This is a genomic window from Bifidobacterium sp. LH_449 (genome assembly GCF_056356755.1).
Window position 1 is genome coordinate 57,672 of the sequence record NZ_JBKEUV010000010.1, and the last position, 47,323, is coordinate 104,994.

At 59.9% G+C, this 47,323-nt stretch carries 40 protein-coding genes, 8 tRNA genes and 1 pseudogene (1 of these 49 running past the window's edge); 16 read left to right on the forward strand and 33 right to left on the reverse strand.

The features are described 5' to 3' along the window. The 5 genes from xylA to AC1AX7_RS08015 all read right to left on the reverse strand — a co-directional run. Positions 1 to 271, reverse strand: partial view of a xylose isomerase gene (gene xylA / locus AC1AX7_RS07995; protein WP_476509557.1) — the 5' portion only. The gene continues 1,076 nt to the left of window position 1, outside the view; only the first 271 of its 1,347 coding nucleotides appear in the window; the start codon lies at positions 269 to 271; its stop codon lies beyond the left edge, outside the window. 361 nt (positions 272 to 632) lie between these two features. Continuing rightward, positions 633 to 1,580 (reverse strand): EamA family transporter, encoded by a 948-nt coding sequence (locus AC1AX7_RS08000; RefSeq protein WP_476509558.1) that lies wholly within the window; start codon positions 1,578 to 1,580, stop codon positions 633 to 635. Positions 1,581 to 1,679: 99 nt separating this feature from the next. Next, positions 1,680 to 2,231 (reverse strand): NADPH-dependent FMN reductase, encoded by a 552-nt coding sequence (locus AC1AX7_RS08005; protein ID WP_476509559.1) that lies wholly within the window; start codon positions 2,229 to 2,231, stop codon positions 1,680 to 1,682. Between the two features lie 256 nt (positions 2,232 to 2,487). Beyond that, entirely contained in the window at positions 2,488 to 3,408 is a 921-nt protein-coding gene (locus tag AC1AX7_RS08010; RefSeq protein WP_476509560.1) for an ROK family protein, read from the reverse strand. Positions 3,409 to 3,466: 58 nt separating this feature from the next. Beyond that, the gene (locus tag AC1AX7_RS08015) at positions 3,467 to 4,570 is read right to left on the reverse strand and encodes an ROK family protein (RefSeq protein WP_476509561.1); all 1,104 of its coding nucleotides are present in this window, start codon (positions 4,568 to 4,570) and stop codon (positions 3,467 to 3,469) included. A gap of 258 nt (positions 4,571 to 4,828) precedes the next feature. Between AC1AX7_RS08015 and AC1AX7_RS08020 the strand changes: the two genes are divergently transcribed. The 4 genes from AC1AX7_RS08020 (at position 4,829) to AC1AX7_RS08035 (ending at position 9,471) form a co-directional block, all read left to right on the forward strand. Further along, on the forward strand, positions 4,829 to 6,109 hold the full coding sequence (locus AC1AX7_RS08020) for an O-acetylhomoserine aminocarboxypropyltransferase/cysteine synthase family protein (RefSeq protein ID WP_476509562.1): 1,281 nt from the start codon (positions 4,829 to 4,831) through the stop codon (positions 6,107 to 6,109). A 197-nt stretch (positions 6,110 to 6,306) separates the two neighbouring features. Continuing rightward, positions 6,307 to 7,932 (forward strand): ATP-binding protein, encoded by a 1,626-nt coding sequence (locus AC1AX7_RS08025; RefSeq protein WP_476509563.1) that lies wholly within the window; start codon positions 6,307 to 6,309, stop codon positions 7,930 to 7,932. Positions 7,933 to 8,045: 113 nt separating this feature from the next. After that, positions 8,046 to 8,471, forward strand: coding sequence for a peptide deformylase (locus AC1AX7_RS08030; protein WP_476509564.1), 426 nt, complete (start codon positions 8,046 to 8,048; stop codon positions 8,469 to 8,471). 115 nt (positions 8,472 to 8,586) lie between these two features. Further along, the gene (locus AC1AX7_RS08035) at positions 8,587 to 9,471 is read left to right on the forward strand and encodes an aminoglycoside 6-adenylyltransferase (RefSeq protein ID WP_476509565.1); all 885 of its coding nucleotides are present in this window, start codon (positions 8,587 to 8,589) and stop codon (positions 9,469 to 9,471) included. Positions 9,472 to 9,489: 18 nt separating this feature from the next. Here the strand turns inward: AC1AX7_RS08035 and AC1AX7_RS08040 are convergent, their stop codons facing one another. Next, positions 9,490 to 10,185: an MgtC/SapB family protein gene (locus AC1AX7_RS08040; RefSeq protein ID WP_476509566.1), complete on the reverse strand. Its 696-nt coding sequence runs from the start codon at positions 10,183 to 10,185 to the stop codon at positions 9,490 to 9,492. Positions 10,186 to 10,535: 350 nt separating this feature from the next. On the opposite strand from AC1AX7_RS08040, the gene ettA reads away from it, so the two are divergent. Beyond that, positions 10,536 to 12,215, forward strand: a complete 1,680-nt coding sequence (gene ettA / locus AC1AX7_RS08045) for an energy-dependent translational throttle protein EttA (protein ID WP_476509567.1) — start codon at positions 10,536 to 10,538, stop codon at positions 12,213 to 12,215. A gap of 134 nt (positions 12,216 to 12,349) precedes the next feature. Then, positions 12,350 to 13,252 (forward strand): acyl-CoA thioesterase, encoded by a 903-nt coding sequence (locus AC1AX7_RS08050; protein ID WP_476509568.1) that lies wholly within the window; start codon positions 12,350 to 12,352, stop codon positions 13,250 to 13,252. 152 nt (positions 13,253 to 13,404) lie between these two features. Here AC1AX7_RS08050 and AC1AX7_RS08055 read toward each other — a convergent pair whose 3' ends face one another. From AC1AX7_RS08055 to fucO, 11 genes and pseudogenes are all read right to left on the reverse strand, one after another. Then, positions 13,405 to 13,962: a DUF3180 domain-containing protein gene (locus AC1AX7_RS08055; protein WP_476509569.1), complete on the reverse strand. Its 558-nt coding sequence runs from the start codon at positions 13,960 to 13,962 to the stop codon at positions 13,405 to 13,407. Then, positions 13,959 to 14,423, reverse strand: a pseudogene (locus AC1AX7_RS08060) (2-amino-4-hydroxy-6-hydroxymethyldihydropteridine diphosphokinase); the annotation flags it as partial. The pseudogene AC1AX7_RS08060 and the gene AC1AX7_RS08055, both read right to left, overlap by 4 nt. Before the next feature lie 524 nt (positions 14,424 to 14,947). Beyond that, entirely contained in the window at positions 14,948 to 17,017 is a 2,070-nt protein-coding gene (ftsH, locus tag AC1AX7_RS08065; protein WP_476509570.1) for an ATP-dependent zinc metalloprotease FtsH, read from the reverse strand. Continuing rightward, positions 17,014 to 17,586, reverse strand: a complete 573-nt coding sequence (gene hpt / locus AC1AX7_RS08070; RefSeq protein WP_476509571.1) for a hypoxanthine phosphoribosyltransferase — start codon at positions 17,584 to 17,586, stop codon at positions 17,014 to 17,016. Before hpt ends, ftsH begins: the two co-directional genes overlap by 4 nt. Then, positions 17,552 to 18,781: a tRNA lysidine(34) synthetase TilS gene (gene tilS, locus AC1AX7_RS08075; protein WP_476509572.1), complete on the reverse strand. Its 1,230-nt coding sequence runs from the start codon at positions 18,779 to 18,781 to the stop codon at positions 17,552 to 17,554. The genes hpt and tilS overlap by 35 nt, the downstream gene beginning before the upstream one ends. Positions 18,782 to 18,878: 97 nt before the next feature. Continuing rightward, on the reverse strand, positions 18,879 to 20,342 hold the full coding sequence (locus tag AC1AX7_RS08080) for a D-alanyl-D-alanine carboxypeptidase/D-alanyl-D-alanine-endopeptidase (protein WP_476509573.1): 1,464 nt from the start codon (positions 20,340 to 20,342) through the stop codon (positions 18,879 to 18,881). Positions 20,343 to 20,376: 34 nt separating this feature from the next. Further along, entirely contained in the window at positions 20,377 to 22,044 is a 1,668-nt protein-coding gene (locus AC1AX7_RS08085) for an ABC transporter permease (protein ID WP_476509574.1), read from the reverse strand. Then, entirely contained in the window at positions 22,037 to 22,879 is an 843-nt protein-coding gene (locus AC1AX7_RS08090; protein WP_476509575.1) for an ABC transporter ATP-binding protein, read from the reverse strand. Before AC1AX7_RS08090 ends, AC1AX7_RS08085 begins: the two co-directional genes overlap by 8 nt. Before the next feature lie 164 nt (positions 22,880 to 23,043). Beyond that, the gene (locus AC1AX7_RS08095) at positions 23,044 to 24,270 is read right to left on the reverse strand and encodes a glycosyltransferase family 2 protein (RefSeq protein WP_476509576.1); all 1,227 of its coding nucleotides are present in this window, start codon (positions 24,268 to 24,270) and stop codon (positions 23,044 to 23,046) included. A gap of 3 nt (positions 24,271 to 24,273) precedes the next feature. Beyond that, on the reverse strand, positions 24,274 to 25,809 hold the full coding sequence (locus tag AC1AX7_RS08100) for an AI-2E family transporter (RefSeq protein ID WP_476509577.1): 1,536 nt from the start codon (positions 25,807 to 25,809) through the stop codon (positions 24,274 to 24,276). A 275-nt stretch (positions 25,810 to 26,084) separates the two neighbouring features. After that, positions 26,085 to 27,236, reverse strand: a complete 1,152-nt coding sequence (fucO, locus tag AC1AX7_RS08105) for a lactaldehyde reductase (protein WP_476509578.1) — start codon at positions 27,234 to 27,236, stop codon at positions 26,085 to 26,087. 589 nt (positions 27,237 to 27,825) lie between these two features. Between fucO and AC1AX7_RS08110 the strand changes: the two genes are divergently transcribed. The 3 genes from AC1AX7_RS08110 (at position 27,826) to AC1AX7_RS08120 (ending at position 30,942) form a co-directional block, all read left to right on the forward strand. Beyond that, positions 27,826 to 28,872 (forward strand): aldo/keto reductase, encoded by a 1,047-nt coding sequence (locus AC1AX7_RS08110; RefSeq protein ID WP_476509579.1) that lies wholly within the window; start codon positions 27,826 to 27,828, stop codon positions 28,870 to 28,872. A gap of 258 nt (positions 28,873 to 29,130) precedes the next feature. Continuing rightward, positions 29,131 to 30,318, forward strand: a complete 1,188-nt coding sequence (locus tag AC1AX7_RS08115; protein WP_476509580.1) for a LysR family transcriptional regulator — start codon at positions 29,131 to 29,133, stop codon at positions 30,316 to 30,318. Between the two features lie 441 nt (positions 30,319 to 30,759). Then, the gene (locus AC1AX7_RS08120) at positions 30,760 to 30,942 is read left to right on the forward strand and encodes a hypothetical protein (RefSeq protein WP_476509581.1); all 183 of its coding nucleotides are present in this window, start codon (positions 30,760 to 30,762) and stop codon (positions 30,940 to 30,942) included. A 112-nt stretch (positions 30,943 to 31,054) separates the two neighbouring features. Here AC1AX7_RS08120 and AC1AX7_RS08125 read toward each other — a convergent pair. The 6 genes from AC1AX7_RS08125 to trmB all read right to left on the reverse strand — a co-directional run bounded on the left by AC1AX7_RS08125 (position 31,055) and on the right by trmB (position 32,573). Further along, positions 31,055 to 31,131 (reverse strand) — tRNA-Asp (locus AC1AX7_RS08125). A 21-nt stretch (positions 31,132 to 31,152) separates the two neighbouring features. Next, a tRNA-Glu gene (locus AC1AX7_RS08130) sits at positions 31,153 to 31,224 on the reverse strand. 37 nt (positions 31,225 to 31,261) lie between these two features. Beyond that, a tRNA-Phe gene (locus AC1AX7_RS08135) sits at positions 31,262 to 31,334 on the reverse strand. 41 nt (positions 31,335 to 31,375) lie between these two features. Next, positions 31,376 to 31,449 (reverse strand) — tRNA-Asp (locus AC1AX7_RS08140). Between the two features lie 21 nt (positions 31,450 to 31,470). Continuing rightward, a tRNA-Glu gene (locus tag AC1AX7_RS08145) sits at positions 31,471 to 31,542 on the reverse strand. Positions 31,543 to 31,766: 224 nt separating this feature from the next. Then, entirely contained in the window at positions 31,767 to 32,573 is an 807-nt protein-coding gene (gene trmB, locus AC1AX7_RS08150) for a tRNA (guanosine(46)-N7)-methyltransferase TrmB (protein ID WP_476509582.1), read from the reverse strand. A 180-nt stretch (positions 32,574 to 32,753) separates the two neighbouring features. Here trmB and AC1AX7_RS08155 point away from each other — a divergent pair. Next, positions 32,754 to 32,827, forward strand: a tRNA-Asp gene (locus AC1AX7_RS08155). A 48-nt stretch (positions 32,828 to 32,875) separates the two neighbouring features. Then, positions 32,876 to 32,951 (forward strand) — tRNA-Phe (locus tag AC1AX7_RS08160). 96 nt (positions 32,952 to 33,047) lie between these two features. On the opposite strand, the gene AC1AX7_RS08165 is transcribed toward AC1AX7_RS08160, so the two are convergent. The 3 genes from AC1AX7_RS08165 to AC1AX7_RS08175 form a co-directional block, all read right to left on the reverse strand. After that, a complete protein-coding gene (locus AC1AX7_RS08165; protein WP_476509583.1) occupies positions 33,048 to 33,545 on the reverse strand; it encodes a low molecular weight protein-tyrosine-phosphatase in 498 nt (165 codons plus the stop codon). A 183-nt stretch (positions 33,546 to 33,728) separates the two neighbouring features. After that, on the reverse strand, positions 33,729 to 34,391 hold the full coding sequence (locus AC1AX7_RS08170) for a dihydrofolate reductase (RefSeq protein ID WP_476509584.1): 663 nt from the start codon (positions 34,389 to 34,391) through the stop codon (positions 33,729 to 33,731). A gap of 47 nt (positions 34,392 to 34,438) precedes the next feature. After that, positions 34,439 to 35,239: a thymidylate synthase gene (locus tag AC1AX7_RS08175; RefSeq protein WP_476509600.1), complete on the reverse strand. Its 801-nt coding sequence runs from the start codon at positions 35,237 to 35,239 to the stop codon at positions 34,439 to 34,441. Between the two features lie 261 nt (positions 35,240 to 35,500). Between AC1AX7_RS08175 and AC1AX7_RS08180 the strand changes: the two genes are divergently transcribed. Continuing rightward, a complete protein-coding gene (locus tag AC1AX7_RS08180) occupies positions 35,501 to 35,914 on the forward strand; it encodes an OsmC family protein (RefSeq protein WP_476509585.1) in 414 nt (137 codons plus the stop codon). A gap of 125 nt (positions 35,915 to 36,039) precedes the next feature. Here the strand turns inward: AC1AX7_RS08180 and AC1AX7_RS08185 are convergent, their stop codons facing one another. The 3 genes from AC1AX7_RS08185 to AC1AX7_RS08195 form a co-directional block, all read right to left on the reverse strand. After that, positions 36,040 to 37,080: a universal stress protein gene (locus tag AC1AX7_RS08185; protein ID WP_476509586.1), complete on the reverse strand. Its 1,041-nt coding sequence runs from the start codon at positions 37,078 to 37,080 to the stop codon at positions 36,040 to 36,042. Positions 37,081 to 37,262: 182 nt separating this feature from the next. Further along, positions 37,263 to 38,012: a C40 family peptidase gene (locus tag AC1AX7_RS08190; RefSeq protein ID WP_476509587.1), complete on the reverse strand. Its 750-nt coding sequence runs from the start codon at positions 38,010 to 38,012 to the stop codon at positions 37,263 to 37,265. Positions 38,013 to 38,158: 146 nt separating this feature from the next. Further along, entirely contained in the window at positions 38,159 to 39,133 is a 975-nt protein-coding gene (locus AC1AX7_RS08195; protein ID WP_476509588.1) for a CHAP domain-containing protein, read from the reverse strand. Between the two features lie 304 nt (positions 39,134 to 39,437). Here AC1AX7_RS08195 and serC point away from each other — a divergent pair, with 304 nt between their 5' ends. Next, a complete protein-coding gene (gene serC / locus AC1AX7_RS08200) occupies positions 39,438 to 40,580 on the forward strand; it encodes a phosphoserine transaminase (RefSeq protein ID WP_476509589.1) in 1,143 nt (380 codons plus the stop codon). Between the two features lie 75 nt (positions 40,581 to 40,655). Next, complete coding sequence (locus tag AC1AX7_RS08205; RefSeq protein WP_476509590.1) at positions 40,656 to 40,910, forward strand: DUF2530 domain-containing protein; 255 nt, start codon at positions 40,656 to 40,658, stop codon at positions 40,908 to 40,910. A gap of 88 nt (positions 40,911 to 40,998) precedes the next feature. On the opposite strand, the gene AC1AX7_RS08210 is transcribed toward AC1AX7_RS08205, so the two are convergent. Then, entirely contained in the window at positions 40,999 to 42,171 is a 1,173-nt protein-coding gene (locus tag AC1AX7_RS08210) for a sensor histidine kinase (RefSeq protein ID WP_476509591.1), read from the reverse strand. Between the two features lie 208 nt (positions 42,172 to 42,379). Here AC1AX7_RS08210 and phoU point away from each other — a divergent pair, with 208 nt between their 5' ends. Beyond that, positions 42,380 to 43,060, forward strand: a complete 681-nt coding sequence (gene phoU / locus AC1AX7_RS08215; RefSeq protein WP_476509592.1) for a phosphate signaling complex protein PhoU — start codon at positions 42,380 to 42,382, stop codon at positions 43,058 to 43,060. A 164-nt stretch (positions 43,061 to 43,224) separates the two neighbouring features. Here the strand turns inward: phoU and AC1AX7_RS08220 are convergent, their stop codons facing one another. From AC1AX7_RS08220 to lysS, 3 genes are all read right to left on the reverse strand, one after another. Further along, positions 43,225 to 43,965 (reverse strand): phosphoglyceromutase, encoded by a 741-nt coding sequence (locus AC1AX7_RS08220; RefSeq protein WP_476509593.1) that lies wholly within the window; start codon positions 43,963 to 43,965, stop codon positions 43,225 to 43,227. An 84-nt stretch (positions 43,966 to 44,049) separates the two neighbouring features. Next, positions 44,050 to 45,099 carry a 1,4-dihydroxy-2-naphthoate octaprenyltransferase gene (gene menA, locus AC1AX7_RS08225; protein ID WP_476509594.1) on the reverse strand — a complete coding sequence of 350 codons (1,050 nt, stop codon included), beginning with the start codon at positions 45,097 to 45,099 and terminating at the stop codon, positions 44,050 to 44,052. 117 nt (positions 45,100 to 45,216) lie between these two features. Beyond that, positions 45,217 to 46,896, reverse strand: coding sequence for a lysine--tRNA ligase (gene lysS / locus AC1AX7_RS08230; protein ID WP_476509595.1), 1,680 nt, complete (start codon positions 46,894 to 46,896; stop codon positions 45,217 to 45,219). 136 nt (positions 46,897 to 47,032) lie between these two features. On the opposite strand from lysS, the gene AC1AX7_RS08235 reads away from it, so the two are divergent. Then, positions 47,033 to 47,106, forward strand: a tRNA-Pro gene (locus tag AC1AX7_RS08235). The last annotated feature ends 217 nt before the right edge of the window (positions 47,107 to 47,323 follow it).

Consider the following 47,323-nt stretch of genomic DNA (forward strand, 5'->3'; position numbering starts at 1 on the left):
AGAATTCGAAGGCGTAGTCAACCTTGGCCAGGGCTTCGTCCATCGGGTTGGAGTACTTGCCGTACCACGGGCGCTGGGCGGTGCCGGTGCCGAACGGATCGACGAGCTCCTGGTCGAAGGTGTGCCACCAGGCGACGCCGAAGCGCAGCCAGTCCTTCATCTTCTTGCCGGCGACGACGCGGTCGGCATCGTAGTAGTGGAAAGCGAGGCCTTCCTGCGGCCCCTTTTCGCGGCCGACGTATTCGATCTTGTCAATGTCCCACAGACCCATGGGTGCTCCTTTGCTCAGCATTGCTATCGGTGACGGATTCTTGCGCATCCATCGATGCCTTAATAGTAAAATGAACTACCTATTTTTGTCAATCCGTTTTACTATTCGGCGTTTCGCAAAGGTGAAAACACGACAAAGACTCCGTAAAAACGTTGAAATTAAGCCAAAATCACGACACAAATCACACTGAAGTCAGATATCAATCAGACCTGGATACATGTATAAGCAACGACTTCACGCAAATCAGACCCGAGAGGTCACATCACAAACATAAAATCACAGCGCAACACATCATCAGCACACAATGAAACCTCAAAAAAATGAGGCCTTATTATCAATAAGGCCTCATACGACTCATGTCTCACCGATGATCACGCCGCTGTCCCAACACCAGCGTGCGCCTGTGCCGGCGAATCAAATCAAACGTGTACACCGCCAACGCGAACCAAATCACACCGAACGAAATGAAACGATGCGCCGGCACCTGCTCCCCCAACACCGTAATGCCCAGCACCAGCTGAATACTCGGCGTGATGTATTGCGTAAAGCTTAAGGTCACGAACGACGCGTGCTTGACGCCGTATGATGTCAGCACCAGCGGAACCACCGTCAGAATGCCGCAGCCCGCAAGCAGCGCCCACACCCACCACGGTTCCCCCGCCGGCACGCCGAAACGCGGCTGCACGGCGAGCGCCACAAACGCGAACGGCGCCAGCACACCGGTTTCGAACGTCAATGATTCGAACGGATCGAGCGGCACGAATCGTTTGATCAGGCAATATCCGCTGTAGCTGAAGGTCATCAGCATCGCCAGTCCGGGGAACGAGCCGGTATCAATCACGTACAGGGAGGCACCGCACAATGCGATCACCATGGATGCGATGCTCAGGACCGATGTTTTTTCGCGCAGAATCACCAACGCCAGCAGCATGTTGATCAGGGGCAACAGGAAATTCGCCGCACTCGCCTCGGATGTGTGTCCGATGGACACCAAATAAATGTAGACGACCCAATCAATGGTGACGAGCACCGCCGCGGCGACGGCGCCCGCGAAGATCTTCGGGCGTTTCCACATCGCCTTCACGGATTGCATGAACGCATGCCAGCGACCGCTTGCCAGCATGAACAGCACCATGACGATGGCCGCGGTCAGAATGCGGTACAGCATGACGTTCATGGATGAGACGCTGGACAGCGCGGCCCAATACAGCGGGAACATGCCATATACGACGGCGGCGATCAGCGTAGCCGAAACGCCGCGCGGAGTCTGTTTGATCTGATTGCTTTGCATCGGATGATGATATCGCATGACGCGACTTCATCATCCGATGCGAAATAATTCGAGGCGGCGCGAGACAGCGCGGAATAGGGCAAGGCGATGCCGCTGCCTATGCCTCCGACCATTCGATTATTCGCCGATGAAAGCGAGGAAGGCTTCGGCCTGGGAGGCCAGTGCGGCCTTGTCTTCGTCGGTCGGTTCGAACGCACCGGTCACGAAGGCTTCGCTCGGCAGGACAATGCCTGTCTGCTGTTCCAGCACGTCGGTCCTGATGAAGCCCAGAAGTTCGGCGAGCTTGGCGCGCACGCCCTTGCCGGCGGAGTTGCCTGCGACTGCGGCTACGGCGGTCTTCTTGCCGGCGATGGCGCTGGTCATGTCCTGGAAAGTCGGGTCAAGCGGGCGGGACATCCAGTCGAGCAGGTTCTTCAGGTAGCCAGGATAGCTGAAGTTATATTCCGGGGTGAAGAACCAGATGCCGTCGGCGGCCTGGATTTCCTCGCGTACGCGGCTGACGGCTTCCGGCATCGGGAATTCGGCGCCCTGATCATAGAACGGCAGGTCAGTGTAGTTCAGGAAGCCGACTTCGGCCTTGCCTGCAAGAGCCTTGGCCGCCTCTTCTGCGGCGATGTGGTTGAAGGAACCGTCACGCTTGGAGCCGACGACGAACAGAATGCGGGTCATAGTGATGCCTCTCTTATGGTTTGGCTGATTCGCACATAATCGGAATGCGTTCGTGTGGTATGCCGCTGTACGCATGTTCCGATTTTGACGGCGAATTCGCAACGTCGAAATGTCCCCACCAATATTCCAGATTACGCGCGGATTGTCATTTCGTTCCGCAGATAACGAATCCGGGAATACATCCTTTATACGACGATGCGACCGGCGGCATCATTCGACACCATCGGCCGCATCGTTACACGCTGTGAGAGACCGTTCAGGCGACGGCCACTGCGAGGGCGGCGCCGACGGCACCGACCGGTTCTTCCGGCGGAAGCATCTGCAGGCGGGCCGCGATGTTCAGCGTCTCAAGGAAGTGACTGTCCTTTTCGCGAGCGTGCAGCTCTTCCAAAATAGCGTCCATCAGCGGCTGACCGGTCTTGATCATGCCGCCGCCCATGGCGACGATGGCCGGATCATAGCCCTGAATAACCACCTGAATCGTGTCGACGATGCCGTGGATGAGCATGTGCTTGACCTTCTGGGCTTCTTCGGAGCCGGCAGCGGCCTTTTCGAGAACGTCCGGCATCGGCGGACGACCGTCTTCGGTCGGCCACAGGCGCACGGCGGCGCCACCGGAGGCAACGGTTTCAAGGCAGCCATGCTGGCCGCAGGCGCACTTGAGACCGTTCGTGTCGACCGGCAGGTGGCCGATTTCGCCAAGAGCACCGGAATAGCCATGCTCAAGCTTGCCGTCGCTCACGATACCGGCGGCAAGTCCGGTGCCGAAGTTCAGGAATACCACGCTGCCGTCCTTCGGGGCGTCAACGATTGCGGCCGCGCCAAGAGCCGCGGCGTTGACGTCGTTCTCCACACGCACCGGGACGCCGCCCAGCCTGTCGGAGACTTCATCGGCCAGATCAAGACGCACGATGTCGAGATTTACGATGTCCTTGACGACACCGTTCTTCTCATCGACCTGCCCCGGAATGCCGATGCCGACCGGGATGCGCTCCTCGCTCAGATGACGCACGACGGCGACGATGTCGTCGACGACGTTCTGTGCGCCCGGGCGCGCCGGAACGCGGTACTCGTCGAGCACCTTGCCGTTCAGGTCGGTGAGCACGCCTTCAATCTTCGTGCCGCCGACATCAATGCCGACCAAACGGTCCGTAACCACATTATTCGTGGTTTCCATGGTTGTTCCTTTCCCTTTGTTGTGCTATCTGTTTTCGCAGAAAAATTTGCATGCATCGCTATTGGATATTCAGCTGCGTCTGCAATACTGCGGCACCGACGCCCAACGACACGATTTCCTGACCGAGTTTGGTACGTCGCACCGTAATCGGATTGCCGTCGTCCGTACGCACCCAGCCGTTCAACGTTTTCCCTAATTCTTCAAGGAAAACATCGTCGACGATATCGTCAGGCCCCATGACGGCGATTTCCCGAAGGTTCGCCATGGAAACCGGCATCGACAGCGCTTTGCCGAGAATATCGGCCGCATCACCAAGGATCTGCTGACGCGATTGGGGGTCAGCAGCAATCCTCTGACGCAACACCGCCGCCGACACCAATGTTTCCAAGCATCCACGCCGACCACAGCCGCATAATGGCCCGGTCGGATCGATAACGACATGACCGATCTCCCCCGCCGCGAATCCGTCGCCGCGCACCAATCGATTTTCGATGATCATGCCTGCGCCGACACCGCGGGAAACGCAGATCACCAGCAAATTGCGCACGCCACGCTGCATATATCGTTCGCCCAAGGCCGCGGCGTCCGCATCATTCAATACGACCGCAGGCAGGTTGAAGCGTTGTTCCAGCAGGCTTTGCAAACGCACGGACGACCAGTGCAGATTGGACGCGTCCAACACCGTACCGGAATCGTCGACAGTACCGGGGACCGCAATGCCAATGCCTAGAATCGGCGCAGTTGCAGCGCCAATCAGTTCTTCGCACAATGCGATGACGTCGTCGATTTGCGGCAGGTCGCCATTCGCCGATTGCACAGTGCGCGATTGGATGACGTTGCCGGTCAAATCGCTGACATATCCGTGCAACGAAGGAATATCGGAAATATCGATGGCGATGATATGACGTGCGGCAGGATTGAAGCCGACCAATAATGCGGGCTTTCCAGGGCGACTCGACGCGCGGTAGCCGCCTTCAACGATCAGACCATCATCAATAAGACCTGCAACGACGTCTGATATCGAGGCTTTGCTGATGCCGGTTATTTTGGCGAGTTCAGCGCGGGAACGCCACACATCGGGATACAGCGACCGTAATATGACAGCGCGATTGCGCGAACGGATATCGGCAGGCGTCGATCCGGTTTGATTGGCGTCCGTCATTGTCACGTCCTTTCTGCGCCATCGCAAATGTGCGGCCGTATAAAGTGGTCTCAAAAAATTATTTTGTTTACTTTACTTACTAAGAAGAAATATAAACAGTTGGTAATTTATCTGTGAAAGAAATAATTTGCAAATCTGCGACACGCCGAAAAATATGTGCTCCCACTGCGCGAATACCAGGCGCTTCCGTCCCGTTCGCAGTGCTACAGTGGCCGTGTTCACGACATCGCAATCATCTCCACCGATAAAGGAGCTTTAATGAGCGAACATATCGACACCACGTGCGTGCAGGGCGGCTACCAGCCGGGCAACGGCGAATCCCGCACTCCCCCGATCATTCAGGCGACGACGTTCAAGTACACGTCCAGCGAACAGATGAGCCGTCTGTTCGACCTGTCCGCAAGCGGCTATTTCTACACCCGCCTGCAGAATCCGACCAGCGACACCATCGCAGCGAAGATCTGCGAGCTTGAAGGCGGCGTTGCGGCCATGCTCACCTCCTCCGGCCAGGCTGCCAATTTCTTCGCCCTGTTCAACATCTGCAACAATGGCGACCACATCGTGGCGTCCTCCGCAATCTATGGCGGCACCTTCAACCTCATCAACGTGACGATGAAGAAGATGGGCATCGACTGCACCTTCGTCAGCCCCGACTGCTCTGAGGAAGAGCTCGAGGCGGCGTTCCGCCCGAACACGAAGGCAGTGTTCGGCGAATCCATCGCCAACCCGGCGCTGATCGTGCTCGACTTCGAAAAGTTCGCCGACGCCGCACACCGCCACGGCGTGCCGTTCATCGTCGACAACACCTTCCCGACCCCAATCAACTGCCGTCCATTCGAATTCGGCGCCGACATCGTCACCCATGCCACCACCAAGTACATGGACGGCCACGGCTCCTGCGTCGGCGGTGCGATCGTCGACTCCGGCAACTTCGACTGGATGGCCCACGCCGACAAGTTCCCGGGCCTCACCACGCCGGACGACTCCTACCACGGCGTCACCTACGCGAAGGACTTCGGCAAGGCCGCCTACATCACCAAGGCCACCGCACAGCTCATGCGCGACTTCGGCTCCACCCCGGCCCCGATCAACTCCTGGATCATGGGCATGCATCTGGAATCCCTCGCCGTGCGTATGCAGCGCCACTGCGAGAATGCGCAGAAGGTCGCCGAATATCTCGCCTCCGACCCGCGCATCAGCTGGGTGAACTTCCCGGGCCTGCCGGGCGACAAGTACCATGCGCTGGCCGAAAAGTACATGCCGAACGGCACCTGCGGCGTCATCTCCTTCGGTGTGCCGGGCGGCCGCGAAAAGGTGTCGTCCTTCCTTGACCATCTGAAGATGATCTCCATCGCCACCCACGTGGCCGACGCCCGCAGCTGCACACTGTATCCGGCAGGCACCACGCATCGTCAGCTTACTGAGGAACAGCTCGAAGAAGCCGGCGTCGGCATCGATCTGGTCCGCCTGAGCTGCGGCATCGAAAACGCCGACGACATCATCGCCGACCTGGATCAGGCTCTCGCCGCGATTCAGTAAGCCCGTCGATTGTGCGACTGACTGAGACCAACCCCTCAGCGGCATAAATCTGTAGTGGGCCCTTTGGTTTTGTGTCACTGACAACAACTCAGTGGCATAAATCCAAAGGGCCCACTACAGATTTATGCCACTACGCGCAAAACCACAAAAACGCACCTTAGGCATGTAGGCTGAAGGCAACGGATTGAGGTGGCGCGATGGACAACGACGACTATACGGCCAAAATGACCGAGCTGATCGCACTGATGCGTCTGATCGGCAACGATACGCAGCAGTGCGAAGTCAAGGAATGCAAACGCCGGATCAGTTCCACCATCACCGAAACACTTTCGGCCTTTTCCAACGGCAACGGCGGCTACATTATTCTTGGCTTGAGCGAAAAAGGCGGATTCACGCCGGTCGAAGATTTCAACGCCCGCGCCATGCAGGAGGCGCTCAGCCAGGCCTGCGAAAAACTCACGCCTGTAGTGCGCCCGGTTATCGTCACCTGCCCTTTTGAAGGCTCCAATCTGGTATTCGCGGCAATCGACGAAATGCAGCCGCGCGAAAAGCCCTGCTATATCACCGCAGCCGGGCCATATAACGGTTCCTATATTCGTACAGGCGACGGCGACCGGCATATGACCGGATACGAAGTCGACCGATTAATGGAAGAACACAATCAGCCGGCTTACGATATTCAACCAGTCAATGATGCAACCATTGATGACCTCAATCCGGTACTGCTGCAAGGCTTGCTGGCGCGCGAACGCCAACTGCATCCTCATGTATTCGAGGGGCGCAGCGATTTGGATATGATGTTTGATCTGCGTATCCTCACGCAATCCAAATCTGAATCTGAATCAGCATTCGAATCTGAAAATATCGAAAATACCGAACATACTGAGCATACTGAAAGTGCGCCGACACAAGACGACGCCCGTCCCACGCTTGCAGCGCTGCTCGCATTAGGCCGCTATCCGCAAAAATTCTTCCCCCGATTGAACATCACCGTCGCCATATTCCCCGGCACAACGTATGACGACGTGTTCGGCGGCACCGCCAAGCTGATTACCGCCGAAACCTTCACCGGCCCCATTCCAATCATGATCGGCGATGCCGTCGAAGCGTTAATGCGATGGACCAATGCTGAACATACGTCAAACAGCAATGCCGGGCAAGAGGGCGATACCAATCACGGGAGCGACGCCGGCCAACAAAGCGCCACCAGCCAACGCAGTAACGCACTTCCCGCATATCCGGCCGACGTATTACGCGAAGCGATCAGCAATGCGCTCACCCACCGCGACTACTCCCCCGACGCGCTCGGCACGCCCGTGCACATCAACATCTATACCGACCGACTGGAAATCGGCAATCCGGGCGGCCTGTTCGGCAAAGTCACCAAACGCACTCTATCCAAGCCTGCGACGCCTTCCACCCGTAACCCGTTCCTTTTTGCGTTGCTGCAGTCCACGCCATATCCCGACGGCGGCACCGTCATCACCAGCGGCGGCGCAGGCTACCTCAACATCGAAGCGACGTTGAGGCGCGAAGGCCGAGAACCCGCACGCATCGAAAACACCATCGAAACCTTCCGTATAATCATTCCCAAACACGGCGGCAGCATCTCCACCGACACAGACGGCGCAGCCTCACGCATCCTCGCTTTGCTCAGGCGTCAGCCCACACTGGGCACGCGCGATATCATGCTCACGTTGGGACTGCCGCCCGCCACCGTCGCAGCGGCGTTACGGCAGCTCGCCAACCGCAGGCTGATCGACATGGACGCGCCGGCACCGATTCGGCAGCGATACGTCCGACTGACGCCCCATGATAGATGATAGGCCGGAATACGACAGCTGCCTATAGGCGGTATGAGCGGAATGCCGACGCATCATAATGTTCGGTGACACAGCGCGATTCCCTAGGCAGTGCAATCAGTAAAGGAGATGCCATGCAGCAGCCCATCATGACTTCGATTCCGTTTCTCTCCCAGCTTTCCACGCCGGCAACGGACTGCGCCGAGGACCGCGCGGTCGCCGTCGATCTGGCCGACACCCTGGAGGCAAATCGCGCAGGCTGCGTCGGCATGGCCGCGAATATGATCGGCGTTTCCAAGCGCATCATCGCCTTTGTGGACGAGGATTTCGGCGGCCGCATCACCGTCATGTACAATCCGATCATCACCGCAAAGGACGGCGCATACGATACCGCTGAAGGTTGCCTCTCCCTCAAAGGCGAGCGCCGTACGCTGCGTTATCAACGCGTTGAAGTGACTTATTTCGACCACCGTTTCCGAGAGCGCCACGCCGCATTCACCGGTTTCACCGCGCAGATCATCCAGCATGAAATCGATCATTGCGACGGCATCATCATCTGATCGCGGCGTCGCCGCGTCCGGCAGCGTTCCGCCGTATTCCGCCGCACCCCGCAGCATCCCTCAACAGCGCCGATACGTCGCGGCGCACGTCCGCGCATAAGAACAGGAGGCATCCGTGCGTTCCGAATCGCAGATATACGACCTGATCGTTTCCGTGGCGCAAGCCGATCCGCGTATTCGCGCCGCCTATGTGGAAGGTTCGCGCGCCAATCCGAAGGAGCCTCGCGACATGTTCCAGGATTACGACATCGGTTTCGTCGTCACCGACACCGCACCGTTCGTCGAGGACCGTTCCTGGATCGACCGTTTCGGCGAGCGCCTGATCATGCAGTATCCGGATGAATTCGGTGACGAGCCTTGCGACCACTCGAATTGGTATTGCTGGCTGATGCTGTTCACGGATGGCGTGCGTATCGACCTGCATGTGATGCCGACAAGCGCGTTGTCCGAACGATTGGAGCTGTACCGCACGCTGGTCGACAAGGACGGCATCATGCCGGATGGCGGGATGACGTCCGACGAACGCTATTGGGTGCAGCGTCCTTCGCGGAAGGCGTTTGCGGATACATGCAACGAATTCTGCTGGTGTCTGAACAATGTGGCGAAGGGTTTGCGGCGCGGACAGTTGCCGTTTGTGATGGACCATTTGGATGATGTGGTGCGGCCGATGCTGTTTCGTCTGCTGACGTGGCGCGCCGGCATCGACCATGATTTCGCGGTGAGCGTCGGCAAGGCCGGCAAATATCTGCGCCTGTATGTTTCGGATGACTATTACCGCCGATATCTGGCGACGTATACGAGGGCGGATGTCGATGCCGTTTGGAATGCGATTGATCCGATGATTGATCTGTTCGATGATGTCGCACGTTCAGTGGCTGCGGATCTGGATTTCGCCTATGACGTGTCGCAGACCGAAGCGATTCGCGGGTTCATGGCGAGGGTGCGGGCGTTGCCGCCCGCCGCCACGGATTTCACGCCCCTTACGAGGACGTCACGGTAGGCGCCGGCGACTTCCCCGTCATTCGTCGCGATCGAGAAGATTGACGTCGAGCATACCGTCGATTTCGGCGGCATGTGCGATGAGACAGGACGGATCGTCGTGGCCGCTGAGGCGGATTTCCATGGTCGCACCAGCACGGCCTTCATGTTCGATATCATGTGCGGCGACGATATGCAGTTCGAAACCATACCGCGACGCCATCAGCATGGTCTGCCGCAATACGCCCTTGCCATCTTCATAGGTCAGTCGCACGATATGGTCACGATTGCGCTTCAACAGCATGAACGCCAGCGGAGCGATTGCCAGCACGACGAGAAAATAGCCGATCACGACCAATGCGGCCAGCCCCACCATGCCCAGGCCACAGGCAAGTCCAATTGCGGCGACCACCCAGATCGCGGAGGCGGTGGTAAGGCCTCGCACGGTGTCCTTGTTGAAGAAAATCACACCGGCACCAAGAAACCCGATACCCGTCACCACTTGAGACGCGATACGAGAAGTGTCCCACGACGCGCCATCCGCAAGGAACATCGCACCGTGCACGGAAACCATCGCGAACAGGCAGCTGCCCAAACCGACCAGCATATGCGTGCGGATACCCGCCTCCTTGCGTCTTGCTTCACGTTCGAAACCGATCAAACCGCACAGCAGCAATGCGGCAAGCACCGACAATACCTCCGACGGGCTCAGTCCGATCGCATCCCACACCGTCATGGCATGCCTCCAATCAAAGTCGCCGACCGACGCCCGCCAGCATTGCCGGCATCACCGCACAACGCATCACAGCGATATGGCATTCGGTACAGCAGCACAGCACCTGTCAATAATCCTGTCATACTTCGCACACAAATTCGGAACCACGGCACCATTCTTCCGATTTTTTTTGGGGGGGGCTTGCAGAGGCACCGGTCTTCGGAATAGCCGTACGAATTACGACATGTCCGCCGCGATGATGGCAGCGGTTCATCCACGCAGGGCGGCACGCTGTAGGCAGCTTAAGGAATAATGGGGTGTTGTATCGAAATCAATAGGATTACCACGTCTTTTTCGAAGGATGGGCAGCTTTGGCTGAGTTTATTTTTCAGATGATTAAGGCCCGCAAGGCCTATGGCGATCGCGTGATTTTGGATGACGTGACGTTGAACTTCCTTCCCGGCGCCAAGATCGGCGTCGTCGGCCCGAACGGTATGGGTAAGTCCACCCTGCTGAAGATCATGGCCGGTCTTGACACCGTGTCCAATGGCGAAGCCTATCTGACTCCGGGCTTCACCGTCGGCATTCTGCAGCAGGAGCCGCCGCTGGACGACACCAAAACCGTCGGCGAAAACATCAAGATGGCTTTCGGCGAAATCGCCGAAAAAGTGGCCCGCTTCAACCAGATCGGTGAGGAAATGGCCAATCCGGATGCCGATTTCGACGCTTTGATGGAAGAAATGGGCAAGCTGCAGACCGATATCGACGCCGCCAACGGCTGGGATCTCGATTCTCAGCTCGAACAGGCCATGGATGCACTGCAGTGCCCGGATCCGGACACTCCGGTCAACGTGTGCTCCGGTGGTGAACGCCGTCGTGTGGCACTGTGCAAGCTGCTGCTGGAAGCCCCGGATCTGCTGCTGCTCGACGAACCGACCAACCATTTGGATGCCGAATCGATTCTGTGGCTGGAACAGTTCCTGCACCAGTATCAGGGCGCCGTTGTGGCCGTCACCCACGACCGTTACTTCATGGACAACGTCGCCGAATGGATCTGCGAGGTCGACCGCGGCCAGCTTTACCCGTACAAGGGCAACTACACCACGTACCTGGAGACCAAGGCCAAGCGTATGGAGATCCAGGGCGCCAAGGACGCCAAGCTCGCCAAGCGCCTGAAGAACGAGCTCGACTGGGTGCGCTCCTCGCCTAAGGCCCGTCAGGCCAAGAACAAGGCCCGTCTGGAACGCTACGACCAGATGGAGCAGGAGGCACGCAACAACAAGAAGCTCGACTTCTCCGAAATCCAGATTCCGGTCGGCCCGCGTCTGGGCTCCACCGTTCTGGAGGCCGAGCACATCCACAAGGCGTTCGGCGACCGCGTGCTGATCGACGATCTGAGCTTCACGCTGCCGCGTAACGGCGTGGTCGGCGTGATCGGCCCGAACGGCGTGGGCAAATCCACGCTGTTCAAGACCATCGTCGGCCTCGAACCGTTGTCGGGCGGCTCGCTGAAGATCGGCGACACCGTCAAGATCAGCTACGTCGATCAGGGACGCCAGGGCCTCGACCCGAACAAGAACCTGTGGGAGGCCGTGTCCGACGGACTCGACTTCATCGAGGTCGGCGGCGTCGAAGTACCGACCCGCGCCTACGTGGCCAGCTTCGGCTTCAAGGGATCCGACCAGCAGAAGCTCACCAGCATGCTGTCCGGCGGCGAACGCAACCGCTTGAACCTGGCGCTGACGCTGAAGCAGGGCGGCAACCTGCTGCTGCTCGACGAACCGACCAACGATCTGGACGTCGAAACGCTTGAATCGTTGGAAAACGCCCTGATCGAATTCCCGGGCTGCGCCGTGGTCGTCTCCCACGACCGTTGGTTCCTCGACCGCATCGCCACGCATATCCTCGCGTGGGAAGGCGACGACGAGAATCCGGCCAAGTGGTACTGGTTCGAAGGCAACTTCCAGGCCTATCAGGAGAACAAGGTCGCCCGCTTGGGTGAGGACGCGGCTCGCCCGCACCGTCTGCATCGCAAGCTGACCCGCGTATGATGCACTGTCATGCGCACAGGCATGCACAGCCATGACATGCATGCCGCCTACGGCAAGGACCGTCGGACTCGTGTTCCGGCGGTCCTTGCCGTAGGCGCAGGCGACATATGAAGCGAAGTGGAATGAGGCAAAACATGAATGATGAATACGAGACCCCGCTTGACCGTCTGACGAAGGTTCTGGCGTTGAACGAACCTACCGTCAGCCGTGACCACACGTATATCAAGGGTGAAAGCATCTACTTCCCCACCGGCCGCGTATATGGGGGCCAGGTGATCGCGCAGTCGCTGGTCGCGGCTTCCCGCACGGTCCCGGAGGACCGGCTGCCGCATTCGATCCACGGGTATTTCATCTCTCCGGGCGATATCCGACAGGATCTGCTGTTCGACGTGGAGACGCTGCGTGACGGCCGTTCGTTTTCGGCCCGTCGGGTGAACGTGACGCAGGCCGACGGCGCGATTCTGACCGCCATAGCCTCCTTCCAGCAGCATGGCCAGACGGGCGTGGAATTCGCCGACCCAATGCCCTCCGATGTGCCGGATCCGGAATCGTTGACCAGCGCCAAAGAGCTGATGACACCGTATGCCGAACATTCGCCGTTTGCGAAGTTCTATGCGCAGAAGTCGCCGTTCGACATTCGCCATGTGACGCGGACGATCATGCTGACCGCCGATAAGGAAAGCGCCGCCGAGGATTCCGGCCGTCAGATGGTGTGGATGAAGGCCGACGGCCATGCCGACGTGCCGCAGGTGATGCATCGCGCGATGCTGGCGATGGGCTGCGATCAGATCATGATGGAGCCTGTGCTGCGCCGCGCCGGCTTGAGCATTTCGACGCCGGGCATTTCGTATGCGTCGATCGACCATTCGATGTGGTGGTATCGCGATGTCGACATCAACCAGTGGCATCTGTATGTCCAGGACACGCCGACCGCCGCGCATGGCCGCGGCCTGGGGGTGGCGAAGGTGTATTCGCAGGATGGCGAATTGGTCGCGGTGATGGGCCAGGAGGCGATGATCCGCGTGCCGCAGGCCTGACGTGCGTATGCCTGCAATCGCTGGCGTATGATGCGCCCTCGATATATCATCAGAGGCCGCCGCGATCCGGTCCGATCGCGGCGGCCTCTTGCATCCCATTGCGCCGCATCATGCGCCCTGTGGCGTTTCGCGGAATGTCCGGCACGCAGTATTCAGCGATGTCCGATTTTCGTCACGGTCTTCGTCGCCGCGGCCTGACGCTGATAGCGACGCTGCGCGCTCGTCGCCGTCTTCACACTTTCCGGCCCGTCCAACGGCGGCAGTTGGCACAGCCACTCCCCTACGATGCCGATGATCATGTCGGCCAGGCACACGATGACCGCGATCGCGCATTCGATGACGGCGTCACGGTAGAATTCCGCCTCGATATGGCCCACGCTGGCGATGATCTGCCCGCCATACCATCCGACGAGCGTGGCTCCGGCCACGCCCAGCGCCTTGCACAGCGCCAGTGTGGCGACCGCCTTCTGCGGGTCGAGAGGCCTCAGCATGGCGCGTTTTTTCGGATCGGTCGTCGTGTATTTGTGCACCTGCAGCGCCATCCACAGCACGGCGACGCCCATTGCGACCAATATGAGGAGAACCAGCCAGGAGGCGCCGATCAGCGCCAGTCCGCTCCGCTCGCCGTATTTGGCGATGCCGATGCCGCACAGCAGGCCGGCGAGCATTCCGACAGCGTAATACCACCATGGTGTTCGACGTGCTTTCATAAGGTCTCTCCAATGATCCAATCGTCGGACAGCATGCCCACACGTCCTGCGTCCGGGGCCATGGCGAGCAGGAACGATACGGGATCGCCGCCCAGTTTCGCTTCGGGATCCATGTCCATCCATGGGGCGAGCACGCCGGCATGTTCGCGCGCGGACGGCCATGGAATGCGGCAGTCCTCCTCATCGCTGTCGACGCCTTCGAAATCGACGACGTCAAGGTCGATGGCGTCTTCATGCAGATGTTCGATGCTTTGCAGCATTGCGATCAGTTCGCGCGGCTGCATGGCGGTGACGATCTGCATGACGGCCGACATTGCGTCGGGCCCGTCGAAACGGCTGACATGGTACAGCGGCGAGATTCCTTCGACCTGATTGCCGGTGACCGCGTCCACTGTGGCGATGGCGGTGCGGAACAGGCGTTCCGCATTGGGCAGCGTGCTGTCCATCGAAATGATCGCACGATGCGGCGTCACCTCGTCATGATGGCTGGAATCGGATTGCGGTTTCGCCGGTCGTTCGCCTTGCTGCGACGCCGTAGCCGTTGGCGGAGTCTCCGGCGGAGGCGTGTGCGCCGTTGATGGCATAATCGTTTGCAATGCCGGTATCGATAGCATCGCGTCGTCGACGTCGGCGACCTTGATCCTGACATTCGGGACCAGCGTCGAGAACGCCGGATCATCGCAGTGCACGATAACGTCAACATGCAGGTTGCCCAGCGCACGCTGCAATGCTTCCGTCGTCATACCGGCGTCGATGTTCAGCGTCACGTCCGCGCTGATCACGTCATCGCCTGTGATCGTCGTTGAAGTCGATTCGTTCATCACCACGCATCTTTCCGACCATTATTCCGGCCCGTCGATTTTCCGGTCTGCCGCAACGGCGACATTCGTTCCTTAGCGAATCGAGGGGCCTGCCGACATCCGCGGCATGCCCCTCGAGCATCTGACGCCGAAACCGCTGCTGGTGCCGGCGTCGGCGCACGCCATCATTCGCCCGGCTTCATTCCCGCCGAACGCTTGAGCGATTCGGGGATTTCGACCGGAGGCTTGTCGGAATCGGGACGATTCTCGTTGCTCAGCCAAAGCTCGCGTTCCGGGGCCTTCTTGACGTTCGCGAAAATCGCCGCAAGCTCCTTCTCGTTCAGCGTCTCCTTGACGAGCAGCTGGCGGACGAGTTCGTCCAGCACGTCACGGTTTTCGTTGATGACGTTCCAGGCTTCGGTATGCGCGTTTTCGACGAGTTTGAGCACTTCGTCGTCGATGATCTGCGCGGTGCGCTCGGAATATTTGCGGGCCAGCATGCCTTCGACGCCGCTTCCGCGCTCGTCGTCATCCGACCATTTGATCGCTCCCAGCTGCGAGGAGAAACCGTATTCGACGACCATCTGGCGGGCGATCTGCGTGGCCTTTTCGATATCGTTGGACGCGCCGGTGGTCGGATCATGGAACACGACCTCTTCGGCGGTACGGCCGCCCATCGCATAGGCCATCTGGTCGAGCAGCTGGTTGCGCGACATCGAATAACGGTCTTCGGTCGGCATGACGGCGGTGTAGCCGAGCGCACGGCCACGTGGCAGGATCGTCACCTTCGTCACCGGGTCGGTGTGATGCATTGCCGCAGCCACCAGCGCATGGCCGCCTTCATGGTAGGCGGTGTTGCGCAGCTCTTCGAGGGCCATGCCCTTGGAGCGGCGCTTCGGACCGGACTGCACGCGGTCGATGGCTTCATCGATCGCACGGTTATCGATCAGCTGGGCTCCGGCGCGGGCGCACAGCAATGCGGCCTCGTTCAGCACGTTGGCCAGGTCGGCGCCGGTGAAGCCCGGCGTACGCACTGCGATGGTGCGCAGGTCGACGTCCGGAACGAACGGCTTGCCCTTGGCGTGGACCTTCAGAATGGCTTCACGCCCTTCCAGGTCGGGCGCCTCGACGGCGACCTGGCGGTCGAAACGGCCAGGACGCAGCAATGCGGGATCCAACACGTCCGGACGGTTGGTCGCGGCGATGATGATCAGGTTGGTGTCGTTGTTGAAGCCGTCCATTTCGACCAGCAGCTGGTTGAGCGTCTGTTCGCGTTCGTCATGGCCGCCGCTCATGCCGGAACCGCGCTTGCGTCCGACCGCGTCGATTTCGTCGATGAAGATGATCGCCGGAGCGTTCTTCTTCGCTTCCTCGAACAGGTCGCGGACGCGGGACGCGCCCAGGCCGACGAACATCTCCACGAAGTCGGAGCCTGCCATCGAGTAGAACGGCACGCCGGCCTCGCCTGCGATGGCGCGGGCGAGCAACGTCTTGCCGGTGCCGGGAGGGCCGTACAGCAGCACGCCGCGCGGGATGCGGGCGCCCAAAGCCTTGTATCGGGAGGGATCCTTGAGGAAGTCCTTGATTTCCTCGACTTCCTGCACTGCGGCCTCTTCGCCCGCCACGTCGGCGAACTTCGTGGTCGGGGTCTGGCCGTCAAGCAGCTTGCCGTTGTTCTTCTTGCCTCCCATGCCGAACATGCCGCCGGCTCCGCCGCTCATACGGCTCATCAGGAACCAGAACAGGCCGAAGATGATGAAGAACGGAAGCAGCGAGGTGATCAGATACGACCAGATGCTGGTCTGCTGCATGGTGGCGGTCCAGCCGTTGGCCGGATTGGCTTTCTCCACCGCCTGCACCACCTGGGCGCTTTGCGCATAGGTGTAGTAGAACTGGACGTTCTTGCCGTAGTTCTTCACTCGTCCGGTATCCGGATCGGTCTTGGAATAATCGGCCGTCAGTTCCAGCTTGACCTGCTGCGTATTGTCGACGATCTGAGCGTATTTGACGTTACCGCTGTCAAGGATCTGCAGACCGTCCTTGGTGTCGATGGTCTGCGTGCCCGTTCCGAAGAACAGCTGGAACACCATGATGGCCATCACGACGATGACGACGCCCCACAGCCATGGGGACTGCCATACGGAGCGCGGCTTGTTGTCGCGATTATTATTGCCGTTATTTCCGCCATTGCCGCGATTAAACGGGTTGTTGAACGGATTGCCGTTATTTCCGCCATTGCCTTGCGGGAAACTCATTCATTCCCTCCTTCATATACTGCGGGCTTCAGCACCGCGATCGAATCGAGATTGCGGTAGCGCTCGTCGTAGTCCAAGCCAAAGCCGACGACGAATTCATCCGGTATTTCGTATCCCTTATATTTCACATCCACTTGCACTTTGCGGCGCGCCGGCTTCTCCAGCAGCGCAAAAACCTCGACGGACGCGGCCCCGCGGCGCTTCAATTCCTCGATCAGCCATGCAAGCGTGATTCCGGAATCGACGATATCCTCGACGATGAGCACATGCCGTCCGCGGACATCCGTGGACAGATCCTGGCGGACGGTGATCGTTCCGCTGGATTCGGTACCGGATCCGTAACTGGACAGGCTCATGAAATCCATCTGCGCGGGGATGCTCAACGCCTGCGAAAACGCCGCCAGAGTATTCACCGCACCTTTGAGCACGCATACCAGCAGCGGATTCCTATCGCGATAATCCTCACTGACCTGCGCGGCCGCTTCTTCGATCTTGCCGGCGATCTGTTCTCGAGTGATCAGCTCGTGGTCGATGTCATTCTGTATATCCGCGATTTTCATGCGTTCCATCTTGGCATACACGAATGACGTGTTTCTGACGGATCGCTGAATATCCACTGGGAAGATTCACGCCGCGCTGCCCATGCCAATCCGTTATCAGGGCGTCGATGGCTTCGATATGCCGCGACGCACATGGTACCTGCGCTCCGGCCAATGCGTGCGCGATCGCGCGCAATCTCACCGACGCCGGCTGACCGGCAAGCTCCCCTACCCGCAATCGCAATACGGTTTTCCCTTTTTGGGCGGCTCCGGCATCAGGGCCGACGGGTCTGCCGGGAGCGTCGGAAGGGATGACCGCCTGCCGCAGGACGTGGTCGGCAAGATCGTCGAGAAAGGCCTTGTCCATTTGCGCGAGGCGTGCGCCCTGCGCCAGACGCGGGACGATATCGCCGCCGGCGAAATCGTTGATATACGGAATCAGCTGCTGTCGTATGCGTGAGCGCAGCGGGAACGACGAATCCAATCCGGCCGCCGGCGTTCGCCGCGATTCCGACGAGGCGTCCGTAGAGGATTCCTCTGGCGGGCCTGCCGGCGATTCCGACGATGTTTCACGTATGAAGGCGTCGCCGTTGGTCGGGTCGTCCCACCAATCCAAGCCGAGATCCTCGCAGATCCCCGTCGTGTCGGCGCGCGTCAACGTCAGCCAAGGGCGCAGAAAAAGCGTGCCGCCGCGTTCGAATGAGGCCGGCATTCCGGCGACGGCGTCCAATCCTCCGGATCTGAGAAGTCCGATCAGCACGGTTTCCGCCTGGTCGGACTGCGTATGCGCCAACAACACGGCTGAGGCGTCCCAGCGACGCGCCTGCCGTTCGATGGCCGCATACCGCGCCTCGCGCGCCGCGGCCTCCATGCCCCGCCCGGATTCACGCACGTCGACCGACAGCACCGTCACGGGAGACAATCCCAATGATTCGCAGCGCTCCGCGGCTGTTGCCGCGACTTCGTCCGAGCCTTGCTGCAAGCGATGGTCGACGACGATCGCGCCGCAACGCAGTCCCAGCGACGCGCACACTTTCGCGCTTACGGCGGCGAGCGCCGTCGAATCACGCCCTCCGGAGCATGCGACCACGATCAGCGGCGCGTCCGGATCGGCGGCATGTTCGCCATGCTGGGCGAAGCGCTCGGATTGCAGGCCGAATCCCCGGGATTCAAGCGCTTCCCGCAATGCGCCCACGGCTTTGCGCATCCGTGCCGTATATGCCATATGCGTCCTTCGATTTCGTTTGCTTTGCTTATCGGATTGCCGACATTGGTTGTGCGGATGATTCGGGATGTCGGCGTCGCCGCGATACCGCATCGCCTCAGAGGTCCGGCAATGACGAGACGAATACGTCGATGGCGTCACGTGCGGCGGCGTAGTCCTCCGGATCGTTGACGATGACCGCGAAGGACAGAACGCCGCCGTCATGCCGCGTCACATTGCCGCACATCGAGGTGACGTTCCCCAGGCTTCCCGTTTTCGCGCGGATGAGGCCGGCGTCGTCGGCATCGGAAAGTCGGGATGCGGCCGTGCCGATGAGGCCGGATACCGACAGCCCCTCCGCTGCGGCGGCGCCCGATCCGGCGGTGAGATTGTAGGTTTGCGCGTCGCTCAGCGTGCGCACGGTAAGGCGGGAGCCGACGGTGAGGCCGGAACAGTCGCCCATGACCAGGCCGTCGGTGTTGATGCCGAGCTGTTCCAGCACGGTTTTCACGGCATGCGTCGCACCTTGGGGCGAATTGTCGTCGCCGGTGGCCAAGGCGGTCAGTCTGCCGAATTCTTCGGCGATCGTATTGTCCGATTGCCGCAGCGCGAAGGCGAGGATTTCATTGAGCTGCGCGGAGCTGACCGAGGCGATCGGGCTGACGCCGTCGGGCACGGCGGCGACGCCGACATCGCCTTCGACCGCAATGCCGTTTTCTTCCAGCCGTGTGGCGAAGATGCCGACTGCGTCCGCGGCAGGCTGCGTGCTCAACGGCGGATATTGCGCGAACGAATCCGGATCGGGCGGTTCCGCTCCGCCCCAATCGCGGCCGCCGTCGACGGCCATCGAGGCCACCGGCGCGTAATACACGTGGTCGGGATCGCGTTCCTCCATCGAATCAGGCCAACGGTCCTCGCCGAACAGGCTGTCATCATACTGCAATCGCACTGCGGTGATGCCGCGCTGTCCCAACGCCTGCGCCGTCTTTTCGGCCAATGCGCCCAATCCCGCACGGCCGTTCACATGGTCGGCGTCGCCGTCGCCCGCCCCCAGCAGCATATCGCCGTTGCCTTTCAGCAGCAGCGTCGCCGTGTCGTCATCGTGCTGCATCAGATATGTTTCCGTATCCAATGTCGCGCTCATGTCCAACGTCGTCGACGCCGCCAATGCCGTCAGCGTTTTCAGTGTGGAGGCCGGCTCGTATGCGGCGTCGGCATTGTATTCGACGATCACGTCGCCGTTGCCGTCGGTCAGTGATACCGCGACGTCGCCGATGCCGTCGGTCGACGTGAGCTCGTCGACCAGCCGCTGCGCGTCCTTTTTGCTGACTGCGATGTTCGTATCGACCTTTCCTGCGACGATGCCGGCTTCGATCGAGGAGGCCGCCGCGGGGATTTCGCGGCGCTCCTGCGTCTGCAGCGTCAACGCGCCGGGCAGCGCATCGCAGATGTCGCCGGCGATGTATCCGCCGACAAGCAGCGTCGTCACCAGTACGGATATCGCGATTATGACGGGGCGACGCCGACGGGCCGGCATCGCCGCTTCGCGTGATTGTGCTGATGATGGCTCGGACGCCGGCATAGCGCGCTCCTTGTAGGCGAATGAAACGGTTCGCTCACTTCTGCAGGGACGCGAACGAATCCAACGTCGCCATCACGTTCAGCATGCGAGCGTTCAACAGCTTACCGCCGAGCCACGAACCGGCGATCGTCATGCCCGCCCCGTTGGCGAGCGCCACGGGAACCACCGCCCACATCGCGCCGGAATTGCCGGTCAACGCCAGCACCAGGGCGACGATGCCGGTCGGCAGCATCAGCACGTACATGCCGAGGACATGGGCGAACGGGAAGAATCCCTGCGCCACGGCACGCCCCTGCGGGGAGGAGAAGGGCTTGTCCATGGAAGGAACCGGATACATGAGCACGCAGGAAAGCACTTCCGCCAGGCCCAGTCCGCACAGGGAGACGCCGATTCCCACGGCGGTCATGATCGCGCCCAGAAGGATGCCGTCCGTCGTGCGCCAATCGCCGGTGACGATGAAGCACACCGCCATAAGCACCAGCATGTATGCCAGGATGAGTGCGGTGTAGATTCGTATGCGGCCGAAACGGTCATCGCGGCCGTCCACGGCATTGATGACCTGCATGGCGAATCCACGTCCGTCGTAGGCCAGGCCGTTGCCTTCCACCAATACCAGGAACAGCGCGCTCAGCGGCATCGTCTGCCACACCACCGCCGTGACTCCTCGCGACTGCATGGCGAACAATACGACGAACAGCAGCGGCATCGCGAACATCGGGGCCTGCCTGGGATCGCGTTTCATATAGGTGAACAGCCGCGCGGAGATCGCGCCGGACACCGAGTCGGGCATCCACGCGAACGCGCCGATGCCTTTGGCTTTGACCGCCTCTTCGGATGCGCCGGACACCAGACGCTCATGTTTCAGACACCATGTGCAGCCGATGAAGCACAGCAGCCATGTGACGGCCAGTATGGCCACGCGCGCCACGAGAAGGCCCCACATTCCGGCGAATGCGTCAAAAGGCAGTTGGAAGGCCGCGCCGAATGGGGTCCATGCGGCGATCGCCGCGGCGCCGTCGAGCGTGTCCAGGCTGACGCCGTTTTCGATGCCGCCGTTAATCAGCAGATTGGGCAGCTGGCACATCAGTATGAACACGATGAGCACCACCACGTAGAACATGCCTTTGCCGCGTTTGGACCGGACCAACGTGGTGGCCAGGGAAATGACCAGTTTGGAAAAGCTCATCATCGTCAGTACGATCAGCGGCGCGCTGACGACGCCGACCAGCACCGGCAGCGGCCCCATCCAACGATAGGCCATGGCCCACAGCATGAAGCCGACCACGCCGAAGGCGGCCGGCAGACCGCTCAGTCCCGCCAGAAGCAGGCCGAGCTGCAGCGTCCGGTCCTTGATGCCGTACAGCGAGAATTTGCCCGGGCTCATCGTCGAGCCTTCGCCGATGTACATCAGCTGCACGAATGCGACGAACAGCATGATGCCGGTTCCGACCAGCACGACGCCGGCCTTCAGAACGACCTCGTACGTCGAGTGCGCGTCGGCCCCGGCGTCCAACCCCAATGCGGACCAATCGACCTGCGGCAGACCGGTGCCCAGCTGCCAGGCGAGCATGGTGGCGCCGGACACCGCGGCGAGCCCCAGCAGGACGCAGACCGCATAGCCTATGATCTGGCCGACGGATTTGCGCATGGCCGCAATCGTCAGCGACCAGCGCAGACGTACCAATGTCAGCGCCTCACTCATCGCCGGCCTCTCGTTCGGACGGGGACGGCATGCCGCCATCCAGCCATTCCAGATGCGCCGCCGCATGACGCCCGCCGACCAACTGCAGGAAGCGGTCCTCCAGATCCTCGCCGGCGGCGACCTCGTCGACCGTGCCGGCCGCGCATACCTGACCGTCATTGATCACGGCCACATGCGTGCACATCTTCTCGACCAACGCCATCACATGGGAGGAGATGATCACCGTGCCGCCCGTCGCGGCGTATTCGATCAGAATGTCACGCAGATTGGCGCTCGACACCGGGTCCACCGATTCGAAAGGCTCGTCCAGCACCAGAATGCGCGGGCTATGGATCATCGCGCTGGCCAGGCAGATCTTCTTCGTCATGCCGGCCGAATATTCGGCCACCATCGTATTGGCCGCACCCGTCAAGTCGAAAGCGTTGAGCAGATCCGTGGCACGCTTCACGGATTCGTCACGTTTCATGCCGCGCAGCATGCCCGAATACACCAGAAGCTGCATGCCGGTCAACCGGTCGAAGATCTGGTCCGACTGCGGCATCACGCCGATCATGCGTTTCGCGTGATTCACGTCGCTCCACACATCATGGCCCAGAATCATCGCCGTACCCGCATCGGGCAGCAGCAGACCGGTCACCATATTCAACGTCGTCGTCTTGCCGGCGCCGTTCGGGCCGACCAGTCCATAGAACGAACCGATCGGAATATCCAAGGCGAGGCCGTTGACGGCGACCTTGTCCGCGAAACGTTTGTACAGGCCGCGAATCGAAACGGCGGCGTTGGGATTGGGCGCGATGTAGCCGGCATCGACCGGCGCGTTGACTGTTGGGTCCATACCGTAAACGATAGCAAGAAAGCGGGCGCCCCCACGGGATTTCCGCATTCCGACATCGTCATAGGCGGGCGCATACGGAAGCGCCCCGTCGAAAATCGACGAGGCGCTGTGCAATCAACGAATCGTCACATCAACGAATCGCCGCATCGGCGAATCAGCGCATGTCACGAGCCCTTATGCACGATCGGCTTCCATTCGGCCTTCGAGAACATCGCCTGGAAGGAGATCGGCACATAGCTCAGCATGTAGACGGGGAAACTCAACACATAGGCCAGCAATTCCTTATTCGTCGCGCCGATGTGGTCGCGTTCGGCCACAATCGTCAACGCCGCCAACGCCATCATCACCAACACCGATGTGATGATGCCGACCATCCAGCCGTTCAACGCGCCCAACTGGCTTTGCCATGTCACGAAACCGCAGACCGCGAACAGGAATCCCATCGCGATGCGCACCGTGGCCAACACCATGAACGGGCAGATCAGCAACGTCAGATCGACCGCGGAGAAATCACGTTCACGGACGGCGCGTCGTATCAGTGCGGGGCCGTAGTAGCGGAACACCTGCAAAAAGCCCTTGCTCCAACGCAGGCGCTGACGCCAGCTCTGCGCGAAGGTCACAGGCTGCTCGTCATACAGCATCGCGGTGCCGCAGAATCCGACGCGGTCTCCATGCAGCACGGAATCCATCGTGAATTCCAAGTCCTCGGTCAGAAGATGGAATTTCCAGCCCTTGTTGCGTTTCATGATCTCCTTGGAGAACATGAAACCGGTGCCGCCGACATGGCAGCTGGTGCCCAGACGCATGCGTGAGGCGTTCAGGAAACGCGATTCTCGGATAAACCATAGGGCGGAGCCCGACGACACCCAATTCTCCGACAGATTCACCGAATTGCGATAGCTGGTCAGAATACGGAATCCGGATTGGAACGCCTTATTCATCTCCTCGATATAATGCGAATCCAGCTTATTGTCGGCATCGAACACGAAGAACGCGTCATACCTATCGGCGGCGCCGATGCTTTCCATATGATCCAGCAGATACGTCAGCGCGTACCCCTTGCCGATCTGCTCCTTATTGAAACGTTCAATCACACGGCAGCCCATCGAACGCGCCAGGTCGGCGGTGTGATCGGTGCAGTTATCGGCGACCATCCAGATGTCGACCAACGATTCCGGATAGGTCTGCTCGTGGATGCAGTTGATCAGATTGCCGACCACCTTCTCCTCGTTGCGCGCCGAAATCAACACCGCATAACGCTTGTCCATGGGGGCGTCGGGAAACTCCACCGGCTTGGAAAACAGCGAAACGACAATGCAGACGGCCTGATACGCCAATCCGACGAAACCGACCAGCATTGTTATGACATCAAGAACACTGAGCAACGCCATTCGTCAACGCCACCTGCTTCGCGGATTATCGTCGGAGGGCTTGCGCGCGTCATGCGGCGCGGCCCCGCCGAATGACGGACCGTCATGCGGGGTCGCCGTGTCCTCCATCGCATCGTCGGTGGAGGACGGTTCGACGGAGGACGCCTCGGCAGGCGCATCCGACGGAATCGCATCGCCGTCATGCGCAATTCCCGCGCCAGACCGCTTCGACAGCACGCCCTTGGGGATGGCGATCGTCTGCGACTCGTCCAATTCCTCAGACGTCGGAATGCTATACGCCTGCTCGCGCAGATGCCGCAGCTCCTCGTTCATCGGCACGCGTCCGCTCGAGCCCTGTGCGGCACGCGGCATATGATGCGCCACCTGCTCGCCGATCATTTCGACGCCTTCCACGACCTTCGACTTGTGCGTCGGCTGCGGATCGTTCATCAGCGGCGAATCGACCAGGTCATACCGCTTTGTGGAAACCTTGAAAATGGCCTGCAGGCTTGCGGTGATCGGCAAGGCGAGGAACGCGCCGAGAGCGCCGAACAGGGAGCCGAACACCAGAACCGACAGGAAGGCGATCGCAGGATTCAGATCCATCGTACGCTGGGAGATCTTCGGCGAAAGCAGCAGGTTTTCCACCTGCTGATACGCGGTGATGAACACCAGCACGCCAAGCGCGGAATAGATGCCGTTCGACCCCCAGGCGAACACCACCGGCAGCGCGCCGCCGATATAGGTGCCGACGGTCGGGATGAACTGCGAGACCAGGCCGCAGAACAGCGCCAGCGGCAGCCAGTACGGAACGTGGATGATCTCAAGGAAGATCGCCGTGCACGTGGCGTTGATCGCGGCCAGAATCGTACGGGAGAACAGGAATCCTGAAATCTGATTCTGCGCGACCGTCCACACCAGCAGGAATCTGCGCTGCATCTGCGGCCCCAGCCACTGGCAGAAGCTGCGGCGCAGCTTCGGGCCCGCAGCGGAGATGTAATACGTCACCATGCAGACGGTCAGCAGGTCGATGAGGAAACCGCCAAAACCGGCGACAGTGTTCAACGCCTGACCGGCGAAATCGGTCAGCCAGGAGCCTTGGATGTTCTTGAACACCTCGACGCCGAGGCTTTCGATCTCCGGCAGCTTGAACGCCGTATACTGCTCGACGGCCTGCATGATCTGCTCGTACAGCGCAGGCATGCCCTTGAGCATCAGGATCATCTGCTGCACGAACATGTTGCCGAACAGCGCCAGCAGCACGCATATGATGACGATCAGGCCAATCAGACTGATCGCGGTGGCCATGCCGCGCTTCCAGCCGTGCTTCACCAGCGAAACGACAATCGGTTCGATCGCCAATGCGATGAACAGGGAAATGATGATGTTCAGGACGATGCCTGAAACCTTGAACCAGGATTGCCATACGAAATATGCCAGGAAAACGGCGATCACCGTATACAGCAGCGCACGCCCGTACCATTCGGGGGGTCTGCGCGGGTCGCCTTTGGACGGGAAAACCGACGCAAAATCAATCTTTTGCTCATCCTGTGCATTCATGATTCCTCATTGTAGCCGTAAAGCGCAATCACATATCGATTTGCCGGCGATCCAGGCCGATCGGATTCCGGGCGGCGCAGGAAGACGGCCAAAAGACGGACGGAGGGACAAGGGGACGGCCGGAAAAGGCAGGAACGGCCTGAAGGACGGACAAGAAACAGCCGAAAACGAACAACAGAAGGCAGGCGAAAGAACGGCCCGAAAAAGGCGAATCCCGCCCTCCGCGAACCTGCGGAAAACGGGATTCCGTATATCTCGGTTTCGGGACCGGTCTATTACATCAGGCTCTTGTAGATGGCGTAAATGTCTTCCTTGGTGGCCTGACGCGGGTTGCCCGGCGTGCACACATCATTGAATGCGTCCTGCGCAAGGCCTTCCAGATCGGCCTCGGTGGCGCCGACTTCGCTGATGGTGGTCGGATTACCCAAATCTCGGGTGAGCTTGGCGACGGCGGCGACGGCCTCGTCGCGCACCGTTTCAAGATCGCCGGTGTATGCATCCTCAACACCGAAGGCGTCGGCGATGTCACGATACTTTTCGCCGGTGTAGTCCTTGTTGTATTCCATGACCGGGGCCAGCAGGATGCCGTTGGCGACGCCGTGGGCGACGCCCAGACGGCCGCCCAGCGGGTGGGCCATACCGTGCACCAGACCGAGGCCGACGTTCGAATAGGCCATGCCGGTGATGTAGGAGGCGTATGCCATCTGCTCGCCGGCGGGGACATCGCCATCGGCGCTCTTGGCGAGGTTCTTCGCGATCATGCGGATGGTCTGCATCGACAGGCAGTCGGACAGGCTCCAGGCACCCGGCGTGATGTAGCCTTCGATGGCGTGCGTCAGAGCGTCAAGGCCGGTGGCGACCTTCAGACCGCGCGGCATCGAATCGGTCAGATCCGGGTCGACGAAGGCGACGATCGGGATATCGTGCGGATCGACGGCGACGAACTTGCGCTTATGCTCGGTGTCGGTGATGACGTAGTTGATGGTCGTTTCGGATGCAGTGCCGGCGGTGGTCGGCACGCCGAAAATCGGAACGGACGGATTCTTCGTGTCGGCGACGCCTTCCAGGGAAAGCACGTCGGAGAACTCCGGATTGGCGGTGACGATGCCGATGCCCTTGCAGGTGTCCTGCGGGGAGCCGCCGCCGAGGCCGATCAGGAAGTCGGCGCCGGAGGCCGCGAACTTGGCGACGCCGTCCTTGATGTTTTCGACCGGCGGATTCGGCTGCACATTGTCGAAGATCTCATACGGCATGCCGGCTTCGTCAAGCACGTCGGTGACCTTCTTGACGGTGCCGGTCTCCATCAGCACCGGATCGGTGACGATGAACGCCTTCGTGAAGCCGTGGGACTTGGCAACGCCCGGAATCTCCTTGATCGCGCCGCGACCAAAATACGCCGTCTGATTGAAAATCATCCTGTAGACCATAAAGCCCTCCTTTGAAGCTTTGCCTCGTCATGTTCGGAATCTCTCGACATCGGGGTTCCGTCGCTTCACCATAGTAATGCCGTTCCTGTGTTTTTGCTGGGAATGGTTGCGCAATCATTTTCCGTGTGCCCCCGGCCTCCCCGCCGCACCCCATCGGCGACGCCCCGCCGTCTCTACGCTTCCGCCGACACCGGCCCAAAAAGTGGACCGCGCTCCAGCCACTACGCAGCAGACCGGCGACACATCGCGCATATCGGTCGCTGACATACTTTCTCCTGTCCTGCGGCATGGGAAACACACCTTCGACAAGCAGATCAGAATATTTCCGATCCAACTTTGGAGTGCGGTTCAGCACAATCCCCATCCCGTTCCGTTTTGCAGGCCGCCAACACCTGCTTCGCAAAAACCATGAGCCTCAACCCTGCAAACACAACACCGCGAGGTCCTCACCGCAGGGCCGCTCCAAGCAGTGCGTCCATGCGCGAACGTGATGGCGCCGCATGCCTTGCACGCATTGGACATCGACGGCGTGTCGGCGCGATGATGGAATACGGACAATGATCGAACGATGCGGAAAGAAGGAGCCGGTATGACGGATATGCAATACGCTTCGCTGGGATGGTCGGGGATCCGCGTGTCGAAGGTTTGCCTCGGTGGCATGAGCTTCGGCAAGGCATCCCCCGATTTCCATCAGTGGACGATCGACGAGGACGCGACGCGGCGGATCATCGCTCACGCCTACGAACAGGGCGTCAATTTCATCGACACCGCGAATTGCTATGCCTTCGGCACTTCCGAGGAATACATCGGAAGCGCTTTGAAGCGATTGGACATTCCGCGCGACCGCATGGTATTGGCCAGCAAAGTGTATTTCAATGAGGGGCATCTGTCGGCCGAAGCCATCGAACGCGAGGTCAACGGCACTTTGCAGCGGCTTGGCACCGATTATCTTGACCTGTACATCATCCACCGTTTCGACTATGACACACCGGCCGAAGAGACGATGGAGGCTTTGGACTCGCTGGTCAGGGCCGGCAAGGTGCGCGCGCTTGGCGCCAGCGAAATGTACGCCTATCAATTCCATAATCTGCAGGCGCTGGCCGAGACGAACGGTTGGACGAAATTCACCAGCATGCAGTGCCATTACAATCTGCTGTACCGCGAGGACGAGCGCGAGCTGATCCCGGTATGCCGCCAATATGACGTGGCGTTGACGCCTTATTCGCCGATGGCGTCCGGCCATCTGGCGCATCCGGGCTGGGCGTCGTCTTCCAAGCGCGGCACGACGGATGGCACCATGCGCAACAAGTACGACCGCGCCCGCGAACAGGATATGCCCATTGTCGACCGTGTGGCCGAAGTGGCCGAACGACTGGGCGCTCCGATGGCGCAGGTGGCGCTTGCCTGGCATTGGGCGAGGGGCGTGACCGCGCCGATCGTCGGCTGTTCGAAGCCTGAACGCGTGGATGACGCCGTCGCCGCGCTCGGCCTGCGATTGAGCGAAGCCGACATCGCCTATCTTGAGGAGCCGTATACCGCGCATGAACTGGTCGGCCCGCTGGCGCGCCCCGGCGAACGCCCGCTTGCCGGTACGCTGGCCCCGTCCCTGAAGGACGATGCGGATCATACGGCATGACATGACGGGCCGCGGTCCTCTATCCGGGGCGGGGACCGTCTGCGGATTTTCGAGCGGCTGCGGACGGAACATGCAACAAATCCGTTGGCGGATCCTGTGTTTTGTTACGCTGAGCAACCGTCAGCGTAACAAAACACAGGATCCGCCAACGGATTTATGCCGCTGCGCGATTCTGGCATCATGACATGCTCGCTCCATTACACTGATTCCGTAACGATGTATGAACATATGCAGTCCGTCGGGAAGGTGGGAGTCCGCATGAAAAGATCCGCTTCGTCACAGCGCAATTCAATCGTCTTGACCGATGCCGCCTCGACCGATGCCACTTCGTCCGACGCCGCCTCACCCGATGTAGCCTCACTTGATACCACCTCGCGCGATACCGCCTCGCCTGCTGTCATCTCACCTACCGTCACCCCGCCTACCATCACCCCGCCTACCATCACCCCGCCTACCATCACCCCGCCTATCGCGTTGACGTTGCCGACGACTGGGGCAACGTCATCACAGGCTGTGTCTTCGCAATCTCAGGCATCGATTTTCGCGGGCGATAAGACAGGATTCCGCTCCAATGTCGACCTGCGCGTGCTGCGATATTTTCTTGCGGTCGCCGATGAGGGCAATATCACTTGGGCGGCCGAATTGCTGCAGATTTCGCAGTCGACGTTGTCGCGCCAGCTTAAAGGCCTGGAAGATGGGTTGGGCGTGACGTTGTTTCATCGTGGCCCGCAGCGTATATCGCTGACCCCGGAAGGTCGCCTGCTGTGTGAACGCGCGCAGGAACTGGTGCAGTTGGCGGATCGGATGGAGCGTGAAATACGTGAAATGCACGGTTTGCTTTCCGGCACGATTGCGATTGATTGCGCCGAAACCGGCAACATGACTTGGCTGACCCAGAACATGGCGGCGTTTCGTAAACGGTATCCGGAAGTCAGCTTCGAGATCCGTTCGATCACCGCCGATTTGGCGAAAGAGCGATTGGAACAGGGCATCATCGATTTCGGACTTGTGGTCGACCCGATAAACGTGCAACGCTATGATCATCTGCGCGCGCCTTTTACGGACCAGGCGGGAATCCTGATGAGAGAAGACGATCCCCTTGCCAAGAGGAAATCCATTCGACCGGACGACCTGAGAGGAAGATCATTGATTCTGCCTATGCGCAAAGGCGTGCGCGAAGGATTCGCCGATTGGATGGGCAGTGATGCGATGCGGGCCGTTCATGTCGCCGCGTTCTGCGATTTGAATTTCAACAGGATGATGATGGTGAAAGGCGGCGTAGGATTGGCGACTTCGTTTAAAGTCTTCGAACCTTTGCCGGGATTGTGCTTCCGCCCTTTGCGGCCGCCGTCCACCTTCAGCGGCGCCGTCATCTGGAAGCGCGGCCGCACGCTAAGCCCTGCCGCCGCCGCTTTTGTGGAGTTCCTACGATCCTCCTCCCGCTGAGCCCGCTCTTCCGACCGCCCGTCCTTTATATGCCTTCCCTCTTGGCCGGCCCTCACACCGGCACGTCCCACCCCACTTGACGCTTTTGACCGCAAACCACGGCGTGTCCCGACCAAAAGCGTCAACGGATGCAACAGGACAGGCCTCTCACACAGGACACAAGCCACCCCACTGACAGTTTCGACCGCGGACGGCGGCGTGTCCCGACCAAAAGCGTCAACGGATGCAACAGGACAGGCCTCTCACACAGGACACAAGCCACCCCACTGACAGTTTCGACCGCAAACCACGGCGTGTCCCGACCAAAAACGTCAGAAGGTACAGTAAGACAAACCCATCGCGCAGACGCAACCCCATTCCTCCGACAATTTTGACCGCGGACGGCGGCGTGTTGCGGTCAAAAGCGTCAGAAGGATTTAGGGCTGCAAGAGTCAAGGTGAAATGAAGATGCCGTGTGAGGCGTCGCTTGGCGACAAGTTCGAACGGCGGCGCGGCGCGAACGAAAACGGGAAGACAGGAAGGCGAGAAAAAAGAAACAGAAAAACGGGAAACAAGAAAGCAGGAAACGAACAAACAGGGAAACACGAAGCGGAAAGGCGGGAAACAGACAAACAGAAAAAATGAAGAACACGAAGACGGGAAACAGGAGAACAGGGAAACGGAGAAACGGGGAACACAAAGACAGGAAACACAAAGACCAGGGAAACAAAAAACCCAACCAAAGGCTGGGTTTCAATGGCGACCACGACCGGACTTGAACCGGCGACCTCCGCCGTGACAGGGCGGCGCTCTAACCAACTGAGCTACGCGGCCGTTTACCTTGTTGCCAAGGAGTACCCCCGGAGAGAGTCGAACTCTCGTTGTCAGATTGAAAGTCTGGTGTCCTAACCGTTAGACGACGGGGGCTTCAATTATCAAGTCCGCGTTTCCACACGAACTCCAGTGGCTCCGAGCGGCATCGATCCGCTGACCTAACGATTTTCAGTCGTTCGCTCTACCAACTGAGCTACAGAGCCAAAAACGGTTTGCATCCGAAGGACCGGACACCCACCATTCGCGACCACGACCGGACTTGAACCGGCGACCTCCGCCGTGACAGGGCGGCGCTCTAACCAACTGAGCTACGCGGCCGTTTACCTTGTTGCCAAGGAGTACCCCCGGAGAGAGTCGAACTCTCGTTGTCAGATTGAAAGTCTGGTGTCCTAACCGTTAGACGACGGGGGCTTAAGTTATCTTTGCCGCCGCTTTGCCGCGACAACCTGATTAAATATACACGACTATCACCATTACGCAAATACCGGCGTGTCGCACATATCCGCACGTCACGCCGGCATCGAGATACCCCGGCAAATCAACCGAAGCCGGACTTAAATCACGTCAAATCGCATCGAATCGCGCCAGACCACATCAAATCGCGCCAAACAGCGCCGGACCGCACGGCCAGCCGATCAGATCCGACGATACGTGAAATCGTGAATCGCACGGCCCGCATCCAAGCCCTTCTTTTCGAAATTGGTCAGCACACGCCCTTCGAATCGCACCGACTCAACGAAATCGGCGTGCGGCAGCCCTGCGGCGTCCTCCGCATTGCCTTTGCCGACATGCTCCGTCGGCAGGCTTACCGTCAGTTCGCCGTCATTACGGAAGAACGGCAGCGCATCCATCACCTCATGCACATGCAGCGCATAGTCTTCGATATCGGTGGCGATGCGCCAGCATCCGCCGTCACGCAGCACGCGATGAACGTCGCCGGCAAGCTCCGGCTGCACGATGCGACGCTTATGATGACGCATCTTCGGCCAGGGATCCGGGAAGAACGTCCACACCTCGTCGACTGCGCCGTCGGCGATGACCTTGAACAATTCGGGCGCATTCACCTGCGCGACACGAAGATTGCCGAGCCCTTGCTTGCCGGCCAGCAGCATCGTATGCGCCACACCGGGATCGTAGACCTCCACGGCCAGAAAGTTACGCTCGGGATGCGCGGCGGCGGCCTCGACGATGTTCTCGCCCTGCCCGGTGCCGATCTCCACGGTCAGCGGATTACCATTGCCCCAATGCTCCGCGACGAACCGCGCGTCCACGACCAGATCTTCGCAAACATTCAGCGAACCTTCGGCGGCATTGATATCCAGAAGATACGTATCCGAATAGTTATCCCACGCACGCTGCAGACGCGCATCCAAACGCCCGGAGCGGCGTACGAAAGACAACACCGGACGGAATTTCAACTGTTCCTGTTCGTTTTCCTGCATACCTCTTTTATACCGGCCGCACGGAACGAACGCCCCCGAAGGACGGCTCCGCAGAACGCCGGCGGAATGACGCGACCCCGCCGCCACTGCCATTCCGAATCGCAGGACACGCCGGGAGTTGCGTACGTCGAAAACATCGGTATCATTTCTATTCGTTGCCTCGCACATGCGGGAAACAACGGCCGCGTAGCTCAGTTGGTTAGAGCGCCGCCCTGTCACGGCGGAGGTCGCCGGTTCAAGTCCGGTCGTGGTCGCGAATGGTAGAACCCGGTTTCCATGCCGGGTTTTTTCAACTGTTCACTGGCTCTGTAGCTCAGTTGGTAGAGCGAACGACTGAAAATCGTTAGGTCAGCGGATCGATGCCGCTCGGAGCCACCAAAAAAGCCCGCCTCTCGGCGGGCTTTTCGCGTTTTTCGGACCTGCCACCGGACCGGCCTATCGGACTGGACTACCGGACCGGCCGTCGGCAGCCGATCAAAGCTGCTGTTCGACCCAGTCAGCGATATACGGCGCCACGGCTTCGATCTGATCGATGGCGATTTCAAAATCGGCCGGACCGCCGTACCAGGGATCAACCAAATCGATATCGGCTTCATGTCCAGGCGCCGGCTTGGGCAGATTCGGATCGAAGCTGCGATACATGTGCACGCCGTTCTTTTTATCGGCCGGCAGCTGGCGCAGCAGCGCGCGCATATGCGATGCGGTCATCGGCAGAAACAGGTCGGTGCGTTCGATTTCGTCACGTTCGATGCGATGCGCGAAATGATGCGCGGGGATTTCATAGCCACGCGCCTTCAGCACGCGCACGGCGCGACGGTCGATCGGATTGCCGTATTCTTCGTCGCTGACGCCGCTGGATTCGACGTTGACGCGATCGGACAGGCCGCGACGCTCGAATTCGGTACGCAGGATGATCTCGGCCATCGGAGAGCGGCAGATATTGCCGGTGCAGACGGTCATCACGGTATACATGAGTTTCCTCTTCCTGTTGAATGGGATTGAATAACCAGGCAAAAGCGCTTTGGATACGCTTCCCCTGTTTTCAATGATTTCAACGATTTCAATGTTTTCAATGCGATACGCCCGCATTGAACGCGGATGAATGCAATGACCCTGTTTCACCAACAGGGTCATTGCTGAAGCCGTACAAGCGATTCATCGATTCTTCGCGAATATGACGAAACGATATCCGGTGATGAAATCGGAGCCCTTCACCGTATTGCGCCACTCGGTCTCTTCGATGATGCTCCAAGCGCCGCTATTGACCATCTCCATGATGTCGGGGGCATACGTGTCCGCATCCACGCGGGCGCCGATCTGCGTGACGTACGCCTTGTCGGCCAACGGCATGGCTTCGCGGAACATTTCCGCTCCCCCGATGATCCAGATTTCACTGCGGTCCAGTCCGTCATCCGGAATGGCTTCCTGACGGGCCAGGTCAAGGGCCGCATCCAGGCTGTCGACGACGGTGGCCCCGATCGCGGGATATTCGAGATTGCGAGACACGACGATGTTGTCGCGGTTCGGCAGAGGGCGGAACTTCTTATCCAAGGATTCCCAAGTCCTGCGTCCCATGATCACGGGATGGGAGACGGTAAGCTCCTTGAATCGCTTCATGTCTTCGGGAAGGCTCCAGGGCATGCCGCCCTTGAATCCGATGACGCCTTCGCGACCTTCCTTATCGCAGGCCTGCGCCCAAATCAGATTCACCGAGAAGACCTTGGGAAAATCGTCTCCCCAATCCTCTTCGATGTCTTCAAGCCCGGCAGATCCGGGCACGGGTTCGTGATAGCCGTTAAGGCTACTATCATGCTCCATTTCAGTTTCTCCTTGAGTCGAACTAGGGCAGAAGTCTAACGGCTGGCTCAGACGGCGACGGGCGCTTTGATGGTGGGATGATGCCGGTAATCGACGATTTCGAAGTCGTCGTAGTCATAGTCGAACAGCGAGTCCGCCTTGCGGATCTTCATCGTCGGGTACGGATACGGTTCACGACCGAGCTGTTCCAACACCTGGTCGATGTGATTGTCGTACACGTGGCAGTCACCGCCGGTCCATACGAATTCACCCGGCTCCAGGCCGGCCTGCTGCGCCATCATCATCGTCAGCAGCGAGTAGGAGGCGATGTTGAACGGCACGCCAAGGAACATGTCGCAGCTGCGCTGGTACAGCTGGCAGCTCAGCTTGCCGTCGGCCACGTAGAACTGGAACAGCGCATGGCATGGCGGCAGGGCCATGTTCTCCACTTCGGCGGGATTCCAAGCGCTGACGACCATGCGTCGCGAATCCGGATGATTCCTGATCAGATCGAGCACATTGGAGATCTGATCGATCGTGCGATTCGGATCCTCCGGCGTCGGTGCCGGCCAGCTGCGCCATTGCACGCCGTATACCGGTCCGAGATCGCCGTTTTCGTCGGCCCACTCGTCCCAGATATGCACATTGTGTTCGAGCAGCCAATTGATGTTGTTGGAGCCCTTCAAGAACCACAGCAGCTCGTATGCGACGCCTTTGAAGAACACACGCTTGGTGGTCAGCAGCGGGAAGCCGTCCTGCAGGTTGAATCGCATCTGCTGTCCGAACAGGGAGATGGTGCCGGTGCCGGTGCGGTCGGATTTCAGGGTGCCTTCGTTGAGGATCTTGCGTACGAGATCCTCGTACGGCATCGGAATGTCCGTCTGCGGGCGTGCGGGAATGCGGGCGCGAATGTCAGCAAGCTGTTCAGAAGTCAAAGCCATGCATTCCAGCATAACAGCGAATCGCGCCGCAAACGGTCACGGACGGTCGGCGAAATAAATCAGCGCAGCGAGATGTGCGCGTGTTCGCACACCGTATACGCGCTACATTGGAAGGGAAGCCGGCGTATGCCACGCCGCACGGAATAATCCGCACATCATATCCGTATACGTAATCACGAGGAGGATGCCATGGGCAAGCGTCTGTGGGTCGAGCGCAATCATGACGGTTCTTGGGATGCTTTCAGCGACGACGGCGCCCACATCAAATTCGGCAAGGGCAAGGGCGTGTTCACTCCGGGCGACCTGATGAAGATCGCTTTGGCCGGTTGCGCCGCGCTGTCGAGCCAGTTCGCCATCGAGCATACGCTGGGCGAAGGCAAGGGCGCGAAGATCGTTGTGGACGGCACATATGACGCCGACACGGATTCCTACATCAATTTCAACGAGCAGCTGGTCGTCGACGCCATCGACGCCGGTCTGAGCGACGAAGACGCCGACAAGCTCAAGGAACGCATCACGCGTCATGTCGACAAGGGCTGCACGGTGCAGCACACCTACAAGCAGGAGACGCCGTGCCGCCTGGATGTGACGATCCGTCACTGATCCGGCGCCGATGATTGGAAGCGCATATGAAAGGGCCGCATCACGATGAGAATTCATTGTGATGCGGCCTTGCGTTTCGCCGGTCGATATTCGATTGTCCTTCGGAATGCCGATTCCGATTGATATCAGTTTTGACGATGCGGATCGATGGTCGTTTCGATCGCTTCGACGACTTCCGGCGCGGCCTTGTCGATCGGGACTTCCTCGACGCCCTTGATGTCGTCGATCGGCTTGGTCGGGACTTCGGCCGGCGAGCCCGGAACGGTGTTCAGACGCGTTTCCGCTGCCTCCACATACTTGCGAGGCACCACGTACACCGGAGTGACGGAATGCTGGAGCAGTCCCTGGCTGGTGGAGCCGAGCAGCAGACCGGTGAAGCCGCCTCGGCCGCGGGATCCGACGACCACGACGTCATGGTCCTTGCTGGCCTGCGTCAATGCGTTGACCGCGGAGCCTTGGACGACGGTCTTGTTGATCGTGAGGTTCGGATAGGTCTCCTGCAACGGCTTGATCCGGACGTTCAGATCTTCCATATAGGATTCCAGAACACCGGATTCGGCGTCCGTTCCCTGGATGTCGGGTACGGCGGAGATGACGTCCAGTTCGGCGTCCCACGTGTCGGCGAAGGCCGCCGCGATCTCCAGAGCCTTCAATCCCCACTTGGATTCGTCGGAGCCGACGGCGACCTTGGTGATCGTGTTGTTCAAATGCATCAGATTGCCATCGTCATCGGTGTACGGCACGACGATGATCGGGCAATACGCGTATGCGGGCAGGCTGGAACTGGTTGTGCCGAGCAGACGCTCCGCCAGACCGCCCTTGCCGCGGTTTCCGATGACGATCAGATTGTAGTTGCGGGACAATTCCACGAATACGGATGCCGGGTCTCCGGTGACGATCAGCGTATCCGCTTCCACGCCTTGCTCGTCCGCAATGGCCTTGGCCTTGGCAAGGATCTCCTGTGCATCGTTATGGGCGGCATTGTCATCCCCCATCGACGTGTATGTTGCGTCGAATGACACCGCCGCATAGCTTGGCAGCGAATATGCGCATACGATTTGCAGGGTCAGCCCGGCATGCTTGGCATAGTTCGCGGCCCACCACGTGGCCTTATAGCTGGCATGAGAACCATCGACTCCAACCAGGATTGCCTTCTCGTTGATCATGACAACCTCCTTTAGTCAGCAACGATGCCGCTATGCATCGCTTTAGCTAAAACGATACCGCGATAATGCGGAAAATTCCGTCAACGCAGCTGAAAAAAAAAAAATAAAAGTGCGTCTTCCCGTACAGGAAGACGCACTTCACGCCGTCGCCGCATTGCGGAAAATCCGCGGATGATAGGCCGTCAGAACACCCGGATGTAGTAATACGTGCTCGGTGTCACGGAGGATACAGGGCTGATTCGCGTACCCAATGACGGGTTCATCGCATGAACCATCAAACCGTTGCCGATGTAGATGCCGGCGTGCGATACATCGGTTGAAATCATCAGATCGCCCGGCTGCGGATCGGACACGACCGTTCCCGCATTGAGCTGTTCACTTGTAGTGCGTCCGATGTCATAGCCGAACTGGGCGAACACCCACTGGGTGAAGCCCGAACAATCCCATCCGCTGGGCTGGTTGCCACCGTATACATACGGATATCCGACGAATTGCGAAGCATATGATGCCAAGGCGCCGGCATCGGCACTGGCAGGCGGGTCGACATTGACCGTCGTGGAGGTCGATTCGGATGCGATCGCCTCACGGTCCGAGGCCCTGCTGGCCGCTGCGGCCTCCTGCGCTTCCCGTTCCGCTTTCTGCCGCGCTTCCTGCTCCTCACGCTGCTCCCGTTCCGCTTGGCTTTCGGTCTGCGGAACGTCCAGGCTTTCTATGCCGCCCCAATCGGAATCCGATTCCACTTGAGTGGAAGTGGCCTCGGCAAGCAGGTCTTTCTTCGCCGTGTTGACCTTGGGAAAGGAACGAGTGGAGGTGACTGCGACGGAATCCCCGGATGCGCCGGCCGCTTCGGCGACGGGCACGACCATGACCATCATCGCACCGGCCGCGGCCAATGCCACCAATATGGAACTTAAACGCTTCTTAATGCTCATCAGTGAATAACCTAACACCGCATATTTCGCGCGTTGAGTGACCGGCATTCGCTGAAGCACGGAATATCGCGCGACACGCCGACATGGGCAAACATACGTATGCCCGGCCTTTCGATGAGGCCGGGCATACGAACATCGCCACGGTATCAGTAATGGATATAGGTGAATTGGGCGGCTTCCTGAGCGGTGAAGGTGCGATTGGAAATCACGCCCAGACCTTGCACATTCGATTCGGAGATTTCAATGGAGCCATCCGCATTGATTTTCTCGACAATGGCGACATGCCCGTAATAACCGTCCGCACCGGCTTGATTGGGAGCGAAGACGACGATGTCGCCGACATGGCGAGCAATGCCGTCGACCCAATAGCCGAGAGCCGCGGCGGAATTCCCCCAGCTCAATGCGTTGCCGAAGTGGCTGCCGACCGGAAGCCCCAGTTGGGCGCGACGGGTATAGGCCCACCACGTGCACTGGCCGTACGGGTAGGTATTGCCGCTGTCTCCGGTGCTATGGTTCGGATTGAACCCCGCGGGCAGCAGACTGTAATCCTCGTCCATGAACACGGCGACATTAGGATTCTGCGCGATGGACTTGGACATCTGATCGGTGTCGGTCACCACATTGGTATCGCCCAGCTGCCAACTTCCGTCGGCTTCCGTGTTGGAGGTGGATTCGGTCGCGGCATCAGCCACGCCATTGGTGATCGTCAACGCTTCACGTTCGGTCGAACGGGATGCGGCATCCACCGTCACACGCTTGAGCTGCGTCGTCGTGGTGGCCGGGTCCGCCACGACGGGAGCGGAATCATCGGTGCGGGTAAGCGCCATGGCGGTCGCGGCGGTACCCACCAACGCAGCGAGGGATGCGGAAGTAAGGAAAGTGGAACGCCGTTCGGCGGCGCGTGCCGCTTCGCGGATGGAACGCCGGCTCAGCGGAGCAACCTCATTGAGCTTCGCCATGACCTCACTGTCGAGCCCAAGCACCGCGCCGTTCCCATCAGCCATCCGAACCGCACGAACGGCCTTCGCCGTGTGGGTTCCACGACTCGGCGCGAACAACGACCTGACCAGGTCAAGCGGTTCGTATGAAATCGCTGAGGCCTTATGAGCCGCATGCTTCATAAATAAATCAACTCCTTGCCGGATTCATAGGACGCCTCGTGACTATGGGGGCGCATACATGCCAGAGGCATAGCTTCTCATGCGCGGTGGCGCCATACTCTACCGTCACAGTTTGGAAGACTACAACGTGGACCGGTCATTCATCAATCGTTTTCGTTGGAATCATCATCACACTATTGACACAAAATAATGTTTCATCCCTTGCACAGCAAGGTTTTGCCATGACCACAGCCAAATCACAAGATTGTCCGCATACTGTTTCCAATCCGGGCGTGTCATATGCTTCGCAACTACGCTGTTGCACATGAGCAATACAGTGACGATTCCCGAATCCCTGCTACCCGAAGACGGCCGTTTCGGTTCAGGACCGACCAAAATCCGCCCGGAGCAGATCGCCGCGCTTGACGACGGGGCGACCAGTCTGCTCGGAACATCGCATCGTCAATCACCGGTCAAGCAGATCGTCGCTTCCATCCGCACGGGATTGGCCGAATTCTTCGGCGTCCCGGAGGGCTATGAAATCGTGCTCGGCAACGGCGGCGCCACCGCGTTCTGGGATCTCGCCTGCGCATCCCTGATCACCCGCAAAGCCGCATTCGGCGTATACGGATCGTTCAGCGGCAAATTCGCCCAATCCGCACGAAAGGCCCCGTTCCTGGAGGAACCGGCGATTTTCGAAGGCGAGCCGGGAACGTACAGGCTGCCCGAATACACGGAAGGCGTTGACGCATACTGCTGGGCGCATAATGAGACTTCGACAGGCGTCGCCGCTCCGGTACGACGCATCGACGGGTCTTCGGACCAGGGCGCGTTGACGATCATCGACGCGACCAGCGCAGCCGGCGCCCTTGACGTGGACATCAGCCAGACCGACGCCTATTATTTCTCCCCGCAGAAGGCATTCGGATCCGACGGCGGATTGTGGGTGGCCGTGCTTTCCCCTCGCGCGGTGGAGCGCGCCTATGCGATTGAGCGCAATCTGGGCCTGCCCGGCACGCACCGTTGGATCCCGCCGTTCCTGTCGCTGACCTCGGCATTGGAGAATTCCCGCAAGGACCAGACGCTGAACACTCCGGCGCTGGCGACACTGATCATGATGGAGAATCAGATTTGTTGGTTGAACGGCAACGGCGGCCTGGCCTGGTCCGCGGCGCGTTGCGACAAGTCGTCGTCGCTGCTGTATCGCTGGGCCGAACAGTCCTCCTATGCCTCCCCGTTCGTCACGGATCCGCAAGCGCGTTCCAAGGCCGTCGTCACCGTGGATCTGGACGAGTCGGTCAACGCCGCACAGGTCACAGGCGCATTGCGCGACAACGGCATCGTCGACGTCAACGGATACCGCAAGCTTGGGCGCAATCAGCTGCGCGTCGGGGTGTTCCCCTCCGTCGAGCCGTCGGACGTCATCGCTTTGACCAAGTGCGTCGACTACGTCGTCGAACACCTGTAGCAGCGTTTCAAGCGGTCGGCGAAGGGAATCGCGAATTCATCCGCCGACCGCCGGATGCCGCTACAATGAGGGACCATGAAGTTCGCTCCGATCATCGACCCCGGCGTCCGCCGCGAAGCGCCGAAGCCCGTTCGCGTCGACTTGCGCAAGATATTCACCGTCATCACCGCGCTATGGGCCGTTGCCTTGGCGGTATGCCTCATTCTTGACGCCGCCGGATTCGACATTGACGGCATACGGACGATATGCGCGGCAGGCACGGTCATCGGCGTGGCTCTTTTGGTTTGGGAGCATTTCGACCGTTGGGATTACCGACGGCTCGGCCAGTGAACCGGCACCGACATTGAATTGAATCGGCCGGATTCGTGGATTGCTTGGAATCCACGAATCCGGCCGATTCCGACTTCAGACCTCAGCTTCAGACAGCGGCAGGCACGATCAGATTGAAGGTGCTCCCCTGCCCCGGACTGCTCCATACCGTCGCATTGCCGTGATGCGTCAACGCGACATGCTTGACGATCGCCAATCCCAGGCCGATGCCCTCCGCCGAACGCTCGTTCTGATTGGCGCCACGATAGAATCGTTCGAAAATACGCGATTGCTCGCTGCGCGCTATGCCGCAGCCTCGGTCGATGACGCGGATCATCACGTCATGCCCATCCTCGGATGCGTGCGCGGAAAGACTGATCTGCGAACCTTGCGGCGAATAGGCGATCGCGTTCTCCAACAATTTGACCACGGCGATACGGATCTGGTCGGATTCGTCATGCATCATCAGTGACTCTTCGCCTTCCAGATGAATGCTCACGTCACAGGCTTCGGCCTGCGGGCGGGTTTCCTTTATCGCCGCACGCAGCTCATCCATCACGCCGATCTTGTTGTCTTCCGTGGAGGTGATGGGCTCCTGCGCACGGATCAACAGCAGCAGATCCGACATCATATGGCTCATGCGCTTATACGAGGTGCGCAGCATGCGCGCGTCCTGATGCACCGTCTCCTCGTCCAGCCGATCGTGTTCCAGCGAATCGGCGAGCTTCTCCAATTCCTGCGTCGGCTTGAGCAATTGCTCGGACACATTGGAGATGAAGGATTCCCGGACCTGCGCGAAGCGGATGGATTCGCTGATATCGTCGATCAGCACCACCACGAAACGCTTATCGATGCGCCCGACCGTGACCTTCAGCCAATTCGGTCGACTCACCGAAGCGCCGGACCGCACACGCGTGGTTTCGGCATGGCGCGACTGCGTTTCGATCCGCGTCCAGCCGTCACGTCTAGGCGTGTTCGTGGTCAGATTGAACTGACGTTTTCCGCCGGATCCGCGAATCTCCCGCACCGCCGAAAGAACGGTCTCATTGACGATGACGTCGTCACGGATGATGCCCAATGAATACGCCGCAGGATTCGAGCGGATCACCTCGTCGTTTTCCCCTACGACGATGGAGGCCTGCGGCAGGATCGACAGCAGCGTCGCCGTCGCGGCATCAAGGTCGTCCGACTCTTCATCATCCATGTCATGGTCGAGCCGTCGCCCCAACAGGCGTCGCCGCCAAGGCGACGCGGCATCAGCGGAATTCCTAGCTTTAAACATATGCTTATTGTCACACACCCAAGTGAATGCAACACTCGGGGCCGAAGGAACCGCCATACGATATGTCCCGCAGGCGACCCTTACATGAACAGTACCTGAACGCGGCGTGGCTTTTAGCCAATATGATGGAGAATGCGGGCCGCAAACTATAGACTTGAAAAGGCTTATACCCTAGACCGGTTGGAAAACCACATGAAAGGCGAATCAGATGCGCGTTATTTTCAATGAGGAGCTCAAGGCCGTGGCCGATGACCTCGAGCGCATGGTGCAAGGTGTGCGCAAGGCGGTCAATGGCGCCGGCGAAGCGCTGCTTCATCAGAACATCGAAGCCGCACAGGCCGTTATCGACGGCGACATCGAAATCGATGCCTTGGAGGAGAGCATCGTCGACCAGTGCGTGAAGCTGCTGGCCAAGCAGAACCCGGTCGCCACCGATCTGCGCGTGGTCGTGTCCACGATGCGTCTGGCCACCACATTCGAACGTATGGGCGACCTTGCCCGCCATATCGCGGAATCCGCACGTCGCACCTACCCGTCCTCCCCGCTGCCGGATGAGGCTGTGGAGCTGTTCTCCCAGATGCAGGGATTCCTGGACATGACCGCCGACCGCGTGGTCGACATGCTGTCCGTGCGCGACGCTTCCGTCGCCGAACAGATCATCATCGACGACGACAAGCTGGATGCCCTGCACAGGAAGTCCTTCGAACTGGTGCAGTCCGAGGATTGGAACGGCACGAACCAGCAGCTGATCGACGTGGTGCTGATCGGACGTTTCATGGAGCGTCTGGGCGATCACGCCGTGTCCGCGGCACGTCGTGTCGTATTCATCGTTTCCGGCTTCGATCCGAGCAAGGAACCGGCCCGTGATGAGGAAGGCATGACCGACTGAATCGCGGCGGCGGCATCCCGAAAGCGCTGACCGTTTTGTGGCCCGTGGATCCGCATGGATTCACGGGCCACAACCATAATGCGGCGTCACAGGCGCATACGGAAGAACCGCCGACGGAATGTCGGCGGTTCTTCGATCACAGCTTGCAAAGCTTTGCGGTCAGATCACTTCTGTCCCTGGGCTGCGACGGCGGCTGCGCCGGCGGCGGCGGCCTCCGGGTCCAGATACTCGCCACGCGGCTTGATCGGCTTGAAGTTTTCGTCCAGCTCGTACAGCAGCGGCATTGCGGTCGGAATGTTGACCTTGGCGATCTCCTCTTCGCTCAGATCGTCAAGCATCTTGACGATGGCGCGCAGGGAGTTGCCGTGGGCCGCGATCAGCACGGTCTTGCCGGCCTTGAGCTCCGGGATGATGTCGGATTCGAAGTACGGCTTGACGCGCTCGACCACATCGGCCAGGCATTCGGCTTCCGGAACCGGATCGCCGGCGTAACGCGGATCGTTGTTCTGCGCATACTCGTCGTTCGGATCGATTTCCGGCGGCGGGGTGGCATAGGAACGACGCCACAGCATGAACTTCTCGTCACCGTATTCTTCACGGATCTGGGTCTTGTTCTTGCCCTGCAGGGCGCCGTAGTGGCGCTCGTTCAGACGCCAGTTGCGCTTGACCGGAATCCACAGGCGATCGGCCTCATCCAGTGCGACGTTGGCGGTGTTGATGGCACGACGCAGCATCGAAGTGAAGACGATATCCGGCAGGACATTCTTCTCCTTGAGCAGGCGGCCGCCGTTCTTGGCTTCCTCGACGCCCTGTTCGGTCAGCGGGACATCGACCCAGCCGGTGAACTGATTGGTTTTATTCCATGCGCTCTGTCCATGACGGAGCAGTACTAGTTTGTAGGTCATACTGCACAGTCTACCGCCCGCGATGCCCCGCGCGCGCCATTTTTCCCTTTTTTATCATGTCGCTTTGCGGATATGACGCGAATGTCATACCGCCCACGCCGCCACGCATTCGGCGGCGCCTGCGAAAACGACGCTCCAGCACAGCGCGGTGACCAGCGAAAACACGACGGTCCACAGCAGGGCGCGATTCCATCGTGTGCGTCGTATATTGCGGAACGCCGCGATCGCGCAGGTGAACACCGGTATGGAGACCGCGAAGAACTCCAATCCGGAGCCGCCCAGCCAATCCATGCTGTAGGTGCCCATGAAAAGGACGCTGATGATCAGCGAATTCGTCAGCATCGCATACAGCATGCTCATCGCGCGCGTCTTGCCGACGCGAACGGCATATGTGCGTTTCCCCGCGGCCTTGTCGCCGTCGATATCGCGAATGTTATTGACCAGCATCAGCGACACCGCATTGAATCCCGCGATCAGCGAAGCCAGCAGCACATGCTGGAAGCGCAGATCGAAGGTGCCGATCATCGCATAATACGTGCCTCCCGCTGCGACGGGCCCGAAGAAGACGAACGCGGCAAGCTCGCCGAATCCGCGATATCCGTATGGATTGCGGCCTCCCGTGTAGAACCAGCCGGCGATCAGGCAGGCGACGCCGACCAGCAGCAACGGCCAGCATCCGCTGAGCGACACCACCGCCAATCCCGCCACGCAGGCCGCGCCGGCGAAGACGCCGGCGGCGAGCAACACCTTCTTCGGCGCGACTCCGGAGGCGACCAGGCGACGAGGCTTGTTCGACGTCGTCCCGTCCGCGCCGCGGCCTGCGTCGACGCCACGGACGCCATCGGAATAGTCGTTGGCGAAATTCACGGCGATCTGCAGACCGAGCGCGACGACCAGACACAGCGCGAAATACAGCCAGAACCATGCCCCGGAGCCGATGAACGAACTGCCGCATGCGGGGTAGGCGTTCTCAGGAAGAGCGCCGCCGTCTCGCACCACCGCGATGCATTCCGTCCGCTGCTCGTGCACGCGCAGCCACGCGGCCGTCGCCCCCATCATCACCGGGGCCACGCCGACCATCAACGTCTTCGGACGCATCCCCTGCAGCCACAGCATCATCGTCGTCTTCGTCATAGGCACCATCGTAAGGGGTGGGAATATAAAAATCCCGTCATGAAAGCGTATGCCTTGGATGTTGCCCTGCATACGCCTTGCATGACGGGATGTCAGCGGCGTTCAGCCGACGGCCATTCAGTTCAAAGGCTTTACCAGCGGGAAGGTGATCGTCTCGCGGATCGTCGCGCCGGTCAGCGCGATCAGCAGACGGTCGATGCCCATGCCCGTGCCGCCCGCCGGCGGCATGCCGACGCCGAGGGCCTCAAGGAAGTCCTCATCGATGTCGCAGGCTTCCTCATCGCCGGCCAGCGCGTCCTTCGCCTGGGCGACGAAACGCTCGCGCTGCACCACCGGATCGTTGAGCTCGGAGTAGCCCGTGGCCAGCTCGAAGCCGCGCACGTACAGATCCCACTTCTCCACGACGCCCGGCTTGCTGCGGTGGCCCTTGACCAGCGGCGAGGTTTCGACCGGGAAGTCACGCACGAAGGTCGGCTCGTACAGCTTGTCTTCGTAGAAGTGCTCCCACAGGTGTTCGACCAGCTTGCCGTGGTTTTCGACGTCGTCGCGTTCCACGCCGAGCTTGTCGGCGATGGCGCCCAGGTGTTCGACGGAGGTGCCTGGATTGTCCGGACCGCCGTTCGGGATGATCTCCTCGCCCAACGCTTCGGACAGGGAGTCGTACATGCTCATCGTCTTCCACTCGCCGCCGAAATCGTATTCGGTGCCGTCCAGCAGCGTGACCTTATGGGAGCCGTACACGTCCATGGCGGTGCGCTGGATCAGTTCCTTGACCAGGGCGCCGATCGTATCGTAGTTGCCGTATGCCTGATACGCCTCAAGCATCGCGAATTCCGGGGCATGCGTGGCGTCGACGCCTTCGTTGCGGAAGTTGCGGTTGATTTCGAACACGCGGTCGATGCCGCCGACCAGGCAACGCTTCAGGAACAGTTCCGGCGCGATACGCAGATACAGGTCCAGGTCGAAGGCGTTCATATGCGTGGTGAACGGGCGGGCCGCGGCGCCGCCGTGCACGGTCTGCAGCATCGGCGTCTCGACCTCGAGGAAGTCATGCTCGGCGAACGTATTGCGGATGGAACGCACGGCCTTGGAGCGGTTGCGCACCATGTCGCGGATCCTCTCGTCGGCGATCATGCCGATATACGGCTTGCGCGTACGGGTGTCGTCGTTCAGCTCCTTATGCAGCGCCGGCAGCGGCTGCAGGGCCTTGGCCGCGATCGCCCATTCGGTGGCGAATACGGACAGTTCGCCGGTCTTGGAGGCGATCACACGGCCCTTCAGGAACAGGTGGTCGCCCAAATCGACCAGCTGCTTGAACTGCTTCAACGAATCGGCGCCGATCTCCTTCTTGGAGATCATGCCCTGGATCTTCGTGCCGTCGCCCGCGGAAAGCTGCACGAAGCACAGGCCGCCGGCGTTACGCAGGAACAGCACACGTCCTGCGATGCCGACCACGTCTTCGGTTTCGTCGCCGGCCTCCAGTTTGCCGTCATACTCGGCGCGCACCTGTTCGATGGTATGCGTCACATCCAGCGTCACCGGGTACGGGTTGACGCCGCTCTCCAACATCATCGCGCGCTTGGCCACACGCATCTGCACCTGTTCCGGGTGCGCGGACGGGCCGAATTCCTTATTGCCCGGGTCGATGGCCTCTTCCAGCGTCGCGCCGGCGGCGATCTTCGCGCGAATGGAGGCATCCTGATCAAGCAGCATTTCAGCGCGTTCCACAGTGGTCATCGCAGGAACGGCGCACTCTTCTTCATTGGTGTTTTCAAGGGTTTCTTCAATGTCACTCATATGCCAACAGTGTAGCGATACGGCGATACACGCCTTTTATATGTTTTATCCGACTGCAAAATCACGCTCCGCAAGCGCGACACGCCGATGTTTGCATTTCGCCTGAAATGACGTAAAGTATCACCCGTTGCAAAAACGGGCTGTAGCGCAGCTTGGTAGCGCGCTTCGTTCGGGACGAAGAGGCCGCGGGTTCAAATCCCGCCAGCCCGACCCATGAAGAACCGCCGGAAACGGCGGTTCTTTTTTATATTCTGCACGCCATGGCACTTCACGCCGCAATCCCCGGGAGAATTCATTGAAGAGGAATCTGCTTGCGCGGCTTAAGTAACAAAATGTGGGTCTAATGAAGTGTTTTTCGCTCAGTGGACCCACCCCTTCCTGATGCCGAACCCGGATTCGTACGCGTTGACGTCGTCGGGGTTCGGGC

Bases quoted from the DNA above. Each gene is read 5' to 3' on its own strand.
- AC1AX7_RS08000 (WP_476509558.1), bottom strand. From the start codon at position 1,580: ATGCGATATCATCATCCGATGCAAAGCAATCAGATCAAACAGACTCCG.
- AC1AX7_RS08005 (WP_476509559.1), bottom strand. From the start codon at position 2,231: ATGACCCGCATTCTGTTCGTCGTCGGCTCCAAGCGTGACGGTTCCTTC.
- AC1AX7_RS08010 (WP_476509560.1), bottom strand. From the start codon at position 3,408: ATGGAAACCACGAATAATGTGGTTACGGACCGTTTGGTCGGCATTGAT.
- AC1AX7_RS08015 (WP_476509561.1), bottom strand. From the start codon at position 4,570: ATGACGGACGCCAATCAAACCGGATCGACGCCTGCCGATATCCGTTCG.
- AC1AX7_RS08020 (WP_476509562.1), top strand. From the start codon at position 4,829: ATGAGCGAACATATCGACACCACGTGCGTGCAGGGCGGCTACCAGCCG.
- AC1AX7_RS08025 (WP_476509563.1), top strand. From the start codon at position 6,307: ATGGACAACGACGACTATACGGCCAAAATGACCGAGCTGATCGCACTG.
- AC1AX7_RS08030 (WP_476509564.1), top strand. From the start codon at position 8,046: ATGCAGCAGCCCATCATGACTTCGATTCCGTTTCTCTCCCAGCTTTCC.
- AC1AX7_RS08040 (WP_476509566.1), bottom strand. From the start codon at position 10,185: ATGACGGTGTGGGATGCGATCGGACTGAGCCCGTCGGAGGTATTGTCG.
- AC1AX7_RS08050 (WP_476509568.1), top strand. From the start codon at position 12,350: ATGAATGATGAATACGAGACCCCGCTTGACCGTCTGACGAAGGTTCTG.
- AC1AX7_RS08055 (WP_476509569.1), bottom strand. From the start codon at position 13,962: ATGAAAGCACGTCGAACACCATGGTGGTATTACGCTGTCGGAATGCTC.
- ftsH (WP_476509570.1), bottom strand. From the start codon at position 17,017: ATGAGTTTCCCGCAAGGCAATGGCGGAAATAACGGCAATCCGTTCAAC.
- hpt (WP_476509571.1), bottom strand. From the start codon at position 17,586: ATGGAACGCATGAAAATCGCGGATATACAGAATGACATCGACCACGAG.
- tilS (WP_476509572.1), bottom strand. From the start codon at position 18,781: ATGGCATATACGGCACGGATGCGCAAAGCCGTGGGCGCATTGCGGGAA.
- AC1AX7_RS08080 (WP_476509573.1), bottom strand. From the start codon at position 20,342: ATGCCGGCGTCCGAGCCATCATCAGCACAATCACGCGAAGCGGCGATG.
- AC1AX7_RS08085 (WP_476509574.1), bottom strand. From the start codon at position 22,044: ATGAGTGAGGCGCTGACATTGGTACGTCTGCGCTGGTCGCTGACGATT.
- AC1AX7_RS08090 (WP_476509575.1), bottom strand. From the start codon at position 22,879: ATGGACCCAACAGTCAACGCGCCGGTCGATGCCGGCTACATCGCGCCC.
- AC1AX7_RS08095 (WP_476509576.1), bottom strand. From the start codon at position 24,270: ATGGCGTTGCTCAGTGTTCTTGATGTCATAACAATGCTGGTCGGTTTC.
- AC1AX7_RS08100 (WP_476509577.1), bottom strand. From the start codon at position 25,809: ATGAATGCACAGGATGAGCAAAAGATTGATTTTGCGTCGGTTTTCCCG.
- fucO (WP_476509578.1), bottom strand. From the start codon at position 27,236: ATGGTCTACAGGATGATTTTCAATCAGACGGCGTATTTTGGTCGCGGC.
- AC1AX7_RS08110 (WP_476509579.1), top strand. From the start codon at position 27,826: ATGACGGATATGCAATACGCTTCGCTGGGATGGTCGGGGATCCGCGTG.
- AC1AX7_RS08115 (WP_476509580.1), top strand. From the start codon at position 29,131: ATGAAAAGATCCGCTTCGTCACAGCGCAATTCAATCGTCTTGACCGAT.
- AC1AX7_RS08120 (WP_476509581.1), top strand. From the start codon at position 30,760: ATGAAGATGCCGTGTGAGGCGTCGCTTGGCGACAAGTTCGAACGGCGG.
- trmB (WP_476509582.1), bottom strand. From the start codon at position 32,573: ATGCAGGAAAACGAACAGGAACAGTTGAAATTCCGTCCGGTGTTGTCT.
- AC1AX7_RS08165 (WP_476509583.1), bottom strand. From the start codon at position 33,545: ATGTATACCGTGATGACCGTCTGCACCGGCAATATCTGCCGCTCTCCG.
- AC1AX7_RS08170 (WP_476509584.1), bottom strand. From the start codon at position 34,391: ATGGAGCATGATAGTAGCCTTAACGGCTATCACGAACCCGTGCCCGGA.
- AC1AX7_RS08175 (WP_476509600.1), bottom strand. From the start codon at position 35,239: ATGCCGTACGAGGATCTCGTACGCAAGATCCTCAACGAAGGCACCCTG.
- AC1AX7_RS08180 (WP_476509585.1), top strand. From the start codon at position 35,501: ATGGGCAAGCGTCTGTGGGTCGAGCGCAATCATGACGGTTCTTGGGAT.
- AC1AX7_RS08185 (WP_476509586.1), bottom strand. From the start codon at position 37,080: ATGATCAACGAGAAGGCAATCCTGGTTGGAGTCGATGGTTCTCATGCC.
- AC1AX7_RS08190 (WP_476509587.1), bottom strand. From the start codon at position 38,012: ATGAGCATTAAGAAGCGTTTAAGTTCCATATTGGTGGCATTGGCCGCG.
- AC1AX7_RS08195 (WP_476509588.1), bottom strand. From the start codon at position 39,133: ATGAAGCATGCGGCTCATAAGGCCTCAGCGATTTCATACGAACCGCTT.
- serC (WP_476509589.1), top strand. From the start codon at position 39,438: ATGAGCAATACAGTGACGATTCCCGAATCCCTGCTACCCGAAGACGGC.
- AC1AX7_RS08205 (WP_476509590.1), top strand. From the start codon at position 40,656: ATGAAGTTCGCTCCGATCATCGACCCCGGCGTCCGCCGCGAAGCGCCG.
- AC1AX7_RS08210 (WP_476509591.1), bottom strand. From the start codon at position 42,171: ATGTTTAAAGCTAGGAATTCCGCTGATGCCGCGTCGCCTTGGCGGCGA.
- phoU (WP_476509592.1), top strand. From the start codon at position 42,380: ATGCGCGTTATTTTCAATGAGGAGCTCAAGGCCGTGGCCGATGACCTC.
- AC1AX7_RS08220 (WP_476509593.1), bottom strand. From the start codon at position 43,965: ATGACCTACAAACTAGTACTGCTCCGTCATGGACAGAGCGCATGGAAT.
- menA (WP_476509594.1), bottom strand. From the start codon at position 45,099: ATGACGAAGACGACGATGATGCTGTGGCTGCAGGGGATGCGTCCGAAG.
- lysS (WP_476509595.1), bottom strand. From the start codon at position 46,896: ATGAGTGACATTGAAGAAACCCTTGAAAACACCAATGAAGAAGAGTGC.